At 63.7% G+C, this 53,923-nt stretch carries 59 protein-coding genes; 32 read left to right on the forward strand and 27 right to left on the reverse strand.

Going from position 1 to position 53,923, the window contains the following annotated elements; all coding sequences use genetic code 11:
* Positions 1-123 precede the first annotated feature (123 nt).
* Entirely contained in the window at positions 124-1,767 is a 1,644-nt protein-coding gene (locus tag ABID26_RS25300) for an ArnT family glycosyltransferase (RefSeq protein WP_292299009.1), read from the forward strand.
* Positions 1,768-1,813: 46 nt separating this feature from the next.
* Positions 1,814-2,665, forward strand: coding sequence for a phosphatase PAP2 family protein (locus tag ABID26_RS25305; RefSeq protein WP_292299011.1), 852 nt, complete (start codon positions 1,814-1,816; stop codon positions 2,663-2,665).
* Positions 2,666-2,686: 21 nt separating this feature from the next.
* On the opposite strand, the gene ABID26_RS25310 is transcribed toward ABID26_RS25305, so the two are convergent.
* Positions 2,687-3,361 carry an alpha/beta hydrolase gene (locus ABID26_RS25310; protein ID WP_126099958.1) on the reverse strand — a complete coding sequence of 225 codons (675 nt, stop codon included), beginning with the start codon at positions 3,359-3,361 and terminating at the stop codon, positions 2,687-2,689.
* 247 nt (positions 3,362-3,608) lie between these two features.
* Between ABID26_RS25310 and ABID26_RS25315 the strand changes: the two genes are divergently transcribed.
* From ABID26_RS25315 to sufA, 7 genes are all read left to right on the forward strand, one after another.
* Entirely contained in the window at positions 3,609-4,769 is a 1,161-nt protein-coding gene (locus ABID26_RS25315) for a cysteine desulfurase family protein (RefSeq protein ID WP_292299012.1), read from the forward strand.
* Between the two features lie 184 nt (positions 4,770-4,953).
* Positions 4,954-6,471: a Fe-S cluster assembly protein SufB gene (sufB, locus tag ABID26_RS25320; RefSeq protein WP_126099960.1), complete on the forward strand. Its 1,518-nt coding sequence runs from the start codon at positions 4,954-4,956 to the stop codon at positions 6,469-6,471.
* Positions 6,472-6,497: 26 nt separating this feature from the next.
* Positions 6,498-7,253: a Fe-S cluster assembly ATPase SufC gene (gene sufC / locus ABID26_RS25325; RefSeq protein WP_126099961.1), complete on the forward strand. Its 756-nt coding sequence runs from the start codon at positions 6,498-6,500 to the stop codon at positions 7,251-7,253.
* A 24-nt stretch (positions 7,254-7,277) separates the two neighbouring features.
* Entirely contained in the window at positions 7,278-8,549 is a 1,272-nt protein-coding gene (gene sufD / locus ABID26_RS25330) for a Fe-S cluster assembly protein SufD (protein WP_292299016.1), read from the forward strand.
* A 176-nt stretch (positions 8,550-8,725) separates the two neighbouring features.
* A complete protein-coding gene (locus ABID26_RS25335) occupies positions 8,726-9,967 on the forward strand; it encodes a cysteine desulfurase (RefSeq protein ID WP_292338526.1) in 1,242 nt (413 codons plus the stop codon).
* A gap of 5 nt (positions 9,968-9,972) precedes the next feature.
* A complete protein-coding gene (locus ABID26_RS25340; RefSeq protein ID WP_126099964.1) occupies positions 9,973-10,365 on the forward strand; it encodes an SUF system Fe-S cluster assembly protein in 393 nt (130 codons plus the stop codon).
* Positions 10,366-10,453: 88 nt separating this feature from the next.
* A complete protein-coding gene (gene sufA / locus ABID26_RS25345; protein ID WP_292344506.1) occupies positions 10,454-10,834 on the forward strand; it encodes a Fe-S cluster assembly scaffold SufA in 381 nt (126 codons plus the stop codon).
* A gap of 33 nt (positions 10,835-10,867) precedes the next feature.
* Here sufA and ABID26_RS25350 read toward each other — a convergent pair whose 3' ends face one another.
* Positions 10,868-11,365, reverse strand: coding sequence for a GFA family protein (locus ABID26_RS25350; protein ID WP_126099966.1), 498 nt, complete (start codon positions 11,363-11,365; stop codon positions 10,868-10,870).
* Positions 11,366-11,454: 89 nt separating this feature from the next.
* On the opposite strand from ABID26_RS25350, the gene ABID26_RS25355 reads away from it, so the two are divergent.
* Positions 11,455-11,778 carry a TfoX/Sxy family protein gene (locus tag ABID26_RS25355; RefSeq protein WP_126099967.1) on the forward strand — a complete coding sequence of 108 codons (324 nt, stop codon included), beginning with the start codon at positions 11,455-11,457 and terminating at the stop codon, positions 11,776-11,778.
* Positions 11,779-12,036: 258 nt separating this feature from the next.
* On the opposite strand, the gene ABID26_RS25360 is transcribed toward ABID26_RS25355, so the two are convergent.
* The gene (locus tag ABID26_RS25360; protein ID WP_126099968.1) at positions 12,037-12,954 is read right to left on the reverse strand and encodes a pseudouridine-5'-phosphate glycosidase; all 918 of its coding nucleotides are present in this window, start codon (positions 12,952-12,954) and stop codon (positions 12,037-12,039) included.
* A 52-nt stretch (positions 12,955-13,006) separates the two neighbouring features.
* Positions 13,007-13,945 carry a carbohydrate kinase family protein gene (locus ABID26_RS25365; RefSeq protein ID WP_126102692.1) on the reverse strand — a complete coding sequence of 313 codons (939 nt, stop codon included), beginning with the start codon at positions 13,943-13,945 and terminating at the stop codon, positions 13,007-13,009.
* Positions 13,946-14,225: 280 nt separating this feature from the next.
* Between ABID26_RS25365 and recA the strand changes: the two genes are divergently transcribed.
* On the forward strand, positions 14,226-15,323 hold the full coding sequence (gene recA, locus ABID26_RS25370; protein ID WP_126099969.1) for a recombinase RecA: 1,098 nt from the start codon (positions 14,226-14,228) through the stop codon (positions 15,321-15,323).
* Positions 15,324-15,652: 329 nt separating this feature from the next.
* Entirely contained in the window at positions 15,653-18,322 is a 2,670-nt protein-coding gene (alaS, locus tag ABID26_RS25375) for an alanine--tRNA ligase (RefSeq protein ID WP_292299021.1), read from the forward strand.
* A 9-nt stretch (positions 18,323-18,331) separates the two neighbouring features.
* On the opposite strand, the gene ABID26_RS25380 is transcribed toward alaS, so the two are convergent.
* From ABID26_RS25380 to ABID26_RS25395, 4 genes are read right to left on the reverse strand one after another with little or no spacing between them, the layout of a single operon-like run.
* Positions 18,332-18,913 carry a demethoxyubiquinone hydroxylase family protein gene (locus ABID26_RS25380; protein ID WP_292345135.1) on the reverse strand — a complete coding sequence of 194 codons (582 nt, stop codon included), beginning with the start codon at positions 18,911-18,913 and terminating at the stop codon, positions 18,332-18,334.
* Complete coding sequence (locus ABID26_RS25385; RefSeq protein WP_126099972.1) at positions 18,906-19,520, reverse strand: glutathione S-transferase family protein; 615 nt, start codon at positions 19,518-19,520, stop codon at positions 18,906-18,908. Before ABID26_RS25385 ends, ABID26_RS25380 begins: the two co-directional genes overlap by 8 nt.
* Before the next feature lie 3 nt (positions 19,521-19,523).
* Complete coding sequence (locus ABID26_RS25390) at positions 19,524-20,261, reverse strand: hypothetical protein (RefSeq protein ID WP_126099973.1); 738 nt, start codon at positions 20,259-20,261, stop codon at positions 19,524-19,526.
* Between the two features lie 3 nt (positions 20,262-20,264).
* A complete protein-coding gene (locus tag ABID26_RS25395; protein WP_126099974.1) occupies positions 20,265-21,476 on the reverse strand; it encodes an NADP-dependent isocitrate dehydrogenase in 1,212 nt (403 codons plus the stop codon).
* Between the two features lie 208 nt (positions 21,477-21,684).
* Here ABID26_RS25395 and ABID26_RS25400 point away from each other — a divergent pair, with 208 nt between their 5' ends.
* The 4 genes from ABID26_RS25400 (at position 21,685) to ABID26_RS25415 (ending at position 24,460) form a co-directional block, all read left to right on the forward strand.
* Entirely contained in the window at positions 21,685-22,524 is an 840-nt protein-coding gene (locus tag ABID26_RS25400) for an RNA methyltransferase (protein WP_126099975.1), read from the forward strand.
* Between the two features lie 79 nt (positions 22,525-22,603).
* A complete protein-coding gene (locus ABID26_RS25405) occupies positions 22,604-23,203 on the forward strand; it encodes a hypothetical protein (protein ID WP_354416939.1) in 600 nt (199 codons plus the stop codon).
* Positions 23,204-23,314: 111 nt separating this feature from the next.
* The gene (murI, locus tag ABID26_RS25410; RefSeq protein ID WP_126099977.1) at positions 23,315-24,115 is read left to right on the forward strand and encodes a glutamate racemase; all 801 of its coding nucleotides are present in this window, start codon (positions 23,315-23,317) and stop codon (positions 24,113-24,115) included.
* Positions 24,116-24,277: 162 nt separating this feature from the next.
* Positions 24,278-24,460, forward strand: coding sequence for a DUF3008 family protein (locus ABID26_RS25415; RefSeq protein WP_292373618.1), 183 nt, complete (start codon positions 24,278-24,280; stop codon positions 24,458-24,460).
* 133 nt (positions 24,461-24,593) lie between these two features.
* On the opposite strand, the gene ABID26_RS25420 is transcribed toward ABID26_RS25415, so the two are convergent.
* A complete protein-coding gene (locus tag ABID26_RS25420) occupies positions 24,594-24,797 on the reverse strand; it encodes a hypothetical protein (RefSeq protein WP_292345132.1) in 204 nt (67 codons plus the stop codon).
* 399 nt (positions 24,798-25,196) lie between these two features.
* On the opposite strand from ABID26_RS25420, the gene rpsD reads away from it, so the two are divergent.
* From rpsD to ABID26_RS25435, 3 genes are all read left to right on the forward strand, one after another.
* Positions 25,197-25,814 carry a 30S ribosomal protein S4 gene (rpsD, locus tag ABID26_RS25425; RefSeq protein ID WP_292373617.1) on the forward strand — a complete coding sequence of 206 codons (618 nt, stop codon included), beginning with the start codon at positions 25,197-25,199 and terminating at the stop codon, positions 25,812-25,814.
* A 108-nt stretch (positions 25,815-25,922) separates the two neighbouring features.
* Positions 25,923-26,834 (forward strand): tRNA 2-thiocytidine(32) synthetase TtcA, encoded by a 912-nt coding sequence (gene ttcA / locus ABID26_RS25430; RefSeq protein WP_126099981.1) that lies wholly within the window; start codon positions 25,923-25,925, stop codon positions 26,832-26,834.
* Positions 26,824-27,651, forward strand: coding sequence for an inositol monophosphatase family protein (locus ABID26_RS25435; protein ID WP_292373615.1), 828 nt, complete (start codon positions 26,824-26,826; stop codon positions 27,649-27,651). Before ttcA ends, ABID26_RS25435 begins: the two co-directional genes overlap by 11 nt.
* A gap of 16 nt (positions 27,652-27,667) precedes the next feature.
* On the opposite strand, the gene ABID26_RS25440 is transcribed toward ABID26_RS25435, so the two are convergent.
* The 6 genes from ABID26_RS25440 to ABID26_RS25465 form a co-directional block, all read right to left on the reverse strand.
* Positions 27,668-28,828, reverse strand: coding sequence for a multidrug effflux MFS transporter (locus ABID26_RS25440; RefSeq protein ID WP_435528611.1), 1,161 nt, complete (start codon positions 28,826-28,828; stop codon positions 27,668-27,670).
* 225 nt (positions 28,829-29,053) lie between these two features.
* The gene (grxD, locus tag ABID26_RS25445) at positions 29,054-29,389 is read right to left on the reverse strand and encodes a Grx4 family monothiol glutaredoxin (RefSeq protein ID WP_059185116.1); all 336 of its coding nucleotides are present in this window, start codon (positions 29,387-29,389) and stop codon (positions 29,054-29,056) included.
* Between the two features lie 255 nt (positions 29,390-29,644).
* Complete coding sequence (locus ABID26_RS25450) at positions 29,645-29,878, reverse strand: BolA/IbaG family iron-sulfur metabolism protein (RefSeq protein ID WP_059185115.1); 234 nt, start codon at positions 29,876-29,878, stop codon at positions 29,645-29,647.
* Between the two features lie 112 nt (positions 29,879-29,990).
* Positions 29,991-30,515: a hypothetical protein gene (locus ABID26_RS25455; RefSeq protein WP_292373613.1), complete on the reverse strand. Its 525-nt coding sequence runs from the start codon at positions 30,513-30,515 to the stop codon at positions 29,991-29,993.
* On the reverse strand, positions 30,512-32,743 hold the full coding sequence (gene purL / locus ABID26_RS25460; RefSeq protein WP_126099986.1) for a phosphoribosylformylglycinamidine synthase subunit PurL: 2,232 nt from the start codon (positions 32,741-32,743) through the stop codon (positions 30,512-30,514). Before purL ends, ABID26_RS25455 begins: the two co-directional genes overlap by 4 nt.
* Positions 32,744-32,887: 144 nt before the next feature.
* Positions 32,888-34,297 carry an aminotransferase-like domain-containing protein gene (locus ABID26_RS25465; protein ID WP_292345127.1) on the reverse strand — a complete coding sequence of 470 codons (1,410 nt, stop codon included), beginning with the start codon at positions 34,295-34,297 and terminating at the stop codon, positions 32,888-32,890.
* A 94-nt stretch (positions 34,298-34,391) separates the two neighbouring features.
* Here ABID26_RS25465 and ABID26_RS25470 point away from each other — a divergent pair, with 94 nt between their 5' ends.
* Positions 34,392-34,634 carry a DUF1127 domain-containing protein gene (locus ABID26_RS25470; RefSeq protein ID WP_292345136.1) on the forward strand — a complete coding sequence of 81 codons (243 nt, stop codon included), beginning with the start codon at positions 34,392-34,394 and terminating at the stop codon, positions 34,632-34,634.
* Positions 34,635-34,656: 22 nt separating this feature from the next.
* Here ABID26_RS25470 and ABID26_RS25475 read toward each other — a convergent pair whose 3' ends face one another.
* The 5 genes from ABID26_RS25475 to purC form a co-directional block, all read right to left on the reverse strand.
* On the reverse strand, positions 34,657-35,286 hold the full coding sequence (locus ABID26_RS25475) for a Pr6Pr family membrane protein (protein WP_292345126.1): 630 nt from the start codon (positions 35,284-35,286) through the stop codon (positions 34,657-34,659).
* Between the two features lie 7 nt (positions 35,287-35,293).
* Entirely contained in the window at positions 35,294-35,704 is a 411-nt protein-coding gene (locus tag ABID26_RS25480; RefSeq protein WP_292345125.1) for a hypothetical protein, read from the reverse strand.
* Between the two features lie 56 nt (positions 35,705-35,760).
* A complete protein-coding gene (purQ, locus tag ABID26_RS25485) occupies positions 35,761-36,429 on the reverse strand; it encodes a phosphoribosylformylglycinamidine synthase subunit PurQ (protein ID WP_292345124.1) in 669 nt (222 codons plus the stop codon).
* A gap of 2 nt (positions 36,430-36,431) precedes the next feature.
* A complete protein-coding gene (gene purS, locus ABID26_RS25490; protein ID WP_126089007.1) occupies positions 36,432-36,671 on the reverse strand; it encodes a phosphoribosylformylglycinamidine synthase subunit PurS in 240 nt (79 codons plus the stop codon).
* 64 nt (positions 36,672-36,735) lie between these two features.
* Positions 36,736-37,530, reverse strand: a complete 795-nt coding sequence (purC, locus tag ABID26_RS25495) for a phosphoribosylaminoimidazolesuccinocarboxamide synthase (RefSeq protein ID WP_124997632.1) — start codon at positions 37,528-37,530, stop codon at positions 36,736-36,738.
* 276 nt (positions 37,531-37,806) lie between these two features.
* Between purC and ABID26_RS25500 the strand changes: the two genes are divergently transcribed.
* Together ABID26_RS25500 and ABID26_RS25505 are read left to right on the forward strand one after the other, a co-directional pair.
* Positions 37,807-38,127, forward strand: a complete 321-nt coding sequence (locus ABID26_RS25500; protein ID WP_126099991.1) for a DUF1476 domain-containing protein — start codon at positions 37,807-37,809, stop codon at positions 38,125-38,127.
* Between the two features lie 255 nt (positions 38,128-38,382).
* Positions 38,383-39,156: an HpcH/HpaI aldolase family protein gene (locus tag ABID26_RS25505; protein ID WP_126099992.1), complete on the forward strand. Its 774-nt coding sequence runs from the start codon at positions 38,383-38,385 to the stop codon at positions 39,154-39,156.
* Positions 39,157-39,181: 25 nt separating this feature from the next.
* On the opposite strand, the gene ABID26_RS25510 is transcribed toward ABID26_RS25505, so the two are convergent.
* Positions 39,182-39,739, reverse strand: coding sequence for an RBBP9/YdeN family alpha/beta hydrolase (locus tag ABID26_RS25510; RefSeq protein ID WP_126099993.1), 558 nt, complete (start codon positions 39,737-39,739; stop codon positions 39,182-39,184).
* A gap of 198 nt (positions 39,740-39,937) precedes the next feature.
* On the opposite strand from ABID26_RS25510, the gene ABID26_RS25515 reads away from it, so the two are divergent.
* Complete coding sequence (locus ABID26_RS25515; protein ID WP_292299042.1) at positions 39,938-40,750, forward strand: VOC family protein; 813 nt, start codon at positions 39,938-39,940, stop codon at positions 40,748-40,750.
* A gap of 59 nt (positions 40,751-40,809) precedes the next feature.
* On the opposite strand, the gene purB is transcribed toward ABID26_RS25515, so the two are convergent.
* Together purB and ABID26_RS25525 are read right to left on the reverse strand one after the other, a co-directional pair.
* Positions 40,810-42,117, reverse strand: a complete 1,308-nt coding sequence (gene purB / locus ABID26_RS25520; RefSeq protein WP_292299044.1) for an adenylosuccinate lyase — start codon at positions 42,115-42,117, stop codon at positions 40,810-40,812.
* 61 nt (positions 42,118-42,178) lie between these two features.
* Positions 42,179-42,718 (reverse strand): hypothetical protein, encoded by a 540-nt coding sequence (locus ABID26_RS25525; RefSeq protein ID WP_292299046.1) that lies wholly within the window; start codon positions 42,716-42,718, stop codon positions 42,179-42,181.
* 175 nt (positions 42,719-42,893) lie between these two features.
* On the opposite strand from ABID26_RS25525, the gene ABID26_RS25530 reads away from it, so the two are divergent.
* The gene (locus tag ABID26_RS25530; protein ID WP_292299048.1) at positions 42,894-43,151 is read left to right on the forward strand and encodes a DUF2171 domain-containing protein; all 258 of its coding nucleotides are present in this window, start codon (positions 42,894-42,896) and stop codon (positions 43,149-43,151) included.
* Between the two features lie 14 nt (positions 43,152-43,165).
* On the opposite strand, the gene ABID26_RS25535 is transcribed toward ABID26_RS25530, so the two are convergent.
* Together ABID26_RS25535 and ABID26_RS25540 are read right to left on the reverse strand one after the other, a co-directional pair.
* Positions 43,166-44,182: a P1 family peptidase gene (locus tag ABID26_RS25535; protein ID WP_292345123.1), complete on the reverse strand. Its 1,017-nt coding sequence runs from the start codon at positions 44,180-44,182 to the stop codon at positions 43,166-43,168.
* The gene (locus ABID26_RS25540) at positions 44,182-45,252 is read right to left on the reverse strand and encodes a branched-chain amino acid ABC transporter substrate-binding protein (protein WP_292301805.1); all 1,071 of its coding nucleotides are present in this window, start codon (positions 45,250-45,252) and stop codon (positions 44,182-44,184) included. Before ABID26_RS25540 ends, ABID26_RS25535 begins: the two co-directional genes overlap by 1 nt.
* A 194-nt stretch (positions 45,253-45,446) precedes the next feature.
* On the opposite strand from ABID26_RS25540, the gene ABID26_RS25545 reads away from it, so the two are divergent.
* From ABID26_RS25545 to ABID26_RS25575, 7 genes are all read left to right on the forward strand, one after another.
* On the forward strand, positions 45,447-45,941 hold the full coding sequence (locus ABID26_RS25545) for a flavin reductase (protein ID WP_126099998.1): 495 nt from the start codon (positions 45,447-45,449) through the stop codon (positions 45,939-45,941).
* 29 nt (positions 45,942-45,970) lie between these two features.
* The gene (locus ABID26_RS25550; protein ID WP_126100571.1) at positions 45,971-46,894 is read left to right on the forward strand and encodes an AAA family ATPase; all 924 of its coding nucleotides are present in this window, start codon (positions 45,971-45,973) and stop codon (positions 46,892-46,894) included.
* Between the two features lie 5 nt (positions 46,895-46,899).
* Complete coding sequence (locus tag ABID26_RS25555; protein ID WP_126100570.1) at positions 46,900-48,150, forward strand: vWA domain-containing protein; 1,251 nt, start codon at positions 46,900-46,902, stop codon at positions 48,148-48,150.
* 63 nt (positions 48,151-48,213) lie between these two features.
* On the forward strand, positions 48,214-48,552 hold the full coding sequence (locus ABID26_RS25560; RefSeq protein ID WP_126100569.1) for an XdhC family protein: 339 nt from the start codon (positions 48,214-48,216) through the stop codon (positions 48,550-48,552).
* Between the two features lie 65 nt (positions 48,553-48,617).
* Complete coding sequence (locus tag ABID26_RS25565; RefSeq protein ID WP_292301799.1) at positions 48,618-49,322, forward strand: XdhC family protein; 705 nt, start codon at positions 48,618-48,620, stop codon at positions 49,320-49,322.
* On the forward strand, positions 49,319-50,941 hold the full coding sequence (locus ABID26_RS25570; RefSeq protein ID WP_126100567.1) for an NTP transferase domain-containing protein: 1,623 nt from the start codon (positions 49,319-49,321) through the stop codon (positions 50,939-50,941). Before ABID26_RS25565 ends, ABID26_RS25570 begins: the two co-directional genes overlap by 4 nt.
* Before the next feature lie 123 nt (positions 50,942-51,064).
* The gene (locus ABID26_RS25575; RefSeq protein ID WP_292301811.1) at positions 51,065-51,916 is read left to right on the forward strand and encodes an alpha/beta hydrolase; all 852 of its coding nucleotides are present in this window, start codon (positions 51,065-51,067) and stop codon (positions 51,914-51,916) included.
* Here ABID26_RS25575 and ABID26_RS25580 read toward each other — a convergent pair whose 3' ends face one another.
* Positions 51,917-52,960 (reverse strand): DUF1176 domain-containing protein, encoded by a 1,044-nt coding sequence (locus tag ABID26_RS25580; protein WP_292301793.1) that lies wholly within the window; start codon positions 52,958-52,960, stop codon positions 51,917-51,919. It lies immediately after the preceding gene.
* 145 nt (positions 52,961-53,105) lie between these two features.
* Between ABID26_RS25580 and ABID26_RS25585 the strand changes: the two genes are divergently transcribed.
* Positions 53,106-53,609: a DUF1993 domain-containing protein gene (locus tag ABID26_RS25585; RefSeq protein ID WP_292301791.1), complete on the forward strand. Its 504-nt coding sequence runs from the start codon at positions 53,106-53,108 to the stop codon at positions 53,607-53,609.
* 42 nt (positions 53,610-53,651) lie between these two features.
* Here ABID26_RS25585 and ABID26_RS25590 read toward each other — a convergent pair whose 3' ends face one another.
* Complete coding sequence (locus tag ABID26_RS25590; protein ID WP_082954041.1) at positions 53,652-53,816, reverse strand: DUF1127 domain-containing protein; 165 nt, start codon at positions 53,814-53,816, stop codon at positions 53,652-53,654.
* Positions 53,817-53,923 lie beyond the last annotated feature (107 nt).

Consider the following 53,923-nt stretch of genomic DNA (forward strand, 5'->3'; position numbering starts at 1 on the left):
CCGCAAAGCGCGCATCCTTGCTTCGCCCCTTTTGCTGGCGTAATGAGGCGCCCGCGCAAGGGCAGCGCGCCCCAAGCGCCGCGACGGGGCCATCCCGCAGATCAGATCGGACCAGCTCCCGCGATGAACAGGAACTATCTCATCCTCTTTCTGTTCAGCATCGTCATGACCGTCAGCGGGCTGGCGAGCCTGCCGCCGGTCGACCGCGACGAATCCCGCTTCGTCCAGTCGACCAAGCAGATGGTCGAGACGGGCGACTATATCGACATCCGCCTGCAGGACGTGACGCGCTACAAGAAACCGATCGGCATTTACTGGCTGCAATCGGCGGCGGTCGCGCTTAGCGGCGAAGGGGCCGAAGCGCCGATCTGGGTCTATCGCTTGGTTTCCATGCTTGGCATCGCGCTCGCCGTCGTCGGCATAGGCTGGACGGGCACGAAACTCTTCGGCGCCAATGCCGGCCTGGCCGCCGGCCTGATGATGGCGGCGATCTTCGCCACCGCCTTCGAGGGCCGCGACGCCAAGACCGACGCCATGTTGCTCGCCTGCTGCGTGGCCGCGCAAGGCGCGCTGGCGCAGGTCTATCTGGCCGCCCGCCGCAAAGAACCGGTTGCCGGCCATCTGCCCTGGATCTTCTGGATCGCCCAGGGGCTGGGCATCCTGATCAAGGGGCCGGTGGCACCGCTCTTGTCACTCTTGACTGCCGCCGCGCTGTTCGCCTTCGAGCGCGACTGGCGCTGGCTTTTGAAGCTGAAGCTGGCGCGCGGCATCATAATCGTGCTCGTCATCGTGCTGCCCTGGATCATCCTCATCAGCTGGAAGAGCGGCGGTGCCTTCTTCCAGGAAGCGGTCGGCAAGGACATGCTGAACAAGGTGGCGCAGGGCGAGGAGTCGCACGGCCTGCCGCCCGGCTTCTACATGCTCACCTATTCGCTGTTCATGTGGCCTTTCGGCCTGATCGCGGTCGGCGCCGGGCTGCAGGCGATCAACCGCTTCTGGGACGATCCCCGCCTGCGCTTCTGTCTTGCCTGGTACATCCCGTTCTGGCTGGTGTTCGAGGCGATCCCGACCAAGCTGCCGCATTATGTGATGCCGGCTTATCCTGGCATGGCGCTGCTGATCGGCTGGCTGCTCACCTTGCCGGCGGACAAGGCCAACGCCCCACTCAAGCGCTGGCAGAGCTGGCTGTGGTGGTCGACCGCCTTCGGCGTTGTCGTCGTGTCGATCGGGCTGGCGGCGGTGTGCCTCGGGGCGCCGATCTATTTCGCCAAGGCTTTTTCCTGGTGGAGCATTCCGGCGGCGATCGCCGCTCTGGTCACCGGCTATCTGGCTTTCCCGCGCCAGTTGCAGGTGCCGCTCGGACGCATCGCGGCAATCGCGGTCGGCGCGGGGATAACGTTCAGCCTGCTTTTCGGCGTCATCGCACCGTCGCTGAAGCCGATCTGGCTGAGCCCCGCCATCAAGGCAGCGGTCGATGCCAACCGCCCTTGCGATACAACCGTGCTCGCCTCGGCTCCCTATCACGAGCCGAGCCTGGTGTTCCTGGTCGGCACCAACACCGTGCTGACCGATGTCGACGGCGTCGCAAAACACTTAGCTGCCGATCCGGCCTGCGCGCTGGGGCTAGCTCCGGTCAAGGACGAGCAGAAGCTCAACGAACTGCTTGCCGGGCAGGGCAAGTCGGCGAAGCGGCTTACCGAGATCGACGGGCTCAACTATTCGTCAGGAGACAAGCTGGCGCTCGGCCTTTATCGGGTGGCCCCGTGAGGAATAGTCTCGAGCTTCGAGTGCCTCTATAGACTCTGCACCAACCATGTCCGCCGTAGCTCTTTATCGCCGTTCGCTCGGCAATTTCCTCGACACGATGCGCATCGTGAGGCGGCGCTTTGCCGTGCGCCCGGCGCGCTACCCCGAGATCGCTTGGTCGGTCTGGGCACTCGCTTGGGTGCTTCTGGCGGCGGCCGTATTCCTCAGCCTCGATAGCGCCGCCGGCAGGATGCGCGGACAGTGGACGCCCGGCTTCGTCCATTTCACCGACTTCTTCACCGATTTCGGCCTGGGTGGCTGGTATCTCATTCCCGCGGCTCTCTGCCTCGTCGCGGCCAATCTGACCGACTGGCGGCGCCTCTCACGGCAGACGCGCCTGCTCGTCTACAACTGGACCAGCTTTGCTTTCCTGGTGTTTTGCGCCGTCGGCCTTTCCGGGCTGGCGGTCAACCTGCTGAAATACGGCATCGGCCGGGCGCGGCCGGTCTATTTCAACGACTTCGGCGTGCTGTCGCTGCATCCCTTCGCCATGGATGCGCGCTTCGCCGGCTTTCCATCCGGCCATGCCACGACGATGGGCGCGGTGTTCGGCATCCTGCTGCTTTTGTTCCCAAAGCGCTGGCCCATCGCGCTGGCGGTCACCGCCTGCATCGCCTCGACGCGCGTCTTCGTCGGCGCGCATTATCCGAGCGACACGGTGGCCGGCTTCGGGCTTGGCCTCGCCTTTGCGATCGTCACAGGGCTGGTCTTCGCGCGGCTCGGCTTCATCTTCCGGCGGCCGTCATCGACCAGACCGATGCCCAAACGCACGTTCCGGCTGCTACGGTCCAGCGGGGCGAAGAGCAGAATATCGGCCGCGCGCCGCAACGGTGAGCACCTGACCGCTGACCACCCTTAGAGGGTTTGTAGCGCCCGCGGTCTATCTCAGTCGCTTCGGCCGCGGATCGGCGAGCTCGCCCGCCAGCCGCCGGTCGAGGTAATCGGCGCATTCCTGGATGAGCAATTCGGAATCGTTGGCGAAGAAATGGTTGGCGCCGGGGATCGTCTTCTGCGTGATGGTGATGCCCTTTTGCGTGTGCAGCTTGTCGACCAGCGTCTGCACGTCCTTGGGCGGCGCCACCTTGTCGGCATCGCCGTGGATGATGAGACCTGATGAAGGGCAGGGCGCCAGGAAGGAGAAATCGTAGGTGTTGGGCTGCGGCGCGACCGAAATGAAGCCCTCGATCTCCGGCCGGCGCATCAGAAGCTGCATGCCGATCCACGAGCCGAAGGAATAGCCGGCGACCCAGCAGCTCTTGGAATCGGGATGCAGCGACTGCACCCAGTCGAGCGCGGCGGCCGCGTCCGACAGTTCGCCGGTGCCGTGGTCGAACTCGCCCTGGCTGCGGCCGATGCCGCGGAAATTGAAGCGCAGCGTGGTGAAATCGCGCTTCTGAAACATGTAGAAGAGGTCGTAGACGATCTTGTTGTTCATCGTGCCGCCGAATTGCGGGTGCGGATGCAGCACAATGGCGATTGGCGCGCTCTTTTCCTTGGAAGGCTGGTAACGGCCCTCCAGGCGACCAGCCGGACCGGCGAAAATGACCTCAGGCATAAAATACTCCACGTGGCATACGAAGGCGCAAGCCCGGAACTTCCTTGGCCCGTCTCTGTGGCCTTGACGCCGGGCAAGCGTCTTCCTAGAAGCTAGTTTAGAATTGTTCAAAACTGGGTGGCCGAAAACGCAATGGTCCGGCCGCCCGCGCCGCAAGCCGGGTAAATAGGACGGCTTGCCTTGCAATTTCAAGGAAATAAAGCGCTATCCTCGCGGAATGGCTGCTGACGGGATCGACTGAAGGAAAATGGCCGCAACTCGCGCCTATCTCGACTACAACGCCAGCGCGCCTCTGCTTCCAGAGGCACGCGCTGCGATGGTCGCCGCGCTCGATGCCGCCAATCCGTCGTCGGTCCATGCCGAGGGCCGTGCGGCGCGCCGGCTGATAGAGGATGCCAGGCGCGACGTGGCGAGGCTGGTCAATGCCAGGCCCGAGCATGTCGTCTTCACTTCGGGCGCGACCGAGGCCGCCTCGACGCTGCTTACTCCTGACTGGCAGATGGGGCGCGGCGCGGTCCGCATGAGCCGCCTCTATGCCTCGGAAGCCGATCATCCCTGCGTGCTCGACGGCGGGCGCTTTCCGGTAGCGCAGGTGACGCGCATCGGTGTCGATCGCAACGGTATTGCCGATCTCGAGGCGCTGACCAAGGCGCTCGCAGCTCATGACCAGGCCGACGGCCTGCCGCTGGTCGCGATCCATGTCGCCAACAACGAGACGGGCGTGGTCCAGCCGGTCGGCAGCATCGCCGAGATCGTCAAGGCCGCGGGCGGTGTGCTCGTGGTCGACGCCGTGCAGGCTGCCGGGCGGATTCCGATAGACATGTCAGCCGGTTACGCCGACTACCTGATCCTGTCCTCGCACAAGATCGGCGGCCCGAAGGGCGTCGGCGCCATCGTCGCTCAGTCCGACCTGATGATGCCGAAGTCGCTGATCAATGGCGGCGGCCAGGAGAAGGGTCATCGCGCCGGCACCGAGAATCTCCCCGGCATTGCCGGCTTCGGCGCCGCGGCCCGGGCGGCGCTCGTCGGGCTGTATGACATGGAAGCGATCGCGCGACATCGCGACGAGATCGAGGCGATCGTCAGGGAACTCGCTCCGGACGCGGAAATCTTTGGAGCGGCGGCACCAAGGCTTGCCAACACGACATTCTTCGCTATTCCCGGCATCAAGGCCGAGACGGCGCAGATCGCCTTCGATCTTGCAGGCGTGGCGCTGTCGGCCGGCTCCGCCTGCTCGTCGGGGAAAGTCGGGCCAAGCCATGTGCTGAAGGCGATGGGTCGCGGCGACAGTCTTGGCGCCTTGCGCGTCTCGATCGGCCGTGCCACCGGTGCCGAGGAGATCGAGGCGTTTCGGGCAGCGCTGGCGGGAATCGTCGCTCGGCGGGCCGGCAAGGAAAAAGCCGCCTGAGGCGGCGAACGGAATTCAGGCCGTAGGCCTGGTAGAGTGGTGTGCTTCAAATTGGCCGGGTGAATTCCCGGCGGAAACACACTATATGCAGACTACGCCGCCTGGGTTGCCACGAGCAGCCCTTTCGCGGTGCCATAGTTTGAAAACTGTCGGGCCTTGACCCCGGCGAGGATGGAGAACGCTTATGCCTGCTGTGCAGGAGACGATCGATCGAGTCCGAAAGATCGACGTCGACCAGTATAAATTCGGATTCCAGACAGAGATCGAGACGGACAAGGCCCCCAAGGGCCTGAACGAAGACATTATTCGCTTGATCTCCGCGAAGAAGCGCGAGCCGGACTGGATGCTGGAATGGCGCCTGGGCGCCTATCGGCGTTGGCTGACGCTGGAAGAGCCGAGCTGGGCGCGCGTCAAATATCCGAAGATCGACTTCCAGGACATCCACTACTACGCGGCGCCGAAGAGCACGCCGGGTCCGAAGTCGCTGGACGAGGTCGACCCCGAACTCTTGAAGGTCTATGAGAAGCTCGGCATTCCGCTGAAGGAGCAGGAGATTCTGGCCGGCGTCCAGAAGACCGACGACTCGGAATTCGAGGAAGCCAACGACAACGTCTACAAGTCGGGCCGCGTCGCGGTCGACGCCGTATTCGACTCCGTCTCCGTCGTCACCACCTTCAAGAAGGAACTGGCGGAAGCCGGCGTCATCTTCTGCTCGATCTCGGAAGCGATCCGCGAGCATCCGGAGCTGGTGCAGAAATATCTGGGCTCGGTCGTGCCGACCACGGACAATTTCTATGCAACGCTGAATTCGGCCGTGTTCACCGACGGCTCCTTCGTCTTTGTGCCGAAGGGCGTGCGCTGCCCGATGGAGCTTTCGACTTATTTCCGCATCAATGAGCGCAATACCGGCCAGTTCGAGCGCACGCTGATCATCGCCGAGGAAGGGGCCTATGTCTCCTATCTCGAGGGCTGTACGGCGCCGCAGCGGGACGAGAATCAGCTGCACGCGGCTGTGGTCGAACTGATCGCGCTCGACGATGCCGAGATCAAATATTCGACGGTGCAGAACTGGTACCCTGGCGACGCCGAGGGCAAGGGCGGCGTCTACAATTTCGTCACCAAGCGCGGCGATTGCCGCGGCGACCGCTCGAAGATCTCGTGGACGCAAGTCGAGACCGGCTCGGCCATCACCTGGAAATATCCGAGCTGCATCCTGCGCGGCGACGATTCCAGCGGCGAGTTCTATTCGATCGCGGTGTCGAACGGATACCAGCAGGTCGATAGCGGCACCAAGATGATCCATCTCGGCAAGAACACGTCGAGCCGCATCATCTCCAAGGGCATCGCCGCCGGCTTCTCGCAGAACACCTATCGCGGCCAGGTCTCGGCGCACCGCAAGGCGGCCAACGCCCGCAACTTCACCAACTGCGACTCGCTTCTGATCGGCGACCAGTGCGGCGCGCACACCGTGCCTTACATGGAGGCCAAGAACGCGACGGCGAAGTTCGAGCACGAGGCGACGACGTCGAAGATCTCCGAGGACCAGAAGTTCTACGTCATGCAGCGCGGCATCCCCGAGGAAGAGGCGATCGCTCTGATCGTCAACGGCTTCGTCAAGGACGTCATCCAGCAGCTGCCGATGGAGTTCGCCGTCGAGGCGCAGAAGCTGATCGGTATCAGCCTAGAGGGTTCGGTCGGCTGACCGCAAAAGATATTCAGGAAAAAAATATGCTTGAGATCAAGAATTTGCATGCCCGCATCGTCGATGACGGCACCGAGATCATCCGTGGGCTGGACCTGACGGTCAAAGCCGGCGAGGTCGCGGCCATCATGGGCCCGAACGGCTCGGGCAAGTCGACGCTGTCCTATATCCTCGCCGGCCGCGAGGACTATGAGGTCACCGAAGGCGACATCCTCTATAACGGCCAGTCGATCCTCGAAATGGATCCGGCCGAGCGCGCCGCTGCCGGCATCTTCCTCGCCTTCCAGTATCCGATGGAGATACCGGGCGTCGCGACCATGGAATTCCTGAAGGTGGCGATGAACGAGCAGCGCAAGGCGCGCGGCGAGGAGCCGCTGAAGGTTCCGGAATTCCTGAAGCGCGTGAAGGAGGCAGCCGCCTCGCTCAACATGGACATCAACATGCTGAAGCGGCCGCTCAATGTCGGCTTCTCCGGCGGCGAGAAGAAGCGCGCCGAGATCCTGCAGATGAAGCTGCTTGAGCCAAAACTCTGCGTGCTCGACGAGACCGATTCCGGCCTCGACATCGACGCGCTGAAGATCGTCGCCGACGGCGTCAACGCGCTGCGCTCGCCGGACCGCGCCATCGTCGTCATCACCCACTACCAGCGCCTGCTCGAGCACATCGTGCCCGACAGCGTGCACGTGCTCTACAAGGGGCAGGTCATCAAGTCGGGCGACAAGTCGCTGGCGCTCGATCTCGAAACCAACGGCTATGCCGGTGTGATCGGTGAAGCCGCGTGAGATGGGCCAAATAAGGCGAGAGCAATGAACATGCACGCACAGCCCCAGCGGACACTGGCCGAGACGGCGCTGATCGATGCCTTCGGCGAGCGGCTGTCGCTGCTGCCCGGCGACGGCGCGGTGATGGTCAAGCGCGACGACGCGATCGAGGCCATCAAGCACGGCCTGCCGACGCGGCGCATTGAATCCTGGCACTATACCGACCTGCGCCGAATGCTGACGAAGGTGCCGGTCTTCGAAGCCGAGGCGGTTGCGAAGGCGCTCGAGCCGGTTCTCGGCGGCTCAGCCGTTCTGCCGGTGCTGAACGGCGTCTCGAACGCCAAGCTGCCCGAGATCGAAGGCGTCACGGTGCAGCGCCTGTCGGAAAAGCTGACCGACGGCAGCGTTGCGCCAGGGCTTGATCGTTACGGTGCCGACGATGCGATCGGCGCGCTGAACACGGCCTTCGTCGCCGACGGCTATTTCGTCGACATCGCCGACGGCACTCAACTGGAAAAGCCGATTGAATTGCAGAACCTGCAGGCCGGCGGCCAGGCGCATGTTCGGCTGCTGACGCGTGTCGGCGCCGGCGCCAAGGCGATCATCGTCGAGCGCCAGGCAGGCGAGGGCAGCGATGCTCTCGTCAGCTCGGTGAGCCAGCTGGTTCTCGACGAAGGCGCCGAGGTGACCTGGCTGATCGTGCAGGAGCAGTCCGATACGGCCACCCATCTCGCCCAGTTCAAGGCGCATATCGGCAAGAATGCGAAGCTGACGCTCTTCGTCATGAATGCCGGCGGCAAGCTGGTGCGCCAGGAGGTCGTGGTCAGGACCACCGGCGAAGGCGCCGACTTCAAGCTGCGCGGCATCAACCTTCTGGCCGGCGACACGCATACTGACACCACGATGGTGCTCGACCACACGGTGCCGCACACCACCTCGACGGAAGTGATGCGCAACGTGGTGACCGGCAAGGCGCGCGGCGTCTTCCAGGGGCGCATCAACGTCCATCAATATGCGCAGAAGACCAACGCCAAGATGGCCTGCAACACGCTGCTTCTGTCGGACGACGGCGAGTTCTCGACCAAGCCGGAGCTGGAGATCTTCGCCGACGACGTCGTTTGCGGCCACGGCGCGACCGTCACCGAGATCGACCACAACCATCTGTTCTATCTGATGGCGCGCGGCATCGACGAGAAGACCGCGCGCGGTCTTCTCGTGAAGGCATTCGTCGCCGAAGTGATCGAGGAACTGGACGACGAGGCGCTGGTCGACGCGCTCGAAGCGCGGCTCGACGGCTGGTTTTTGACGCACGGGTGAAGTGGTCGAGTCATGGCCTCGACCATTACCCCTCATCCGGCCGCTTCGCGGCCACCTTCTCCCACAAGGGGAGAAGGGAGAGCGCCGGACCTTCTCCCCTTGTGGGAGAAGGTGGATCGGCGCGAAGCGCCGAGACGGATGAGGGGTGGGTGAAGGAATGAAGCTTTGAGCTTGTGATGGACCAGAAGATCGAAACCACTCCCTATGATGTCGAGGCGATCCGCCGCGATTTCCCGATCCTGTCGCGCCAGGTCTATGGCAAGCCGCTGGTCTATCTCGACAACGGCGCCTCGGCGCAGAAGCCGCAGGTGGTGCTCGATACCATCCAGCACGCCTATTCCCAGGAATACGCCAACGTCCATCGCGGCCTGCATTTCCTCTCGAATGCCGCCACCGACGCCTATGAGAAAGCTCGGGAAATGGTGCGCCGCTTCCTCAACGCGCCGAGCACCGACAACATCGTCTTCACCTCCAACACCACCTCGGCGATCAACACGGTCGCCTATGGCTGGGGCATGCCTAGGATCGGCGAGGGTGACGAGATCGTGCTCTCGATCATGGAGCATCACTCCAACATCGTGCCCTGGCATTTCATTCGCGAGCGGCAGGGCGCGAAGCTCGTCTGGGTGCCGGTCGACGATCTCGGCGCCTTCCATATCGAGGAATTCGAGAAGCGGCTGACCAGCCGCACGAAGCTCGTCGCCATCACCCACATGTCCAACGCGCTCGGCACGGTGACGCCGATCAAGGAGATCGTGCGCATCGCGCATCAACGCGGCATTCCGGTGCTGGTCGACGGCAGCCAGAGCGCCGTGCACATGCCGATCGACGTGCAGGACCTCGACTGCGACTTCTTCGTCTTCACCGGTCACAAGGTCTACGGTCCGTCGGGCATCGGCGTGCTCTACGGCAAGAAGGACAGACTGGAAGAGATGCGCCCCTTCATGGGCGGCGGCGAGATGATCGAGGAGGTGACGCAAGACATCGTCACCTATAACGAGCCGCCGCACCGTTTCGAGGCGGGCACGCCGCCGATCGTGCAGGCGATCGGGCTTGGCGCGGCGCTGGAATATATGGAGAAGGTCGGCCGCGAGCGCATAGCAGCACACGAGGCGGACCTCAAGAATTACGCGCATGAGCGGCTGCGGGCGATCAACTCGCTGCGCATCTTCGGCGATGCGCCCGGCAAGGGCGCCATCATCTCGTTCGAATTGCAGGGCATCCATGCGCATGACGTGTCGATGGTGATCGACAGGCAGGGCGTGGCGGTTCGCGCGGGCACGCATTGCGCCCAGCCGCTGTTGAAACGCTTCGGCGTTACCTCCACATGCAGGGCATCGTTCGGCATGTATAACACCAGGGCCGAAGTCGACGCTTTGGCCGATGCGCTGGAAAAGGCGCGGAAGTTCTTCGGATGACGACCATGGACGATGTGAGCACCAATGCAGAGACCGCTCCGGAAACCGCCGGCAACGGCATCGTCTCGGCCTCGGCGATCCCGGCCGACGAGTTGGCTCGGCTGACCGACGACATCGTCTCGGCGCTGAAGACGGTCTACGACCCCGAAATTCCGGCCGACATCTATGAGCTCGGCCTCGTCTACAGGATCGACATCGAAGACGACCGCACGGTAAAGATCGACATGACGCTGACTGCGCCGGGCTGCCCGGTTGCCGGCGAAATGCCGGGATGGGTCGAGAACGCCGTTGGCGCCGTCGAAGGCGTTTCCGGCGTGGAGGTCAGCATGGTGTTCGACCCGCCGTGGACGCCCGACCGCATGTCGGAAGAGGCGCAGGTCGCGGTCGGGTGGTATTGAGGTTGACTTGTACCCTAGGTCAAACTTTACCATCTTAAGGGCAGACTCATTCCGCGGGCCTTGAACCCGCGCGAACGTGGAGAATGACATGGGACACTTCGCCGTCATAACGATGACCGACAAGGCTGCGGATCGCGTGCGCGAGATCGTTGCCACGCGCGCGAATGCGAACGGCATTCGCCTCGGCATCCGGAAGGGCGGCTGCGCCGGCATGGAATATACGATCGACCTGGTGTCCGAGCCGAACCCCAAGGACGACCACGTCGAGCGCGACGGCGCACATGTCTATGTCGCGCCGGAGGCGGCGCTCTTCCTGCTCGGCACCGAGATGGATTTCGAGCAGACGACGCTGCGCACCGGCTTCACCTTCAGGAACCCGAACCAGAGCTCGGCCTGCGGTTGCGGCGAATCGGTCGAACTGAAGCCGGCCGACCTCAAGGCGCTTGCCGAGGCGCGCGCTTCGGCCTGATTTTCCTTCGCCCCGTTTACGGGGAGAAGAAGGCTAGTCCACCCACATCCCAGTCCGCTTGTGCCAGTCGGCGATCGATTCCTCGGGATAGACCTCGAACACCTTGTCCTTCTTGCCGATCACCGGCTCGACCCAGTTCGCCTTGTATTTCAGCATCAGATGCACCTTTTCCGGCGGCTTAGGCAGATCGCTGTCGATCGCCGAAGCGAAGGGATGCACGAGGTCCGGCCAGGTCGGGTCGTAGAGCCAGAGTGCCGCACCGCACTTACGGCAGAAATTGCGCTCGCCGGTCGAGACCTCGCAATGCGGATGCTCATCATCCTCGATCTCGGCGCGGTAGACGCCGAGATTGCGCTTGCCCTTGATGCTCATCGTCTCGTAGTCGGCGCCGAGATTGATCGCAAAACCGCCGCCGCCCTGCTGCTTGCGGCAGATCGAGCAGTAGCAGAGCATGAACGGCACCGGCGTGTGGCTTTGCACTTCGAAGCCGACAGCGCCGCAGCGGCAGGAGCCTTTGAGCAGGACAGGCATGGCGGGAACTCCGTTTCCAGGTCTCAACCTGTCAGCATGCTTTTGGTTGCGGCGATGACAAGGCCCATGCCGGATGAGATGATTGCGATATGGACAATGACCGCCTTGAAGAACTGTTCGACAGCCTCGGGCTAATCAGCATCCGAAAGCTGTTCGGCGGCAAGGGCATCTATTGCGACGGCGTCATCGTCGCGGTCGTCGTTCGCGGCGAGCTGATGCTCAAGGCCGACGAAGAGAGCGTTCCGCATTTCGAGGCCGCCGGCTGCAGCCAGTGGACCTATACGGGCACACGTCACGGCAAGGAGGTGGCGATGCCCTATTGGAGCGTGCCGGACAGCGCGTTTGATGATCCCGACGAAATGGCCGTCTGGGCGCGGCGCGCCTATGAGGCGGGGCGAAGAGCGGGGAAGTGACGTTTGGGTTGAGGCGACTTTTGGAAACGTCGAGTTCCCGCCCACCCCTCTCTGTCCTGCCGGACATCTCCCCCGCAAGCGGGGAGATCAGCAACGTCGCTGAAGGCGCTCTTCCTGCACCGGTGGCAATTGGCGAAAGCCGCGGCGACGTCAATCTCCCCCCTTGCGGGGGAGATGGCCGGCAGGCCAGAGGGGGGTGTGAAGGAACGAGGCTATCGTGGTCGGCTGGACTTGCTCAACGCTTGAACTCGATAACCTCTACAGCGCCTTCGCGATCTCCGCCGCCAGCCGCGCATTGTTCTCTACCAGCGCGATGTTGGTCTTGAGGCTGCGGCCGCCGGTGAGTTCCAGGATCTTTGACAGCAGGAACGGCGTCACCGCCTTACCGGTGACATTCTGCGCCTCGGCTGCTTGCTGCGCGGCGTGGATGTAGCCGTCCATCTCGGCGGCCGGAATCTCGTCATTCCGCGGCACCGGATTGGCGACCAGAATGCCGCCGCTCAGGCCCAGCGCCTGCCGCGTCCGGTAGAAATGCGCGATGTCCTGAGGCGCATGCAGCGTCAGCGGCGCGCGGAACGGCGACTGCCGGGACCAGAAGGCCGGCATGGTCTCGCAAGCATGGCCGATGACCGGCACGCCGCGCGTTTCCAGCACTTCCAGCGTCTTTTCGATGTCGAGGATCGCCTTGGCGCCGGCCGAGACGACGATCACCGGCGTGCGCGCCAGCTCGTCAAGATCGGCCGAGATATCGAAACTCTTTTCGGCGCCCTTGTGGACGCCGCCGATGCCGCCGGTGGCGAACACCTTTATGCCCGCCATGTGCGCGGCGATCATGGTCGCGGCAACGGTGGTGCCGCCGGTCCGCTTTTGGGCGACGGCAAAGCCGATATCGGCGCGCGACAGCTTCATGGCGTCGCCGGTCATGGCGAGCGATTCGCGCTCGCCGTCGGACAGCCCGATCTTGATGCGGCCGTCGACCACTGCGATCGTCGCCGGTACCACCCCGCCATCGATGATGATCTGCTCGACCTTCGCCGCCATCGCGCCATTGTCGGGATAGGGCATGCCGTGGGTGATGATGGTGCTTTCCAGCGCCACCACCGGCCGCCCGGCGGCGAGCGCCTCCGCCACCGGCGGATGGATGTCGATGAAGGGGTGAGCGGTTTCGGGTGTCATGGTTGTCTCCGATCCGGAGCATGCTCCGGCAAGCTGATCTGGCGTGCCGGTCCTATGCCACTTCCCGCGCATCCGGCACAAGGGCAAGCGCCTGCGCGAAACTGGCGGCCGTGAAGGACGGCACCGCCTCGGCGCTCTCGATGGCGAGCATCGCCGCGGCAACACCTTCGCGCAGTGCTGCCCGCAGGGGCAGGCCGCGCAGCAGCGCGGCAACCGTGGCACCTGTCAGCGCATCGCCGGCTCCGGTGACGTCGGCGACCCGTCGCGGTGGTGGAGGGTCGATGGCGAAGACGCCGGATTGGTCGAAGCCCAGCACCGCAGCGCTGCCGGCCGTGACCACGCCGGCGCGCAATCCCACCCGTCTCAACTCATTGACAAGATCCTGGCCGGACAGGTCGGCGCCGGCAAGCGCTGCCGCCTCGCGGCGATTCATGAACAGCAGCGAGAGATCATCGAGCAGCGACGCCAGCCGCACGACCTTGGCCGGCGAGATGGCGATGGCGAAGATGGGCTTCTCGCCAGCCTGCGCCACGAGGCGCTCGAGCGCCGCCGTCGGCAGGTTTGCGTCGCAAAGGATCACGTCCGTCTCGGCGATCGCCTCGCGCACCTTGGCGCGGCGGATCTGCTTGGGGAAGGCGAGGTCGTAGAGGCCCATATCGGCAAAGCCGACAATCAGCTCGCCCTCGCTGTCGATCAGTGCCGTGTAGCTTGGCGTCGTGCGGTCGAGGAACACCACAGAAAGGTCGTCAATGCCGGCCCCAGCGATCGCCGATGCGACCGTTTCGGCCGCCGCGTCGCCGCCGCGCACGGAAAGCAGCGAGGCCGACACGCCGCGCTTCACCACGCTGCGCAGCGCGTTGAAGACGCCGCCGCCGACCTCCTCGCGCATGACGCCGGGATTGGAGGCGGCGGGCACATAGGCGCCCGATACCTGGCCGCGCCTATCGATATGGGCGCCACCCAGCGCCAGAATTTTCGGGGATGTCGGCATGCGGGAGAGGTGACCTTCGTTGATTGTTCGCGTGCGCACACTAGGTTTCCCCGCATCGCCCCGCAATCGGGTCGCGATTCGGGCCGGCTGGAAATCGAAGTCTCTTTGGGCCAGCGGTGTTGGCGCGCACCAGTTCTAGTGAGACAAAAATAGAACAAATCCGGATATCGATTATTTTTCAGTTATTTGCTGCCTCTTGCCAAATGAGAACAAAAAAGGTACAAAATGGCAAGGATTACGGATTGTCCGGCCTTCATTGACGACCAAGGGGTGATGTATCATGGCTCAGAATTCTTTGCGGCTTGTAGAGGATAAGGCAGTGGACAAATCAAAGGCTCTGGATGCGGCGCTGTCGCAAATCGAGCGCGCTTTCGGCAAGGGCTCGATCATGCGGCTCGGCGCCAACGAGCAGGTGGTCGAGATCGAAACCGTGCCGACGGGATCGCTCGGCCTCGACATCGCGCTCGGCGTCGGCGGTCTGCCGCGCGGCCGCATCATCGAAATCTACGGGCCGGAAAGCTCGGGCAAGACGACGCTGGCGCTACATACGGTTGCGGAAGCGCAGAAGAAGGGCGGCATCTGTGCCTTCGTCGATGCCGAGCATGCGCTCGATCCGGTCTATGCCCGCAAGCTCGGCGTCGATCTCGAAAACCTGTTGATCTCGCAGCCCGACACCGGCGAGCAGGCGCTGGAGATCTGCGACACGCTGGTGCGTTCCGGCGCCATCGACGTGCTGGTGGTCGATTCGGTCGCTGCGCTGACGCCGCGTGCCGAAATCGAGGGCGAGATGGGCGATGCGCTTCCCGGCCTGCAGGCACGGCTGATGAGCCAGGCGCTGCGCAAGCTGACCGCCTCGATCTCGCGTTCCAACACCATGGTCATCTTCATCAACCAGATCCGCATGAAGATCGGCGTCATGTTCGGCTCGCCCGAGACGACCACCGGCGGCAACGCGCTGAAATTCTATGCCTCGGTGCGCCTCGACATCCGCCGCATCGGCTCGGTCAAGGACCGCGACGAGGTGGTCGGCAACCAGACCCGCGTCAAGGTGGTGAAGAACAAGCTGGCCCCGCCCTTCAAGGTGGTCGAGTTCGACATCATGTATGGCGAGGGCGTGTCGAAAACCGGCGAGCTCGTCGATCTCGGCGTCAAGGCCGGCGTGGTCGAAAAGTCGGGCGCCTGGTTCTCCTACAATTCGCAGCGTCTCGGCCAGGGCCGCGAGAACGCCAAACTGTTCCTACGCGACAATCCGGACACCGCGCGCGAGATCGAACTGGCGTTGCGTCAGAATGCCGGGCTGATTGCGGAGAAATTCCTCGAGAATGGCGGTTCCGAAGGCGGCGGCGACGGTTTTGAGGACGAAGCCGGCGCGATGTAAGGCCAGGCAATTCCGGGGGAGTGCGCAGCGGTTTCCGTCCGGAATTGCCTGGCAATTAGTCGGCTTGGCCGGAGTTTGGCCACAATCCTATTATATCTGTATATGCTTATGTAATCGCGTTCTTGAGTATTGCGTCCCGAACCGCCGGCCTTGTGCCGGCGGTTTGCGTTTCGGGGGCGGTACACATGCACGGACAGCTCGTGAATTGGCCCAATTCCGTGTTTCTGGACAGGGTCAAGAGCTACGGCTAAAAGGCCACCTATCGTCTGAAACACGAAAGCCCATTTGCCGCCGGCCAAGCCGGCGGTTCTCGCGAAAAGGCAGTACTCATGAGTGGCGTGAACGACATCCGGTCGACATTCCTCGACTACTTCCGCAAGGAGGGTCACGAGATCGTCGCCTCCAGCCCGCTGGTGCCGCGCAACGATCCGACGCTGATGTTCACCAACGCCGGCATGGTGCAGTTCAAGAACGTCTTCACCGGCCTGGAGAAGCGTGCGTATTCGCGCGCCGCGACCGCCCAGAAGAGCGTGCGCGCCGGCGGCAAGCACAACGATCTCGACAATGTCGGCTACACCGCGCGCCATCTCACCTTCTTCGAGATGCTCGGCAATTTCTCGTTCGGCGACTACTTCAAGGAGCGCGCGATCGAGCTTGCCTGGAACCTGATCACCAAGGAATTCGGCCTGCCGAAGGACAAGCTCCTGGTCACCGTCTATCACACCGATGACGAGGCGGCCGGCTACTGGAAAAAGATCGCCGGCTTCTCCGACGATCGTATCATCCGCATCCCGACCTCGGACAATTTCTGGGCGATGGGCGACACCGGCCCGTGCGGGCCGTGCTCGGAGATCTTCATCGACCGCGGCGAGCACATCTGGGGCGGCCCGCCCGGCAGCCCGGAAGAGGATGGCGATCGGTTCCTCGAATTTTGGAACCTGGTGTTCATGCAGTATGAGCAGGTGACGAAGGATGAGCGTATCGATCTGCCGCGCCCGTCGATCGACACCGGCATGGGCCTGGAGCGCATGGCATCCATCCTGCAGGGGGTTGAAAGTGTCTTCGAGACCGACCTGTTCAAGCATCTGATCGATGCGGCATGCTCGGCGCTCGGGCACGGTCACAACCAGGAGAACGTCGGATCCTTCCGCGTGATCGCGGATCATCTGCGCTCGACCTCCTTCCTGGTGGCCGACGGCGTGCTGCCGTCCAACGAAGGCCGCGGCTATGTGCTTCGCCGCATCATGCGCCGCGCCATGCGCCACGCGCAGTTGTTGGGTGCCAAGGAACCGCTGATGTGGCAGCTGGTTCCGGCGCTGGTGCGCGAGATGGGCCAGGCCTATCCCGAGCTCGTGCGCGGCGAGGCGCTGATCACCGAGACGCTCAAGCTCGAGGAGACTCGCTTCCGCAAGACGCTGGTGCGCGGTCTCGGCCTGCTCGCGGATGCGACGGAGACGCTCCACGCCGGCGACATGCTGGATGGCGAGACGGCTTTCAAGCTCTACGATACCTACGGCTTCCCACTCGACCTGACGCAGGACGCGCTGCGCCAGCGCAACATTTCGGTCGATCTGGCCGGCTTCACCAATGCGATGGAGCGGCAGAAGGCGGAGGCGCGCGCGCATTGGGCGGGTTCCGGCGAGGCAGCGACCGAGACGGTCTGGTTCCCTATCCGCGAGAAGGTGGGCGCGACCGATTTCCTCGGCTACGAGACGGAGGAGGCGGAAGGCCTGGTCCAGGCGCTGGTCAAGGACGGCAAGACCGTCGACAGCGCCGGCCAGGGCGATGCCGTTGCCGTGGTCGTCAACCAGACGCCGTTCTATGGCGAATCCGGCGGCCAGATGGGCGACACCGGGGTGATCTCCGGCGACGGCTTCTCGGTCGAAGTTTCCGACACGCAGAAGAAGGCCGATGGCCTCTTCGTGCACATCGGCAAGGTGGCGAGCGGCACGGTCAAGACGGGTGCGTCTGTCGAGCTGAAGGTCGATCATGCTCGGCGCTCGAAGCTGCGCGCCAACCATTCCGCGACGCATCTCATCCACGAGGCGCTGCGCGAGGTGCTGGGCACCCATGTCGCGCAGAAGGGCTCGCTGGTCGCGCCCGACCGGCTGCGCTTCGACATTTCGCACAATAAGCCGATCTCGCCGGAAGAGCTCGAGGATGTCGAGCGCATGGCCAACGAGATCGTCGTGCAGAACAGCCCGGTGACGACGCGCCTGATGTCGGTCGACGATGCGATCGCCGAAGGCGCCATGGCGCTGTTCGGCGAGAAATACGGCGACGAGGTGCGCGTGGTTTCGATGGGCACGGGCCTGCATGGCGCCAGGGCCAACCGGCCTTACTCGGTCGAGCTCTGCGGCGGCACGCATGTCCGGTCGACCGGCGATATCGGCCTGGTGCGCATCCTGTCGGACAGCGCGGTGGCGGCCGGCGTGCGCCGCATCGAGGCGCTGACCGGCGAGGCCGCGCGCAGGCATCTCGACGAGCAGGACAAGCGGCTGAAGGCCGCAGCGGCGACCTTGAAGATCTCGCCGGCCGACGTGCCGGCTCGCGTCGAGGTGCTGCTCGATGAGCGCAAGAAGCTCGAAAAGGAGCTCTCCGAAGCGCGCAAGAAGCTGGCGCTTGGCGCCGGCACGGCCGTGTCCGATGCTCCGCCGACCAACGAGACCGTTGCCGGTGTCGGCTTCCTCGGCAAGGCGGTCAGCGGCGTGGCGCCGAAGGACCTGAAGCCTCTCGCCGATGCCGGCAAGAAGACGCTTGGCTCAGGCGTTGTCGTCTTCGTCGGCGCCGGCGAGGACAACAAGGCGAGCGTGGTGGTCGCCGTCACCGAGGACCTGACCAACCGCTTCAGCGCCATCGATCTGGTGCGCGTCGCCTCAGCGGCGCTCGGCGGGCAGGGCGGCGGCGGGCGTCCCGACATGGCCCAGGCCGGCGGCCCCGATGCCTCCAGGGCCAATGACGCGATCGCGGCGGTAAGGGCGGCGCTGGAGGCTGCTTAGTCCGGGGCGTCAGGAAAGCTTTGCCGCTTTCAGGGCACGCGCCATTCTGACGGAGTCGCCCCAGGTGGACAGCCAGATGAGGCAATCCGTGGCGACGGCGATCATCACGCGCAGGAGTTGCAGCAGCGGGCCTGGCGCTCGCAGCTGCTCCTCGGCGTGATGGAGATGGGCCAGCTCTTCCTCGCGGATCGACAGGATGATGGCATGCAGCCCGGGGTCGCGCTCGGCTAGATAGTGGAGCTGGTCGTCGAGATGGCGGTGCACTGTCGCTTCGACGGCGGCGGTGCATGCCCAAATGCCTTGCGGGCCGAGCAGAGCGGTGAGAGAGCCCAATAACCAGCCACCCCAGCTCCAGAATTGCATCACGCGACATGGGCGCGAATTTCGCGCCGGCATGGCGGCACGGAAGGCGGCGCAATGTTGGCGCTCATGTCCAAGCATCTCCGACAAAGACGGCACGCAATCGGGCGAGAAGCGCCGGGCGACGAGGATTTGCGCCGAATAGATCCTGATTGCTCCAAATTCGCCGGCGTGGTTGACCCGGACTATCCTGGCCACGGTCAGCGCCTCGCGGCGGGATAGCTCACCCATTGGAGAAGCTTGTCCGCACGACGATACGATCACACCAGTCCTGCAAGACGGGGAAGCGGGCAAGAAGCTTCCGCCCTTCCTCGACCTTGAGGAAATAGCCGATGATCGATGCCGCGTGCAGATCGGCCAGCGTCAGCTGGTCGCCGAGCAGCCATGGTCCTTCTGCTTTCAGCGAGGCCAGAACCTTGAGCACTGTCTCCGCCTGCTTGAGGGCGCCTGCGATCAGTTTTTCGTCCGGCGCCGCCTTCTCCAGCCGTTCCACGGCGACGTCCCACACCATGGCTCGATAGGCGTAGGCGTCGAGCAAGCCGATGATCTGATTCATCCGCGCCCGGAGGCGCCGATCATCTGGCTGCAGGGCCGGGCCATCGAAGGCCTCGTCGACATAACGCGCGATCGCGCCGGTCTCGAAGAGACGAAAACCGTCATGCTCGAAGGCCGGGATGCGGCCGAACGGGTGATGTTCGAGATACCAGGCCGGAATGCCTTCGGCCGCGAAGATGTCCAGGGGGACAAGCTCGTAGTCGACGCCCTTTTCAGCCAGCGCCATGCGCGCGATGCGCACGTAGACGCTGTAATCGGCGCCGTAGAGGATCGGCTTGGTCATTTGCTACTCCTCTTTGTCTTGGCTGTCCCGTATCCAGATGCGCAGCGGGCCGGTGGCCTGAAAGCCGCAGGCCAGTGCTTCATCCAACCCGGCGTCGCGGTCATACGCTACCAGCGCGCGACATCCAGCAAACGCATTGGCTGCTGCCCGCACTGCATCCTGATATGTCGGACTGCCATCCGTGGCAAAGACATTTGACAACCCAGTCACCAACTCGGATCTATTGGCTATGCAGCCGGCGGCAAAGCCGTCAGCCGTCCGTCGGCCAAGGATAGCGATTGCGGGGTCGGCCAGGACTGCCGCTGGAAAGACACGGCCGTTGGAGGGACTTGCGCGATCCGCCCAGGCAAATTCCCACATCTCCAAGCTGGCAGCGTCCTCAACACGCTCCCAACCGGAAGGCGTCGTCGCCGGATGACTTAGGTCCGCCCAGATCCAGCTTGCTTCGAAGAGCTGACTGAACCCGAGCGGTTGGAGATCGAGACGGCAGAACCCGTCCTTGACCGAAAAGCCGGTAGCAAGGACGGATGTCAGTCTGGCTATTTCCGCAAGTTGGACCGTTACGGCATCGGCATCCAGAGTAGCGACATTGGGGTAGTAAGGAGGTGCTTGCCGGTCGCTGGACCAGACGAAGTCACTCCTCAGATCACTTAGCCCATGCGCCTTGAAAATAGCCTGACAGAGATCGGCGTTATTGCCAGCGCAAAGGCGGACCCTTTCGCTGGCAACAATGCTCGGCACTTTTCACCCCATCGCTTTCTGCAGATTCTCGTCGATCTTGTCGAGGAAGCCGCTGGTCGAGAGCCAGGGCTGGTCGGGGCCGATCAGCAGCGACAGGTCCTTGGTCATGAAGCCGGACTCGACGGTCTGGATGCAGACCTTCTCCAGCGTCTCGGCGAAGCGCTTCAACTCGGCATTGTCGTCGAGCTTGGCGCGATGGGCGAGGCCGCGCGTCCAGGCGAAGATCGAGGCGATCGAGTTGGTCGAGGTCTCCTCGCCCTTCTGGTGCTGGCGGTAGTGGCGGGTGACGGTGCCGTGCGCGGCTTCCGCTTCCACCGTCTTGCCGTCCGGCGTCATCAGCACCGAGGTCATCAGGCCGAGCGAGCCGAAACCTTGCGCCACCGTGTCGGACTGCACGTCGCCGTCATAGTTCTTGCAGGCCCAGATGTAGCCGCCCGACCATTTCAGGCTGGAGGCCACCATGTCGTCGATCAGCCGGTGCTCGTACCAGAGCTTGCGCGCCTTGAACTCGGTCTCGAATTCCTTCTCGTAGACTTCCTGGAAGATGTCCTTGAAGCGGCCGTCATAGGCCTTGAGGATGGTGTTCTTGGTCGAGAGGTAGACCGGATAGTTGCGCAGCAGGCCGTAGTTCAGCGAGGCGCGGGCGAATTCGCGGATCGACTCGTCGAGATTGTACATGGCCATGGCGACGCCAGCGCTCGGCGCGTCGTAGACGTCATGCTCGATCACTGTGCCGTCCTCGCCGACGAACTTGATCGTCAGCTTGCCCTTGCCGGGATAGCGGAAGTCGGTGGCGCGGTACTGGTCGCCGAAGGCATGACGGCCGACGACGATCGGCTTGGTCCAGCCCGGCACCAGGCGCGGCACGTTCTTCATGATGATCGGCTCGCGGAAGATGGTGCCGCCGAGGATGTTGCGGATGGTGCCGTTCGGCGACTTCCACATCTTCTTCAGCTTGAATTCTTCGACGCGCTGCTCGTCGGGGGTGATCGTCGCGCATTTCACGCCGACGCCGTATTTCTTGATGGCGTTGGCCGAGTCGATCGTCACCTGGTCGTTGGTGGCGTCGCGGTTCTCGATGCCGAGGTCGAAATAGTCCAGCTTGATGTCGAGATAGGGGTGGATCAGCTTGTCCTTGATGAACTGCCAGATGATGCGGGTCATCTCGTCGCCGTCGAGCTCGACGACCGGGTTCGCCACCTTGATCTTCGCCATGGAAAGAATGCCTCGTTGCTGGGGGATCTGAACGGCCTTGCCCGCATGGTTTCGGCCGGGGTTGCGGAGCGTATATCAAAGCCTTTTTGAGCGCGCAAACCGCGATCCGTACCACTATGGACGGGTACTGCTGTTGTGAATGCTTCATTTTCCGGGCCGGATGTGGCAGGGGACGCCGAAACGCCGCAAACCCTGGTTACGGAGAGCCATGCCAGCCGCAAAAGACCCCGCCAACGCCATCGGACCGGCGATCATCCTCGTCGAGCCGCAGCTCGGCGAGAATATCGGCATGGTCGCGCGCGCCATGGCGAATTTCGGCCTTTCGGAGCTGCGGCTGGTCAATCCGCGCGACGGCTGGCCGAGCGAGAAGGCGCGCGCGGCCGCCAGCCGTGCCGACCATGTCATCGATGCGACAAAGGTGTTCGACGATCTGGCCTCCGCGGTCGCCGACCTCAACTTCGTCTTCGCCACCACGGCGCGCGAGCGCGACGGCTTCAAGCCGGTGCGCGGCCCGGTGGAGGCGGGCAGGGCGCTCCGGGCACGCGGGCAGGCCGGGCTGCGCACCGGAATTCTCTTCGGCCGCGAGCGCTTCGGCCTCTACAATGACGAGGTCGGCCTCGCCGACGAGATCGTCACCTTCCCGGTCGATCCCAGCTTCTCCTCGCTCAACATCGCGCAAGCGGTGCTTTTGATGTCCTATGAATGGATGAAGTCCGGCCTTGCCGAGGAGACCGCGACCAACTTCTCAGGGCCCGAGCTGGTGCCGGCGACCAAGGAACAACTGCACAGCCTGTTCACCTATCTCGAAGGCGCTCTCGAGGCGCGCGGATATTTCCGCCCGGAAGAAAAGAAGCCGAAGATGGTCGACAATCTGCGCGCCGTGCTGACGCGGGCGGGCTTCGCCGAACCGGAACTCAAAGTGCTGCGCGGCATCATCTCGTCTCTCGACCGATTTTCGCCGGCAATGCCGCGTGGCGACGGTTCGCCGGGCGACGACCCGAGGCGGTTACCGGCTGCGCGGAAGAGAGCGGCGGACAAAGAAAGTTAAATCTGTAAGCTCCGGTCCTTCAAAGTAACCGAATATTATGCGGGTTTGATCCATCGTTATTGAAACGGTGGGGTAGCAGATGTTCACGTCCAATATTGGCCGTCTGCGTTTCTTCTTCTATTCGCTCGGCCTGTTCATGGCGGAGGCGGTGGCGATCATGCTCTGCATTGCCGTGACGATCGGTTTCGCGGGGCTGATCAATTCGATGCCGGGGTCGTCACGGCAAGGCCTGGCCGGCGCTGCTCTTATCGTGTCGCTGATCTTCGTCGTGCTGCGCGGCAATATCGCTTGGCGCCGCAGCCGCGACGCCAATGGGCCTAAGTGGACCCTTTGGGCCTACATCGTCTTCTCCGCCATCTATGCTTTCTTGCAGGCCGGCACGCTGCTGGTGATCGATTTCGGCAATCCGGAAAGCGCCCCAAGCGGCTTGAACCTGCTCGGTCTCTCGTTGTTCGGCCTCTGGGCCACGATCTTGTGGGCAAAGCCTGTCGCCGGCAGCGACATCGACGAGCTGACATCCGTCTTCGACTTCGACGGTTCCGTGCTGCCAACAGCTACTGACCGGACAGCCGCAGCCGCCTCGGCCCCTCACAGCGCGGCGCCAGCCGCGCGCCCGTCGCCGGCGCCGCAGCCGTTTGGCCGGCCGCGACCTGCGGGCTTCGGCAAGCGTGGGCTCTGAGCTGACCTGCGCAAAAGCTGCTGGCATTTGCCACTTCAAGACCATGATCGTTCAGGATAGAAGCGCCGTTGGCCAAATCACTGGCCAACTCCTTCCTGCGGTCGGATGACAATGAGCGATCGATCAAGCCAGCGCCCGATCCTGATGTTCGATTCCGGTGTCGGCGGACTGACCGTACTGCGCGAGGCGCGCGTGCTGATGCCGGACCGGCGCTTCGTCTATGTCGCCGACGACGCGGCGTTCCCCTACGGCGCATGGGAGGAAGCAGCGCTCAAGGAACACATACTGGCGCTGTTCGGCAAATTGCTCGACCGCTTGCAGCCGGCGATTTCGGTGATCGCCTGCAACACCGCCTCGACGCTGGTGATCGATGCGCTGCGCGAAAAATTTCCCGGCCACCCCTTTGTCGGCACTGTGCCGGCGATCAAGCCGGCTGCCGAGCGCACGCGTTCCGGCCTGGTGTCGGTGCTGGCGACGCCGGGCACAGTGAAGCGCCAGTACACGCGCGACCTGATCAGCAAATGGGCGCAGAAGTGCCATGTCCGGCTGGTCGGCAGCGACAGGCTTGCCGGACTGGCCGAAATCTACATGCGGGAGGGCTTTGTCGACGAGGAGGCCGTGCGCGCCGAGATCGCGCCGTGCTTCATCGAGCGTGACGGCCAGCGCACCGACATCGTCGTGCTCGCCTGCACGCATTATCCGTTTCTCGCCAACCGCATGCGCAAGACGGCGCCCTGGCCCGTCGACTGGATCGACCCGGCGGAAGCCATCGCGCGGCGGGCTATGTCGCTGCTCGAACCTGTCGGCGAGCCGTCGGGCGAGGGGGAACCCGACATTGCCGTCTTCACCTCCGGCAAGGTGGATTTCGCCACGAGGCGACTCATTCAGGGCTTCGGCCTGACCGCGCGCTAAAGCGCATCGCGATCTTTCAGATTCGCTCAGTGCGCTTTAGGTCCTCTGATTTTACGCATGTCTTTGTCTCGAAACCGGTTCCCACGTTCGGGAGACATGCGCTAGCGCCGGAACTGTGGCCTATGGCGCAGCGTTTCTTCTCACAGCAAGGAGGAACTCACCATGCCTGCCACATCACAAGCTCAGCAAAAGGCGGCCGGCGCGGCGCTTGCCGCCAAACGCGGCGAGATCAAGAAAAGCGAGCTCAAGGGCGCCTCGCGCGGCATGTATGAATCGATGAGCGAGAAGCAGCTTGAGGAATTCGCCGAAACCAAGCGGAAGGGCCTGCCCGGCAGGAAATCGTAGGCGGTTGCTGCGGCCTGCGCTCTCGGTGATTGAGGCAATGCGGCCATACGCCCCATTACCATATCGGGACTTGAGATGAAAAAGCCCGCGGTTATGGGCCGCGGGCTCCGTCTCGATGACTATTCGCAGTCGATTACCGGCGCCACCAGCAGTGCCGCACCTTGTAGCGGATGACCTGACGGTGGCCGTGCCGCCACACGACTCTTTTCTTCACCACGACGCGGCACACCTGCTTATGACCGTGCCAGTGCCTCGCCATTGCCGGCTCCGGCGTCATGACCGCCATCGACCCCGCCAATACCGCGGCTCCCGTCAGGGTAAGGAAGAACTTCTTCATGGGAATGTCGGACTCCTCTGCTCCAGTCCCTTCATCAAGTTTCAGGGCGAGCTTACGCGTCCAGGTGGTCGCACCGCCCCGATGCCGTTCGCCGGCACCGCATGCAACGCTGAATTGTTATAGGGTTGCCAGTCGCGTCGCCAGTCACAAGCTTGACAGCGGTTAAATCTCTGTTTAACAGGCCACCAACACCGGGTGGCGACGCCCGGTGGTTTCTTTTGCATGGCAAGACCTCACCGGCCTGTCCGCGGTCTTGTTTGAACTGACGTGTCCCGTGGGTTTTCCGTCGCGTTGCGTGGAAAACCCTGTCAGGTCTCGAAAACGGAGGCCAGAGGAGGGCGCGTTTCCTTCGCCTGGAGCCATTGGGGTTCCGGGTATATTGTTTTGAAAGGGAATGCGATGAGCAAGCGCGAATCCGCGAAATACAAGATCGACCGCCGTCTCGGCGAAAACATCTGGGGCCGCCCGAAGTCCCCGGTCAACAAGCGCGAATACGGCCCCGGCCAGCACGGCCAGCGCCGCAAGGGCAAGCTTTCCGACTTCGGCCTGCAGCTGCGCGCCAAGCAGAAGCTGAAGGGCCACTATGGCGATGTTTCGGAAAAGCAATTCCGCAAGGTCTATGAAGAGGCCAACCGCCGCAAGGGCGACACCTCCGAGAACCTGATCGGCCTGCTCGAGTCGCGTCTCGACGCGATCGTCTATCGCGCCAAGTTCGTGCCGACCATCTTCGCCGCCCGTCAGTTCGTCAACCACGGTCACGTCAACGTCAACGGCAGGCGCACCAACATCGGCTCGTACCGCTGCAAGCCGGGCGACGTCATCGAGGTGCGCGAGAAGTCGAAGCAATTCGTCATCGTGCTGGAATCGGTCGCTCTCGCCGAGCGCGACGTGCCGGACTACATCGAGGCCGACCACAACAAGATGACCGCCACCTTCGCCCGCGTTCCCGGTCTGTCGGACGTTCCGTTCGCCGTCCAGATGGAGCCGAACCTGGTGGTCGAATTCTATTCGCGCTGATCGAAAATCCAGCAGCAAGCAATCGAAGGCCGCCCTCGAGGCGGCCTTTTCTTTGTCGGCCGTGTCCGCTAATCCGGTTGGCGACAACGACCACTGGGCACCAGTGCCATGAACATGCTGCCAGATACCAAATCACTTGGCGTCAAATCGCTTGAACCGATCGCCGGCGAGGAGGAGGGCGGGTTTCATCCGCTTTTTCGCGACGTGCCGTCCTCGGTTGAGTTCAACAAGCTGCGCAAGCGGCTCTTGAGGCTTGCCCGCCAGGCGATCGAAGACTTCGCCATGGTGAAGCCCGGCGAGCGCTGGCTGGTGGCGCTCTCCGGCGGCAAGGATTCCTATGGCCTGCTCGCCCTGCTGCTCGACCTCAAATGGCGCGGCCTGCTGCCGGTCGAGCTGCTCGCCTGCAACCTCGACCAGGGCCAGCCGAATTTTCCAAAACACATCCTGCCCGACTATCTCAATGCCAACGATATTGCGCACCGCATCGAGTACCAGGACACCTATTCGGTGGTCACCGACAAGCTGCCCGAGGGCAGTACCTATTGCTCGCTCTGTTCGCGGCTGAGGCGCGGCCATCTCTACCGCATCGCGCGCGAGGAGGGCTGCGCCGCCCTGGTTCTCGGCCACCACCGCGAGGACATCCTCGAGACCTTCTTCATGAACCTCTTCCATGGCGGGCGTCTCGCCGCCATGCCGCCCAAGCTGATCAACGACGAGGGCGACGTCATGGTGCTGCGCCCGCTCGCCTATTGCGCGGAGACCGATCTCGAGAAATTCGCCGGCGCCATGAAGTTCCCGATTATCCCCTGCGACCTCTGCGGCAGCCAGGAAGGGCTGCAGCGCAACGCCATGAAGGCGATGCTCGACGACATCGAGAAGCGCATGCCCGGCCGCAAGGACACGATGATCCGCGCCATGACCAATGTGCGGCCCTCACACCTGCTTGACCGAAAACTGTTCGACTTCGCCGCGCTCGATGCGCGCTTCATCACAGGGCAAGACATTTCCGATGACATTTGACGATCGTGCGATCGACTGGCTGGCCGACCTTCTCGCCGACGCAGCCAGGGCCGAAATCATGCCGCGCTTCCGCCGGCTGGGCGAGGGCGATGTCCGCCAGAAGACGTCGGCCGCCGATCTGGTGACCGAAGCGGATGTCAATGCCGAGAGGCTGATCGCAGCCAGGCTGCGCGAGCGCTACGCTTCAGCGATGATCGTCGGCGAGGAGGCCTGCTCCGACAATCCGGCCTTGCTTGCCGGTCTGGGTGACGCCGAGCTTGCCTTCGTCATCGATCCGGTCGACGGCACCTTCAACTTCGCCTCCGGCGTGCCGCTCTTCGGCGTCATGATGGGCGTCGTCGTCAAAGGCGAGACGGTTGCAGGTATCATCCACGACCCGGTCGGCAAAGACTGGCTGATCGGCTCCAAGGGGGCCGGCAGCCATATCCGCCACGCGCATGGCGCGCTGGAGAAGGTGCGGGTCGCCGAGCCGGTGCCGATCTCGCAGATGACGGGCGCGGTATCGTGGCAGTATCTCAAGGAACCGGAGCGCTCCCGGCTGGCGCGCAACCAAACCAAGGCGCTGTCGCAGTTCGGCTATCGCTGCGCGGCGCATGAATACCGGTTGCTGGCGAGCGGCCACGGCCACTTCGTCGTCTACAACAAGCTGATGCCTTGGGATCACCTGGCTGGCGTGCTGATCCATGCTGAGGCTGGCGGTTATGCCGCGCGCATCGACGGCGATCCTTATCTGCCGTCGCATGTCGACGGCGGGCTGCTCGTCGCACCGGACAAGCAAAGTTGGGACGAATTGCGCCTCGAGCTTTGGGCCGAATAGACCGACGTTCCTTGCGTCACACCGGCGGATTGTGCGGCTGGAACAGCCGTCCGCGCTCGGCGATCAGGATCATCAGCAGGGCCGCGACCGAGACGCTGCAGAAGCCGGCCGCCAGGGGCGTGACCGTGCCGTTATAGGCCTGGCCGATCAGCGTGCCGAGGAGGCCGCCGAGAAAAGTCTGCATGAAGCCGAGGATGGAGGACGCCGTGCCGGCAAGCTCGCCGAGCGGCTCCATCGCCAGCGCGTTGAAGTTTGCGCCGAGGCAGCCGAACGGCACCATCGCGCCGGCGAAGAAGGTTATGAACAGCCAGAGCGGCATCTGCATTTCGAGCGAGACGACAAGCCAGATCAGGCTGATGGCGAGGAACAAGAGCAGCGCGCTTTGCGACAGGCGGCGCATGCCGATCTTGCCGACGAGCCGCGCGTTGAGGAAGTTCGAGAAAGCAAGCACGCCGGCGACACCGGCGAAGATCAGCGGGAACAGCTCGCCGACATGGAAGACGTCGAGATAGATCTGCTGCGCCGAATTGATGAAGCCGAACATCGCACCGAAGATGAAGGTGCTGGCAAAGGCATAGCAAAGCGCGATGCGGTTGGTGAGCACGATGCGGAAGCCGCCGACAACCGCATTGACCGTCAGCGGCCGGCGGTATTCCGGATGCAGCGTTTCCGGCAGGCGCAGCAGCGACCAGCTCGAGACGACCAGCGCGCCGACGGCCATGGTGACGAAGATCCAGTGCCAGGTGGCGAAGAGCATGATGAACTGGCCGATGCCGGGGGCGACGACCGGGATCGCCATGAACACCATGAAGATCAGCGACATCACCTCGGCCATGCGGCGGCCCTCGAACGTGTCGCGCACGATCGAGACGGCGATGACGCGCGTCGCCGCGGCGCCGAGGCCTTGCACGACACGGCAGCCAAGCAGGATGGCAAAGGTGGGCGCGACAGCAGCTGCGGCAACCGCCGCGACATAGATGATCAGACCGGCGACCAGCGGCGCGCGTCGCCCGAAGCGATCGGAGATCGGACCGAAGAAGATCTGTCCGCTGCCGAAGCCGAGAATATAGGCGGTGATGACGTACTGGCGGTGGTTTTCGTTCTCGACGCCGAGCGAGGCTCCGATCTGCTGCAGGGCCGGCAGCATGATATCGATGGCCAGAGAGTTGAGCGCCATCAGCGCCGCGCAGAGCGCAATGAATTCCCAGCGCGGAATGGGCAGAGCCCGTTGCGACGCTTCTATCTGCTTGTCCACGGCAAAATCCGATCTTGCAAACGAACATGCGCCGGTGGACCGGCGCATTTGTTCGTCTCGTTCCCCGAAGTCGGGAACTACATTGCCGAGGTGGGGGCGGCCCCGGGTGCCTTGCATCTGCCGGCTAAATTGCCGGCCCGCGCGAACTTAGGCGGCGCCTTTGACGCTGACGCCTTTTTCGACGAGGAAATCCTGCAACTCGCCGGCCTGGAACATCTCGCGCACGATGTCGCAACCGCCGACGAACTCGCCCTTGACGTAGAGCTGCGGAATGGTCGGCCAGTTGGAGTAGTCCTTGATGCCCTGGCGCAGCTCTGCCGAGTCGAGCACGTTCACGCCTTTGTAGTCGGCCCCGATATAATCGAGGATCTGCACAACCTGGCCGGAAAACCCGCATTGCGGGAAGCCTGGCGTGCCTTTCATGAAGAGCACGACGTCGTTGCTCTTCACTTCGTTGTCGATGTAGTCGTTGATGCCGGTCATGGACGATCCTTTCACGCCTGTGGGAGTCAGGCTCGAAACATGTCCATCAAATAAACCCATAGGTTGGCTGAAACAAGACGTTAGCCACGACGCCAACGGAATGGCGCAAGGGATGGTGCGTTTTGGGCTAAAGCGCGTCGCGATCTTTCAGATTCGCTCCGTGCGCTTTAGGTTTTTGATTTTACGCATGTCTTTGTCCCGAAACCGGTTCCCACTTTCGGGAGACATGCTTTTAAGCCTGGTTGGTGGCCGGGCTCAGTCGGGAACGCTGGTCTGCAACGCCAGCGCGTGCAGCACGCCGCCCATATTGCCCTTCAGCGCGTCATAGACCATCTGGTGCTGCTGCACCCGGCTTTTGCCGCGGAAGCTTTCGGCCACTACTTCGGCCGCGTAATGGTCGCCGTCGCCTGCCAGATCGCGAATCGTCACCTTTGCGTCCGGAATGCCTTCCTTGATCAACCGTTCGATGTCGCGCGCGTCCATTGCCATGACAAAAATCCTGTTTTCGAGCGGGGAGCGGTGCAGCCCGTACGATGAGAGTCGGCGCTAAGCGTAGAGCCTTTCCGGCCCGGATTGAAGCGGTTCCGTCCACGCCGACGGCTCACGACATGTTCTGATCCAGATGAGCCGCGTCGGAGGCGGGCACGTCCTCACGCATCGAGTAGGCGCGACCGAGGCTGAAGGTCAGCACATAGAGCGGGACATTGATCGCGATACCGACCATGGGCAAGTAACTGGTCCACTGCCACATCGGGGAGAAGAACGACTGGCCGTACCCATCGCACATAAGCGAGGAACCATAGGCCCACAGCGCTCCGAGGACGACGGTCACAGCAAAGAGCTTGACGCAGGTGACGATCTGCCTTGCCCGAGCCGGTTCCGGCAAAAGCTGCTCCCAGAGGACCAGGCACAAAACCGGAATCGTGTAGACGAGGCTCTGGACGGCCAGCATCGGAATTGTGCCGTTGGCCGCGGCAAGAAATTCGACCCGCGTTTCGAGCCGCGGACAAACCTCGCTCGAGGTCGTCGACAGCAGCAGAAAGACGAACGGCCCGAGAAACCAGAAAAAGAACAGCGACGGCCAGAAGACGGCTGCAAGCAGCGCCCGGACCGCCAATCTGGTCAAACGGCCTGATCCATGAAGCGCGGGAACCAGCCCTCATGGGCGGCGGTCAATTCGCTGACCGGGATCGTGCGCGCTTCGCCGAGTTTCAATTCGCGACCGCCGGTCGTACCGATCCAAGGCGCGAAGATGCCGAGCATGCCCTGCTCCTCGCGGATCCTGTCCCATTCGCCGCTTTGCGGGTCGATCGAGAGCGTCAGCAGGTAGCGGCCCTGGTCCTCGCCGAACCAGACCGGGATCGGGTCGGTGCCGGTAAGCCCTGGAATGGTGGCGCCGATGCCTGACGCCATCGCCATTTCGGCGAGCGCCACGGCAAGGCCGCCATCGGATACGTCGTGCGCGGCCGTTACGATACCGGAGGCGATCAACGCGCGGACATGGTCGCCGACGCGCTTCTCATGTTCGAGATCGACCGGCGGCGGCGGGCCGTCGGTCCGGCCGTGGATGTCGCGCATATAGACGGACTGGCCGAGATGGCTGCCCCAGCTTGCCGGCGCGCCGACCAGCACGATCATCTGGCCCTCGGCGGCGAAGCCGATGCGGGCCATCTTCGACCAGTCGGCAATCAATCCGACGCCGCCGATGGTCGGCGTCGGCAGGATGCCGCGGCCGTTGGTCTCGTTGTAGAGCGAGACATTGCCGGAGACGATCGGGAAGTCGAGCGCGCGGCAGGCATCGCCGATGCCCTTCACCGCGCCGACAAACTGGCCCATGATCTCCGGCCGCTCCGGATTGCCGAAATTGAGGTTGTCGGTGGCGGCGAGCGGCAGCGCGCCAGTGGCGGTGAGATTGCGCCAGCACTCGGCGACGGCCTGCTTGCCGCCCTCGTAAGGATCGGCTTCGCAATAGCGCGGCGTCACATCGGAGGAGAAGGCCAGCGCCTTGGTCGGATGGCCGTCGACGCGCACCACGCCGGCGTCGCCGCCCGGAAGCTGCAGCGAATTGCCCTGGATCAGCGTGTCGTATTGCTCCCACACCCAGCGGCGCGAGGAGAGATCCGGCCCGCCAAGCAATTTCAGCAGCGCGTCCGCGACATCGGCTTTCGGCGCATCGCTGGCCGCGAGCGGCGCAGGCTTCTTCGCTTCAACCCACGGGCGGTCATATTCCGGCGCCTGGTCGCCCAGTTCCTTGATCGGCAGGTTCGCGACCTCGTCGCCCTGGTGCAGGACGCGGAAGCGCAGGTCGTCGGTCGTCTTGCCGACGATGGCGAAGTCGAGGCCCCATTTGCGGAAGATCGCCTCGGCCCCTTCCTCTTTTTCGGGGCGCAGCACCATCAGCATGCGCTCCTGGCTTTCCGACAGCATCATCTCATAGGCGCTCATGCGCTCCTCGCGCACCGGCACCTTGTCGAGATCGAGCTCGATGCCGAGATCGCCCTTGGCGCCCATCTCGACGGCCGAACAGGTGAGACCGGCGGCACCCATGTCCTGGATGGCGATGACGGCGCCCGACGCCATCAGCTCGAGGCAGGCTTCCAGCAGGCATTTTTCGGTAAAGGGGTCGCCGACCTGGACGGTCGGCCGCTTCTCCTCGATCTTGTCGTCGAACTCGGCCGAAGCCATGGTGGCGCCGCCGACGCCGTCGCGCCCGGTCTTGGCGCCGAGATAGACGACCGGCAGGCCGACGCCCTTGGCCTGCGACAGGAAGATGGCGTTGGTCTTGGCGAGGCCGGCCGCGAAGGCGTTGACCAGGATATTGCCGTTGTAACGCGCGTCGAAATTCACCTCGCCGCCCACCGTCGGCACGCCGAAGGAGTTGCCATAGCCGCCGACGCCGGAGACGACGCCGGCGACCAGATGCCGGGTTTTCGGATGGTCCGGCGCGCCGAAGCGCAGCGCGTTCATCGCTGCAACCGGCCGCGCGCCCATGGTGAAGACGTCGCGCAGGATGCCGCCGACGCCGGTCGCCGCGCCCTGATAGGGTTCGATATAGGAGGGATGGTTATGGCTCTCCATCTTGAAGACGACGCAGTCGCCGTCGCCGATGTCGACCACGCCGGCATTCTCGCCCGGCCCTTGGATAACCTGCGGGCCGCTGGTCGGCAGCGTGCGCAGCCATTTCTTGGACGACTTGTAGGAGCAGTGCTCGTTCCACATCGCCGAGAAGATGCCGAGCTCCGTGAAGCTCGGCTCGCGGCCGACCAGATCGAGGATGCGCTGGTATTCGTCGGGCTTCAGCCCATGCGCGGCGACGAGCTCGGGAGTGATCGGCACGGAATTGGAAATGGTCATGGGCGGCGATCGGTATCCGTGGGAGAGGGGATTTTTCGAGTCTCCTCTTATCGCAAGCTTTCGCGCGATACACCCCACCGGATAACGAAAAAACGCCAGAAAACCACCGCGTCGGCGCATGCTCGACCGACAGCGCTGGGCGGGTCAGGAAAAACTGTCGTAGCCGGCGCGGCCTTCGTCGAGCAAGCGGCGGATGACCGCGACGCCGCGGGCGACATCCTCGCTCTGCCGCGGCTGCGATACGCCAAAGCGGACGCTGTGAAAGACCTGCTCGGAACGGCCGGCCTTGAATTCATCCTCGTCGTCGATGAGCACACCCTGCGCCAGGCAGGCATTCTTGAAGGTGCCCGACAGCCACGGGTCCGGCAAAGTCAGCCAGACGAAGGGCACATTGTCCCTTGTCTTGAAGTCGAACCCCGCCAGCGTCTCGCGCACAACCTGGAGACGGGCCTGGATCTCGGCAATGCAGCGTTGGCGGATATCGCCGGCCTGGCCGGACATCACCAGCCTGGTTCCAACCTCCGCCAGCAGGAAGGGCAGGCCGCCGGTCATCATCTTGTGGGCGACGCGGATGCGGTGGCGGTAGGCGGGCGGACAGGAAAGCCAGCCGCCGCGCACGCCGGCCGCGACCGATTTCGACAGGCCGCCGGCGACGATCGTGCGCTCGGGGGCATATTCGGCAAGCAGCGGCGTCGGATCGTCGGTCAATTCGCCATAGAGGTCGTCCTCGATCAAGACGACATTGTACTCGCGCGCAATACGCGCGATCGCCTGGCGCCGCTCCGCCGACAGCGTCACCAGCGTCGGGTTCTTCGCCGTCGGCATCACGAACATCATCTTGGGGTGTTTCTGCGCGCAGACGCGCTCGAAATCGTCAGGGTCGATGCCTTCATCATCCGCCGACACCAGCGCGGTGCGGCGCCCGATCAGCCCGGCGCTGCGCGAGATCTGCGAATAGGTGAGGTGCTCGAAGACGACATAGTCGCCGGGCGTGGTGAGCGCGGCGATCGCCGCCATCACGGCGGCATGGGTGCCGAGTGTCGGAACAATCGAATCGGGCGAGGGGCGGAAGGCGTTGCGCGACAGCCATCGGCTGCCGGCCTCGTACCAGCGTTCGGGAAAATCCCTGGTGTAGCTCGCTATGTCGTGCGGATGTTCCTGCGCGGTGCGCGCCAGCAAGTCCGCGATGACGGCGCCCTGGCCGACATCGGGTGCCGCGGTACTGTCGAAGCGCAGCTTGCCCGTCGGGGCATCGATGGCGCGCGTGCCTTGGACGGCGGGCTCGATATCCGCTTTCGGGATCTCCGTGCGTTGTGCGAGCACATAGGTGCCGCGCCCGACCTCGCCGCTCACCAGCCCGCGTTCTCGCAGCAACTGATAGGCCCGGCCGATGGTGCCGACAGTGGTGCCGATGTCATAGGCGAGGTCGCGCTGCGGCGGCAGTTTTGCACCGGCATCGATAATGCCCTTGTCGATATCTGACTCAATGCTGTCAGCAAGACGCTGATACAGGGGGCCGGAGCCAGCGGAAAGATCGGGGAGCCAATTTGTCATGGTGACAATTTTCTATATTGCACCGCGCGATGAGTCAATCGATATGACATCACGGGTGGGAAGGGTACAATTCATCAGTTTGGCAGAACGAGATATGAATACAATTGATGCATTCCATCGCGACGGCGCTGAATTGTATGGCCATTCGTCGGTTCGGCGCGGCTTCGTCGGCCGGCTGACGCTTGTGCTTCGTTCCGTCGCCAGGCAGATCGGGCGGATGCTGGAGCGCCGTCGCGGGCGCCTTGCGCTGCTTGAGATGACCGACGAGCAGCTCAAGGATATCGGTGTCTCACGCTGCGACGCCCATCGCGAAGGCATCAGGCCGTTCTGGGACTAATCGCTTCCGGAGCGGCTGCGGATCACTTCCGCAGGCGGGCGACGCCGTGATCGGCAAGCACGGCGAGCACGCACAGGCCGAGAAACAGCGCGGTCGTGGCCAGCGCCGAAATGGCGACGCCGGCCGCGCCGTTCTTCGCCACATCGAGGAACGGGTAGGGCACTTCGCCGGCGAAGGGTGCGCGTATCAACACATAGACGAGATAGGCGAGCGGATAGATCATCCACCAGGAAATGTCGCGCCAGCGCGTTTTCCCGTCGGCGCCTGCGATCAGCCACCACAGCACGAAGATCAGCGGCGCCACATAGTGGAGCAGGATATCGCACAGCAGGAACAGGCCTTCCGGCGCCCAAAGGCGTGCCAGCACGGTCGAATAGACGATGAAGACCAGAGTTATGGCGACCGCGACGCCGGCCCGCATGCGCCGCCGGGCGAAGGCCGGGAACCAGGCATAACAGGTTGGTGACAGCAGCGAAGCATGCACCAGCACCGCGGCGACGTTGGTCAGGATGGTGAAAAAGCTGAAATAGAAGACGATCGAGCCGAGCAGGCTGCGACCTGCCGCCATGGACGCGGGGACGGTGATCGCGAATTGCAGGACGAGCCCGATAAGCCCGATGACCAGTCCCGCCATCTGCAGGAACCGGCTCATGGCAGGCTCACGCGGCGGCGGCGCAGGAGGGGTTGCCGGCCTGCCAGCGGGCGATGTCGGAGCCGATACGAGCGCCGAGCGGTTCGGCCATCAGCGGCCCGAACACATCCACCTTGCTGGAATTGCCCTGTGCCTGCACCACCAGCAGCGGCTTGCCGCCATAATGCTTGGCCGGCACCAGCAGGAAGCGCGGCGTGCCGCTGTAGGAATTCAGCTCATTGGCCATCTGGTAGGACTTGAAGGCCGGATCCTTGCTGGCGATCCAGCATTTATGCGCAGCGATCGCGACCTGCTCCATGGCAAGCAGCGAGGCGCTCTTGCCTGACGGCGACGGCGCGGTCTTCGGCCCGGACTGGCAAGAGGCAAGCGCCAAACCGGCGGCAGCCAGGAGAGCAAGGCGGGCAATCGTCAGTCTCATGGTCAAGCCGCCCGTTGCTCTGAAATAATTGTTCTGAAGGAAACGTCCGGAAAGGATCAAGCGGCGACGCCAAGCGCGCCTTCGAACAGCGCGCGGCCGTCGCTGCCGCCATGCGCGGCCTCGATCAGGTTCTCCGGATGCGGCATCAGGCCGAGCACGTTGCCCTTTACGCTGACGATGCCGGCGATGTCGTTGATCGAGCCGTTGGGATTGGTGCCTTCGGCGTAGCGGAACACCACCTGGCCTTCGCCTTCGAGGCGCGCCAGCGTTTCAGCATCGGCGAAATAATTGCCGTCGTGGTGCGCGACCGGCGAGCGGATGATCTGGCCCGGCTGGTAGCGGCGGGTGAACATGGTGTTGGCGTTGGCGATCTCGAGCTTCACCTGTCGGCACACGAATTTCAGCGAGGCGTTGCGCATCAGGGCGCCCGGTAGCAATCCGGCCTCGACCAGGATCTGGAAGCCGTTGCAGACGCCGACAACCATGACGCCCTTGGCGGCCTTTTCGGCCACCGCCCGCATGACCGGCATACGCGCGGCGATCGCCCCGCAGCGCAGATAGTCGCCGAAGGAGAAGCCGCCGGGAATGGCGATCAGGTCGACATCGGGGATTTCGGTATCGGTCTGCCAGACGGTCGCCGGCGCCTTCCCGGAAATCTTGGTCAGCGCCGCGATCATGTCGCGGTCGCGGTTGAGGCCAGGCAGGAGGACGACGGCTGATTTCATTGTCAGGCGATCTCCACCGCGTAATTCTCAATCACTGTGTTCGCCAGAAGCTTGTCGCACATGGCCTTGAGGTCGGCTTCGGCCTTGGCCTTGTCGGTGCCGTCGAGCTCGATGTCGAACACCTTGCCCTGACGCACCTGGCCGACGCCGTCGAAGCCCAGCCCCGACAGCGCATGCTCGATCGCCTTGCCCTGCGGGTCGAGAACGCCGTTCTTGAGGGTGACGGTGATGCGGGCTTTCATCGATACTCCTGGGTGGTCGGTGGCGCTGGCGGCGGACCTGCCGTTGCCGGCAGGCCGCTTGTAATCAGTGCTTCATGCCCTTGGGCGGCTCGGAGGAGGCGACGAGCACCGGACCCGTCGGGCGCGGCGGCTCGTTCTCGTTCATGATGCCGAGACGGCGGGCGACTTCCTGGTAAGCCTCGACCAGACCGCCCATGTCGCGGCGGAAGCGGTCCTTGTCGAGCTTGTCCTGGGTAGCGACATCCCACAGCCGGCAGGAATCCGGTGAAATCTCGTCGGCAACGACGATGCGCATCATGTCGCCCTCGAACAGGCGCCCGCATTCGATCTTGAAGTCGACCAGCTGGATGCCGACGCCGAGGAACAGGCCGGAGAGGAAGTCGTTGACGCGAATGGCCAAAGCCATGATGTCGTCGATTTCCTGCGGGCTTGCCCAGCCGAAAGCGGTGATGTGCTCTTCCGACACCATCGGGTCGTCGAGAGCATCGGCCTTGTAGTAGAATTCGATGATCGAGCGCGGCAGCACCGTGCCTTCCTCGATGCCGAGGCGTTTCGCCAGCGAGCCGGCGGCAACGTTACGCACCACCACTTCGAGCGGGATGATCTCGACTTCCTTGATCAGCTGCTCGCGCATGTTGAGCCGGCGGATGAAGTGTGTCGGGATGCCCATGCGATTGAGGTGATTGAAGATGTGCTCGGAAATGCGGTTGTTGAGCACGCCCTTGCCGTCGACCACCTCATGCTTCTTCTTGTTGAAGGCGGTGGCGTCGTCCTTGAAGAATTGAATCAGCGTTCCCGGCTCAGGCCCCTCATAGAGGATCTTGGCCTTGCCTTCGTAAATGCGGCGGCGATTTTTCATCTGATTTTTTCTCTGGATTGGCGGGCAGGCGGCAAGCGACCGGTTCCTGTCCGTCTGCCTAAATTAGTTGCGGCGACGGTGGCGTTCAATGCCGGTGTCTATAGCAATCGTAATGTTTGCTCAATCGGCAAATCCAGCCGATCAACCGGTTTCGGGACTGAAATGCCGCAGCGCAGCATACGATGTAGCGTATTGACCGGCCGGCAGCCTTTTGGTTTGTGCTGGGTAAGCACACATATTCATCGCCAAGCGAATCGATTTGACCGGAGGGACGTCATGAGCAGCATGAAAGACCGCGAAGAGGGCTTCGAGCGCAAATTCGTCTTCGACGAAGAGCTTCGCTTCAAGGCCTCGGCGCGCCGCAACAGGGCGCTCGGCCTCTGGGCCGCCGAAAAGCTTGGCAAAACCGGCGCCGATGCAGAGACCTACGCCAAGGAGGTGGTCGTCTCCGACATCGAGGAAGCCGGCGATCACGACGTCTTCCGCAAGATCCGCAAGGATTTCGACGCGGCCGGCGTCAACCAGTCGGACCATCAGATCCGCCGCACCATGGACGAGCTGATGGCGCAGGCGATCGAGCAGATCAAGAACGCCTGAGTCTTTATGAGCATGATGTCGTCCGAAAACCGCTTCACACTTTTCGGCATCATGCTCTAGCTGGACCAATCGACCGCCCGGCCGAGTCGGGCGGTTTTTCTTTGCCTTGCCGCCGTTTCCGGCTGAAACTGCATTGGAGCGACATGCGTCCTTTTGGACGCACAAAATACGCTCCAACGCTTTGGTCTTCGCATCGTGCTTTCCGAAAATCGATCCGATTTTCGGGCCGATGCGTTGTTAACAAGGGAAGTTCCGATGTCGCTCAAATCCCGCCTGGCTGCCGACGAAACGCTGTTCACCGCCTGGTCCGGGGTGCCGGATGCGCTGACGGTCGAAATCATCGCCAAGCAGGGCTTTGATGCCGTCACCCTCGACATGCAGCATGGCGGCCATCACGAGGACAGCGTGCTGCGCGGCCTGGTGCCGGTGCTGGCCGCCAACAAGCCGGCCCTGGTGCGCATTCCGGTCGGCCGCTTCGACATGGCGAGCCGGGCGCTCGATTTCGGCGCCGAGGCGGTGATCGCCCCGATGGTGAACTCCGTCGCCGATGCCAGGCAGTTCGCCGCCGCCATGAAATACCCGCCGATGGGCGAGCGCTCCTGGGGCCCTACCTATGCCTTCCCGCGCCACGGCAAGGGCGACCACGCCGAATGGCTGCGCGACTCGAACCAGCGCACCATGGCCTTTGCCATGGTCGAGACGCGGGCGGCGTTCGAGGCGCTGGACGGCATCCTCGAGACGCCCGGCATCGACGGCATCTTCGTCGGCCCATCGGACTTCTCGATCGCCTGGTCGAACGGCACCACGGTCAATTCGACGCTGGAAAGCATGATGGAGACGGTGGCCTCGATCGCCGAGCGGACGCGCAAGGCGGGCAAACATGCCGCGATCTACGTCATCGAACCGGCCGTCGCCGGGCGCGTCGTGTCGATGGGCTACCGGCTGCTCGCCATGGGCTCGGACCACACGCTGATCTCGCTCGGCGCCAAGACGCTTTTGAAGAGCATGCGGGATTCCATCGGCGCCTGAGCGCGCCATATCGTCTTGACTTTGCTCAAGGTTCCTTCAGCTCGGTCAGGAACTTGGCGAAGGTCATCGAGCCTTCCGGCCAGGGGCCGAAGCCTGAATCCGCGTTGAGATGGCCGGCCTCGCCGGCGTCGATGAACAGCGACCCCCAGGCGGCGGCAATGTCCTCAGCGACGTCGAAAGCGCAGAACGGATCGTTGCGGCTGGCGATCACGATCGACGGAAAGGGCAGGGGCTCGCGCGCATAGGGGCCGAAGGTCATCAGGTGCTTCGGCCTGATCTCAGGATTGGCGACATCGGGCGGTGCCACGAAAAAAGCGCCGGCGACTGGCCTTTCGAATTGCGGAATGGCCTGCACCGCCGCCGCCACGCCCAGCGAATGCGCGACGATCACGACGGGCCGCTCGGCCTCGTTGACGGCCTTCGCCACGCGTGCCGTCCAGTCCTCGCGCACTGGCTTCGACCATTCGGCCTGTTCCACCCGGCGCGCCGTCGATAGCTTCGACTGCCAACGGGTCTGCCAGTGCTCGGGGCCGGAATTGGTGTAGCCCGGCACGATGAGAATATCTGCGTCCTTGACTTTCATGGCGCCGATGTAGCGAGCGGCCCTGTCTCATGCAACCGTGGCGGTCGGGCGCAGCGGATCACAAATGTGAACAACGTGTTCGATTCTTTCCATCTTGTGTGAACGATCGCGATGGACAATCTGAGGCAGGAAACAGAAGTACCTAATAAAAGCTGGTGTGGCCGCTACCGGGAGGTCGCCGCCAGAACGGAGAGTTTGATGAGCGAACTGCCTTTTGCCGCGACCACGCCGGTCAGCGTCTCGCGTGTCGGTCTGAAGGCGCGCGACGCCGAAAACCTTGCCGCCTATTACCGCGCGGTCGTCGGCCTGCAAGAGCTGAGCCGCGCAGAGGGCGCGATCACGCTTGGCGCCGCCAACCGTCCGCTGCTGGTGCTGGAGCAGGATGCCTCCGCGAAGCCCGACGATCCGCGCAGCGCCGGCCTTTTCCACACCGCCTTCCTGCTGCCGTCGCGCGCCGATCTCGGCCGCTGGATCAACCACGCCGCCGCCAACCGGATCGGCATCGAGGGCGCGTCGGATCATCTGGTCAGCGAAGCGCTTTATCTCACCGACCCCGAGGGCAACGGCATCGAGATCTATTCCGACCGCCGCCCGCAGGACTGGAAATGGAATGGCGACAGAATAGCCATGGCGACCGAGCGGCTGAACCTGCCTGCGGTCGTCGCCAGCGTGCCGGCGGGTGACGCCGGCTGGCAGGGCGCTCCGGAAAACACCATCGTCGGCCACGTCCATTTGCGGGTCGGTCGTCCGGAAGAGGCGGAAGCCTGGTGGCATGACGAGTTCGGCTTCGACACCGTCGCCAAATATGGCGGCCAGGCCGTGTTCCTGTCGTCCGGCCATTACCACCACCATATCGGCGCCAACGCCTGGCACAGCGCCGGCGCCGGCCGCCGCGATCCGGCCCGTTCGGGCCTCGCCTGGGTCGAGATGCGCTCGGACAATGTGAAGGCCGAGACTGTGCGGGAAGACCCGTGGGGGACGGTGATCAGGACTGTGCCAGGCAAGGCTTGACGAAGCCGTCGGCGAAAGCGCCTTTCTCCCCGTCACTATACGGGAGAAGGAAGCTTGTCTCAGCCCTCTCCAAACACTCGCTTGAAGATCGTGTCGACATGCTTGGTGTGGTAGCCGAGGTCGAATTTCTCGCGGATCTCGGCCTCGGGAAGCGCTGCCGTGACATCCTTGTCGGCAAGAAGTTCCTCAAGGAAATCAGCGCCTTGTTCCCATACCTTCATGGCGTTGCGCTGCACCAGGCGGTAGGCGTCCTCGCGTGACACGCCGGCTTGCGTCAGTGCCAGCAGCACGCGCTGCGAATGCACAAGGCCGCGGAACTTGTTCATGTTCTTCAGCATGTTGTCAGGATAGACGAGCAGCTTGTCGACGACACCGGTCAGCCGCGACAGCGCGAAATCCAGCGTCACCGTCGCATCGGGGCCGATCATGCGCTCGACCGAGGAATGCGAGATGTCGCGCTCGTGCCAGAGCGCGACATCCTCCATGGCCGGCATGGCGTAGGAACGCACCATGCGGGCAAGGCCGGTGAGATTTTCGGTCAGCACCGGGTTGCGCTTGTGCGGCATCGCCGACGAGCCCTTTTGTCCCGGCGAGAAATACTCTTCCGCTTCCAGCACCTCGGTGCGCTGGAGATGGCGGATCTCGATGGCCAACCGCTCGACCGACGAGGCGATGACGCCGAGCGTGGCGAAGAACATGGCGTGGCGGTCGCGCGGGATGACCTGCGTCGACACCGGCTCCGGCTTCAGTCCGAGCTTCTTTGCCACATGCTCTTCGACATAGGGATCGATGTTGGCGAAGGTGCCTACGGCGCCCGAGATGGCGCAGATGGCGATGTCTTCCCTTGCATGCACCAGCCGCTCGCGGCAGCGCGAGAACTCGGCATAGGCCTGCGCCAGCTTGACGCCGAAGGTCGTCGGCTCGGCATGGATGCCGTGGCTGCGGCCGATGGTGATGCTGTCCTTGTGCTCGAAGGCGCGGCGTTTCAGGGCGCCAAGCAGCGCGTCGATGTCGGCAAGCAAGATGTCGCTGGCGCGCGTCAATTGCACTGCAAGGCAGGTGTCGAGAACGTCGGATGAGGTCATGCCCTGATGGATGAAGCGGGCATCCGGGCCGACGAATTCAGCAAGATGGGTGAGGAAAGCAATCACGTCGTGTTTGGTGACGCGCTCGATCTCGTCGATCTTGTCGACGTCGAATTTGGCGGCGGCGCCCTTTTCCCAGATGGTTTTCGCCGCTTCCTTCGGGATGACACCGAGCTCGGCCAGCGCGTCGCAGGCATGCGCCTCAATCTCGAACCAGATGCGGAAGCGGGTTTCGGGTGACCAGATGGCGACCATTTCCGGTCGAGAATAGCGAGGGATCATCTTTTCCAAGTCCTGCCTGGGAGAAGCTTTGGCCGCGTCCTAACAGAGGCGGGCCAAATGCTCAACGCCGCTGGCGCGCGAACCAGATGCTGGCCACGGCAAGGGCGAGGAAGCCGAGCGGGAAATAGAGCCGCACACCCAGGACGACGAACTGATAGAGCGCCGTCAGCACGGTGAAGACGTACTCGAATGCCCAGGTCAGCGTGAAGGCCGGCGCGTGCCACTCGGCGTAATAGGAACGGTATTGCAGCGCGAAAAGGCCGCCGGTGAAGCCAAGCGTTGCGCCGAGCAGGCATACGAAGGCGGCGGCAAGCGCGGTTTCCCAGTGACGGCCGCGCGATACCAGCCTGGCGAGCGTCAGACCGACCGGAAATGCAAGCGCGCCGCCGATGAAATACAGAAACACAACGAGGCGGACCCTGTCCGACGTCTCCCAGTTATAGAGCAGCAGGTTGCGGAACGCGCTTGCGCCCATCGCCATGCCCCAGAGCAAGGCGCCAACGCCAGCGGTGCCCGTCGAGGGTAGGGCATCGCGCAGGCGGTTTCCGAGGCGAAAAGAGCTTGGCCGCAGCGGCGTCACGGGCAGCAGGCCACGTCGCATGGCGAATGGCCGTTCAGGTTGCGTGTCGCTGGCGATGCAGTCTGTCTCATTGGCGTCATGCCTATCACGCCATGGTGAACAAGAGGTGGCGCTCGATGCATCCAATCCGGCGCTCGTTTGTTATTGTCGGCCGTCTCACGTCGACAGGGGCGCGGCCATCCAACGGAGGACCAGCATGACCACCGACATCAGCAAGATACGCGAGCACATGGAAGTGATCGGCGCCGATGGCGTTCATATCGGCACCGTCGACAAGGTCGATGGGCAGCGCATCAAGCTGACCAAGGCCGACAGCGGCATGGGCAGGCATAGAGGCCACCACCACTACATTCCGCTCAGTCTCGTCGCGGAAATCGACGAGAAAAAAGTCTGGTTGTCGGCGAATTCGGATGTCGCGGTGACGTTCGAGGAAGAGAAGTCCGACCCGACCTGATCCGCGGACGATCGTCAGCGGGACGACCAGACCGGAAACAGATCGCCCTCGGCGGGCGTGGCCGCATAGACACCGCGGCTGACGGCGCGGGCCATGGTGGCGCCGGCGGCCGCATAGAGATCGATCGCTGCGTCGGCGCTGAGCTCGATGCGGCTGCTGCCGGTCGCCAGCGCGAAGACCAGGTCGCCGTCGGCCGGCGTGTGAGTCGGCCAGATGGCGCGGGCGAAACCATCATGCGCCGCAATCGCCAGCCGCTTGGCGGCGGCCTTGGTCAGAACCGCGTCGGTGGCGATGACCGCAATCGTTGTGCTGCCGCCTTCCGCTTGTGTCCCGACATGCCGGTCGCGGTATTTCAAAAGGATTTTTCTGGCGTCTTCCGGCATCGGGTCGGGATAACCCAGGCCGCCGAATTCGTCGCCGATCTCAAAAGGCGCCGCCCAGAAGTGGCGGCTGCGCCCGACCGTCACCGAGCCGGTCGGGTTGACGGCGGCGAGCGCGCCGATGGTGACGCCGCTATCGAGCACGGTCGAAGCCGACCCCAGCCCGCCTTTCAGCCTGAAAGTCAGCGCGCCGGTGCCTGCGCCGACCGTGCCGATCGGGAAGCCGGCCGTTGCCGCCTGAACCGCCGCGTAGCCGAGCTCGCGATAGGGCGGATAACGGCCCCAGTCCTTATCGCCGCCATTGCGCAGGTCGAACAGGATCGCCGCCGGCACGATCGGGACGCGGAAGCCGCCGACCTCGACGCCGATGTTTTTCTCCCGCAACGCTGCCTGCACGCCGGAAGCGGCATCGAGCCCGAAGGCCGAACCGCCGGACAGCACGACGGCGTGGATGGCCTCGATGGAATTCTGCGGCTCGAGCAGATCGGTCTCGCGCGTGCCGGGCGCGCCGCCCAGCACCTGGACGCCGGCCACCGCCGGCTCCTCGCAGAGCACCACCGTCACGCCCGATTTCAGCCCGGCGTCGTCCGCATTGCCGACGCTGAGGCCGGCGACATCGGTGATCAGGTTACGGGGTCCGGTGCGGAACATCACTTTTCCTCCAGCGGAACGAAATGCGTCCCGTCGAAGCGGAAGGCGCGGAACGGGTTCTGGCTGAGATCGCCCTTTTCGTCGAAGCGGATGGTGCCGATCGCGGTTGCGAAATCATGCCCGGTCAGGGCCTCGACGAGCGACTTGCCGGAGCTTTCAGCATCGGCCGCTGCCGCTTTCGCCACCTCTACCGCGGCATAGGCCGGCAAGGTATAGCCGTCCGTCACGATCTTCCTTTCGCCAAAGGCCTGCACGACCTTGGGGTCTGCGATTTCCGCCCATTCCGGCAATGCGATCATCAGCGTGCCTACCGCATAGGGAACATCGCCGGCCGGCGTCCGCAACGTCTCGCCGCCGGCGAAGGTGATGCCGGCATCGAGCTGCGCGGCGTCGCGCCCCATGATGGCGATGTCGTCGCCATCGCCGCCGGCGAACACCTTGGTCGCGCCTGCCTTCTTCAAACGGCCGATCAGCCCGATCTGGTTGTCGAGCTGCGGCCGAAAGGTGTCGACGAAGACCGGCTTCAGCGCCGCCTGCTCAGCCGCCGCGCGGAAGGTCTCGGCGACCTCTCGGCCATAAATGGTGCCGTCATCGACAATGGCGAACAAGTCGTTCTGCCAAAGCCGGGTGAGGATCGTGGCCACGGCATTGCGCTCGTCGTCGCCGCGCGGCCCGAGCCGGTAGACCGGCCAGCCGGTCTTGGCGCGCCTGTCGGTCAGGCTTTCGGTGCGCACGCCAATCGTGACGACGGGAATATTGGCGTCCTTCAGGATCGGCAACGCCGCCTCGATCGCTTCGGTGCAGAGAAAGCCCACAACGACACTGACTTTGGCGTCCACGAATTGCCTGGCGGCCGCCGCGCCGCCGTCGGCGGTGCAGGCGTCGTCGACGGTATTGACCGTGATGCCTTGGGCCTCCGCCGCCAGCCCGCTTCCTGCCTCGATCTGCTTGCCGAGGATCGCCGACGGCCCGGAGAGCGGCGCGGCGACGCCGACCAACATATCGGCATTGGCGCTCGCGGCCAGCGACAGCCAGAACAGCGCGGCTAATGTCGTCGTGATATGGCGCATTCGGGCGAAGAGGTTCCCCTATGCCGGAGTTACAGTCCGGCACTATTCCAGCAAAGACCTAAAGGCTGGCTAATCCCGGCGCAACACGCGAATTTCAGGACTGCGGTCAAGCACTTCGCCCATGCTAGGCAACTTGTGGCGTGCAATATGTGGCCATATATAACGGACTTGGTTTTGACAGGTGGAATCATCGGGTGCTGAAGATCAATGACATCGGGCCACAGCACTATCGCGATGCGATGGCGCATTTTGCCGGCCATGTGCATGTGGTGACCACGGACGGCCCGGCGGGCAAACGCGGCGCAACGGTGATTGCCGCCTGTTCGGTCTCCGACACGCCGCCCACCGTGCTTGTTTGCCTCAACCGCGAAAATCCGAAGAACGAACCGTTCATCAGGAATGGCAACTTTGCGCTGAACACGCTCGCCTCGGACCAGGAGGCGATCTCCGTGGGCTTTTCCGGCATTACCGGCCTGCCGCCCGAAGAACGCTTTGCGCTCGGCGAATGGGACGTGATCTCGACAGGCGCGCCGACACTGAAAGGGGCGCTCGCCGTGTTCGATTGCCAGATCGTCGATGCCAAGGATTTGGCCACCCACCGTGTGCTTTTTGGCAAGGTGACAGGCCTGCGCATCGGCGATAATTTGCGGCCGCTGATCTACCACAATCGCGACTACCACGTTCTGTGAAACGGGTGCGCGGGATCCACGGAGACAAAATGACCGTGCCGCGGCCCGCGCCGAAGTCGATCGACGAGACGCTCGATCTCCTGACCGGCGCGGATTATGTCGCGGATCGCTCGCTGGCGACGGTGCTGTTCCTGTCGCTGCGCATGAAGCGGCCGCTGTTCCTCGAAGGCGAGGCGGGCGTTGGCAAGACCGAGATCGCCAAGGTGCTGGCCGATGCGCTCGGCCGCCGGCTGATCCGCCTTCAATGCTATGAAGGGCTCGACGTCTCCTCCGCCGTCTACGAGTGGAACTATGCCGCCCAGATGATCGAGATCCGAATGGAGGAGGCGGCCGGCAAGGTCGTGCGCTCCGACATGGAGCGCAACGTCTTTTCCGAAAAATACCTGATCCGCCGCCCGGTGCTCGATGCGCTGACCGGCAAGGCAGGGGCGGCGCCGGTGTTCCTGATCGACGAGCTCGACCGTACCGACGAGGCCTTCGAGGCGTTCCTGCTCGAGATATTGTCGGACTTCCAGGTCACCGTCCCGGAACTCGGCACGATCAAAGCGGAAGAGCCGCCGATCGTCATCATCACCACCAACCGCACGCGCGAGATCCACGACGCGTTGAAGAGGCGCTGCCTCTATCACTGGGTCGACTATCCGAACGCCGAGCGCGAGCTGGAGATCGTGCGGCGCAAGGTGCCACAGGCGAATAGGAGGCTGTCGGCCGAGGTGGTATCCTTCATCCAGAAGCTGCGCCAGGTCGAGCTGTTCAAGGCGCCGGGCGTCGCCGAAACCATCGACTGGGCCGGCGCGCTGACCGAACTCGACAAGGTGGCGCTCGATCCGGAAACCGTATCCGATACGATCGGCGTGCTGCTGAAATACCAGGACGACATTGCCCGCATCGAACAGGGCGAAGGCCGGCGTATCCTCAATGAGGTCAAGGCCGAGCTTTCCGCCGCGGAGTAGGCGCGATGCCATCGCCACGCCCGGAACCCAGAGAGGCGCTCGCGGACGGGCATATCGCCGACAACATCGTCTATTTTGCGCGGGCGCTGCGCAAGGCAGGCATGAGCGTCGGGCCGGCCTCGGTCAAGGACGCCATCGAGGCTGTGCTTGCCGCCGGCATCGGCTCGCGCGACGATTTCTATTGGACGCTGCATGCGGTGCTGGTCTCGCGGCACGAGGATCATCCGGTTTTCGACGAAGCCTTCCGCCTGTTCTGGAAGTCGCACGAATTGATCGAGAAGCTGCTGGCGATGTTTTCGCCGGTCGCGCCCGACGATCGTGAAAAGCAAAAGCCCCGCGCTGCCGAAAACCGCGTCAGCCAGGCGATGTTCGAAGGCCACCACAAGAACCAACCGGTGCGGGAAGTGCCGGAGATCGAGGTCGATGCGCGTTTCACCTTCTCTGGCAACGAGGTGCTGAGGGCCAAGGATTTTGCGCAGATGGATGCGGCCGAACTGGCCGAGGCCAAAAAGGCGATCGCGGCCTTGCGGCTACCCTTCGATCTGGTGCGCACGCGCCGCTTCAAGGCTGATGCACAGGGGCGTCGCATCGATCCGCGCGCCATGATGCGCTCGGCCGCGCGCACCGGCGGCACGCTGATCCTGCCGAAATTCCGCTCTGCCCGCGAAGTGCATCCGCCGCTGGTCGTGCTTGCCGACATTTCCGGCTCGATGAGCCAGTACACGCGCATCTTCCTGCATTTCCTGCATGCGTTGACGGAAAAGCGCCGACGCGTGCACGCTTTCGTCTTCGGCACGCGGCTGACGAACCTCACTCGCCAGATGCGCCATCGCGATCCCGACGAGGCGCTGGCCGAATGCTCGGCAGCTGTGAAGGACTGGTCGGGCGGCACCCGCATCGGCGATGCGGTCGCCGAATTCAATCGCCTGTGGTCGCGCCGCGTGCTGGGGCAGGGCGCCGTGGTACTGCTGATCACCGATGGGCTGGAGCGCGACGACGTCAGCGGCCTGTCGGAGGAGATGGAGCGGCTGCACAAATCCTGCCGGAGGCTGATCTGGCTCAACCCGCTGTTGCGCTTCGACGGGTTCGAGGCGCGCGCCCGCGGCGTCAAGGCGATGCTGCCGCATGTCGACGAGTTCCGCGCGGTGCATAATCTCGATGCTCTGGCCGATCTTTGCGCTTCGCTTGACCAGCGGCCGGCGGCTTCGGTCGACCCGCGCCGCTGGCTGCAAACTGGCGAGAGGCGCGCCGCGTAGCCATATGTTCGTGGGGGAAAACTAAAGTTTCCCCCCGAAAAACAGACTTTGTGAGAAGCGACAATGGACGAGAGCATTTATCTCGATGAGGCCCGCGATCCCCTGATCATCGCGGAAGGCTGGATGAAGGACGGCAAGGATGTCGCCATCGCGACCGTGGTCGAGACCTGGGGTTCGGCGCCACGCCCGGTCGGCAGCCATCTGGTCATCGACGCCGAGGGGAATTTCCACGGCTCTGTTTCCGGCGGCTGCGTCGAAGGCGCGGTGGTGACCGAGGCGGTCGATGTCATAGACAGCGGCAAGGCCAGGATGCTGGAATTCGGCGTTGCCGACGAAACGGCATGGCAGGTGGGCTTGTCCTGCGGCGGCCGCATCAAGGTCTATGTCGAGCGGCTGGGCTAGAGCATGATCCCGCAAAGTGGGAACCGGTTTGCGGACAAGATCATGCTGCAACAAGAGACTTTCTTATGGACCCGTACGTTCTCAAGACACTCAACGAGGAACGCCGCGCTCGCCGCGCAGCAATGCTGGTCACCGATCTCGGTGACGGCCGCGACCGTATCGTGCGCGAGGGCGACCATGTTGCGGGCGATCTCGGGGCGGCGATCGCCAGGGCATTCCGCACCGGCAATTCGGAATCTGTCGAGGCGGAAGGGCGGACCTTCTTCCTCAACGCGCATTTGCCGCGCCCGCGCCTGGTGGTGATCGGCGCCGTGCATATCAGCCAGGCATTGGCGCCGATGGCCAGGATCGCCGGCTATCCGGTCGAGATCGTCGACCCGCGCACTGCCTTCGCCACGCCGGAGCGCTTTCCCGATGTGGCGCTGCATGCCGAATGGCCGGAGGATGTGCTGAAGCGCGAGCCGCTCGATAGCTACACCGCGCTTGCCGCGGTCACCCACGATCCGAAGATCGACGATTTCGCGCTGAAGGCAGCGCTCGATGCCAAGTGCTTCTATATCGGTGCGCTGGGCAGCAGGAAGACCCATGCCAAGCGGGTCGAGCGACTGCTGGCGCTCGGCGCCAGCGCCGACCAGATCGCCCGCATCCACGCGCCGATCGGTCTCGACATCGGCGCCGCGAGCCCGGCCGAGATCGCCGTCGCCGTCCTTGCGCAGGTCATCCACGCCTTCCGCTCGCGCGGTCTCGAAGCGAAAGGCGCCGTGGCGTGAAGTTCGGTCCGGTTCCGATCGATGAGGCCGAAGGCGCGGTGCTGGCACATGCGACCACCGCCGGCGAGCGGCGGTTGCGCAAGGCGCATCGGCTGAGCGGCGAGGATATAGCCGCGCTGAAGGCGGCCGGTATCGGCGAAGTCGTCGTGGCCGTTCTGGCTCCCGATGATCTTGGCGAGGATGCCGCGGCCGAAAAGATCGCGTTGAGCATGGCTCATCGCAACGTCGAGACGAAGCCCGCCGCAACAGGACGCGTCAACCTGCATGCCGAAACCGCAGGCATCTTCACTGTCAGCGTGGAAATGATCGACGCCATCAATGCCATCGATCCGTCCATCACCATCGCGACGCTGGCGCAGCACGCGCCGGTCGAGAAGGGCCAGATGGTGGCGACGGTGAAGATCATCCCCTTTGCCGTCGCCGCAAGCCTGGTCGATGCGGTGGTTAAGATCTGTGCCGGCGGCGAGATATTTGCCGTCAACGCCTACAATCCGGTCAATGTCGGCGTCATCCAGACGGTGCTCCCCAGCGTCAAGCCAAGCGTGCTCGATAAGACGCTGCGCGTCACCGAGGCGCGGCTGGCGCGCTCGGGCGGCCGGCTGACGGCGGAGCGGCGCACGCCGCATGAGATCGCGCCCGTCGCGGAAGCAGCAAGCGCGCTGGCCCGCGACAACGATATGGTGGTGATCTTCGGCGCCTCGGCGCTGGCCGATTTCGCCGATGTCATCCCGGCCGCGATCGAACGCGCAGGTGGTACCGTGATCCGCGCGGGCATGCCGGTCGATCCCGGCAATCTGCTGGTGCTCGGAACCTTGGCTGGCAAGCGCGTCATCGGCGCGCCCGGTTGCGCCCGCAGCCCCAAGGAAAACGGTTTCGACTGGGTGCTGGACCGGCTGATCGCCGGGCTCGAAGTGACCGCGCGCGACATTGCCGGCATGGGCGTCGGGGGTCTCTTGATGGAAATCCCGACCAGGCCGCAGCCGCGCGAGCCGCTGCCAGCGTCACAGTCGGCACGATCGGAGCCGAGGGTCGACATCGTGCTTCTTGCTGCCGGCCGCTCCAGCCGCATGGGCGGGCCGAATAAGCTGCTGGCACTGTTCGACGGCAAGCCGCTGGTACGCCGCACGGCCGAGCGGGCGCTGGGCTCGAAGGCCGCCGCTACCATCGTCGTCACCGGACATCAGCGCGAGCGCGTGCGTTTGGCGCTTTCCGGCCTCGATGTGAGGCTCGCCGACAATCCGGACTTCGTCGACGGTCTGGCCTCGTCGCTGAAGGCGGGTATCGCGCGGGTTGCGCCCGATGCCGCCGGCGCCATGATCGTGCTCGGCGACATGCCGGGCGTCTCGTCGCGGGATCTCGACAGCCTGATAGACGCCTTCCGCCGCTCCGGTGGTCGCGCCGTGGTGCGCGCCGCGCATCTCGGCAAGCGCGGCAACCCCGTGCTGTTGCCGCGTTCGCTGTTTTCCGCCGTCGCGCATCTCGAGGGTGACACCGGCGCGCGTCATCTGGTCGAGGCCGAGGGGCTCGACGTCATCGATGTCGAGATCGGCCAGGGCGCGTCGATCGATGTCGACACCCGCGAGGCGCTGGAAGGGGCGGGCGGCGTGCTGCAGGATTGACAAACCGAAGCCGAATTTCGCATGGCTCTGGGCATGTCTTTCCTGTTTCGTCGCCGCTTACCCCTCTCCGGCCTGCCGGCCATCTCCCCCTCAAGGGGGGTATCGACACTCTATGCCTGTCTGATTTCGCTGCTTTTCTTGTCCGTCAGCTCAGCGGACGCGCTTGAGCTAAAACCCTTCAAGGACGACCTCTTCGCCTATCCGGCGACGCTGTCGACCGGCGACAACGGCACCTACACGGTGCTCGACTATCGCGAGATGCGCGACATCAACCAACGCGACGAGGTGCCGGAAAAGCGCGTGCATGCGCAATACACCGATCCCGGTGTGCGCAAGGTGCAGCAGGATCTGATGCTGAAAACCGATGCCGGCGACGTCAGGCATATCGCGGTCGGCAAGACGGAAGGCGCGGCCATCATCGTGCTTTACCTGCATGGGCAGGGCGGCAGCCGCAAGCAGGGCGTCGACGACTTCACCTTCGGCGGCAATTTCAACCGCATCAAGAATCTGATGGCCGAAAATGGCGGCCTCTACCTCTCGCCGGATTTTCCCGATTTTGGCGACCGGGGCGCCGCGCAAGTGGCGGCGCTGATCGACCACTATGCCGAGAAATCGCCCGGCGCCAAAATCTTCGTCGCCTGCGGCTCGATGGGCGGCATACTCTGCTGGAAGCTTGCTGCCCAAAACGATACCGGCCGGCGTATCGACGGGCTGCTGCTGCTCGGTTCACTGTGGGATGAAAGTTTTTTGTCGAGTCCCGCCTTCAGACGCCATGTGCCGGTCTTCTTCGGTCAGGGCAGCAAGGACCCGGTATTTCCTGTGGAGAAGCAGGAAGCGTTCTTCCGCTTGATCATCGCCAGATCGAAGGCCTACCCGACCCGCTTTGTCCGCTTCGAGACCGGTACGCACGGGACGCCGATCCGCATGGTCGATTGGCGCGGCACGCTGAACTGGATGCTGAGCAAGGCGCCTTGATCAGGGCGGCGTGTTGTAGTCCAGGACCGTCTCGGGGTTGATCTCGCCGTCATAGGACGCGTCGACGTCGTATTGCACCAGCGAGAAATTGCCGTTGCGGAACAGATAGGTGCCGGCCGATGAAGCGTCGCCGACGCCGCGCCACTTGTTCATCGAGCTGATCGTCTTGGTCTTGTCGTCATAGTCGGAATTGACCAGTTGATCGTCGGTCTGGAAGCCGATGATATGGATCCCCTCGACCTTGCCCTCGCTGTTGTTGTTCTCGTAGCGGATGTCGAGCTCGGGTGAGGCGAATTGCAACTGCCTTACACCGTTGACGTCATCATAGATGTAATAGACCGCGCTTTCATTGTAGGCGGCCATCGAGCAGAAGAATCGGAAGAGGCGCGCCTCGCGCTCCGGCTCGTCGGCTCCGGCGTCCTTGTAGTGGATGGAGTGGGTGTCGGGCTCGCCGACCGGTTTGCCCTCCGGATTCTCCTTGTCACACTGTTCGCCGTAAGTGGCGAGGAAGGCTTTCTTGGCCTGTTCCAGCGCTCCATCCTTCTTCGGCGGTGGCGGGCCGTCGCCGCAGTTTGCCGGTACAGCGTCCTCGAAGTCCGAGCTCGACGGTTTCAACGCGCCCTTGTCGATGAAGATGGGCTGGAACGGCGGCTCCTGGATCTGCGCGTTGACCTGGCGCAGCATGTAGCAGCCGGCAAAGACTTTTGCCTCGCCCTTCTTGTCGGTCGCCTGGATGGCGACGGGAACGCTGTAGTAGATGCTGCCGGCGGCACCCTCGTTCGAAACGGCGCCGGTCTTGACCTCGACCGTATCGGTGTTGTCGTAGCCCTTGACGAAAGCGTTGAAATCTTTAGCCGGCTTTGTATCGCCGAAATAACCCCAGGCGCGGGCGAATTCATGCCGGCTGATGGCGCTGTAGAGCGAGCGGACGACCGCCTCGGCGCTGGATCTGTCGTCGATATAGGGCGCTTCGGCGGCGAGCGCCGACTGGCCGATGCCGGCAAGGGAGAACAAGGCAGTCGCTGCGAGAAAGATGCGTCTCATCAGGGAATCTCCGCTCGATAACGAAAATACTACCACGGCGATTGCGGCGGCGCGGTGACGCCGGGGCAGAGCTGCTTGAAGAATCGGGTCGGGAGGCACTAGCTGATCATCCGCGGCGCTGAGGCCGCCCAGGGAGATTACTCACGTGACCATATCCATGTACGACATTTCCGTGGCCGTCTTTTCGGCCCGGCTGAAGGCGCTGGACAGCGTGCTGGCGCTGGCCGAACAGAACGCTGCCGATCGCAAGATCGACCCGCAGGTGTTCCTGTCCGCCAGGCTCGCGCCCGACATGTTTGCCTTGACCCGGCAGGTGCAGATCGCCACCGACCATGCCAAGGGCGCGCCGTCGCGGCTTGCCGGCCGCGAAGTGCCGAAATACGAGGACAACGAGTCAAGCTTCGAAGAGCTGCACGCCCGAATCGCCAAGACGCTCGATCATCTGGCGAGCTTCTCAGCGGCCGATCTGGATGGCTCGGAGGAGCGGACGATCGAGCTCAGGCTTGCGGGGCGCGAGGTGTCGATGAGCGGGCTGCAATATCTGTTGCACGCCGCCATGCCGAACTTCTACTTCCACATCACCACGGCCTACGACATCCTGCGGCACAACGGCGTGCCGCTCGGCAAGGCGACGTTCCTGGGACGCTGAAGACCAAGAGGTTTCCCGGTGCCGGGAAACCTCTTTTCATCGTCAGCGTATCGACATTTCGCGGGCGATACGCGGGAAATCGGCCGGCTTGATGCCGATATCGGCGCGGTCGGCATTGCTCATCGCGTTGAGAAGCGCGAGCGCCGAGCGGTAACGCTGCTGTTCCTGCGGGCGTGGCCGCGCGAACATTTCGGTGAAGAACCCCATATCCCAGGCCCCTAATTTGTCCTCCACACGCCGAGCATATAGTGATTTGTTAAAATTGTGCAGTGCAGCAATTGCATGGCAGCCATGCCTGGCGAATTTTTTCATCA

Source organism: Mesorhizobium shonense, from assembly GCF_040545255.1.
Taxonomy (GTDB): Bacteria; Pseudomonadota; Alphaproteobacteria; order Rhizobiales; family Rhizobiaceae; genus Mesorhizobium; species Mesorhizobium shonense.

Excerpts from the sequence above, each read along its gene's own strand:
- ABID26_RS25300 (WP_292299009.1), top strand. The coding sequence starts at position 124 with ATGAACAGGAACTATCTCATCCTCTTTCTGTTCAGCATCGTCATGACC.
- ABID26_RS25305 (WP_292299011.1), top strand. The coding sequence starts at position 1,814 with ATGTCCGCCGTAGCTCTTTATCGCCGTTCGCTCGGCAATTTCCTCGAC.
- ABID26_RS25310 (WP_126099958.1), bottom strand. The coding sequence starts at position 3,361 with ATGCCTGAGGTCATTTTCGCCGGTCCGGCTGGTCGCCTGGAGGGCCGT.
- ABID26_RS25315 (WP_292299012.1), top strand. The coding sequence starts at position 3,609 with ATGGCCGCAACTCGCGCCTATCTCGACTACAACGCCAGCGCGCCTCTG.
- sufB (WP_126099960.1), top strand. The coding sequence starts at position 4,954 with ATGCCTGCTGTGCAGGAGACGATCGATCGAGTCCGAAAGATCGACGTC.
- sufC (WP_126099961.1), top strand. The coding sequence starts at position 6,498 with ATGCTTGAGATCAAGAATTTGCATGCCCGCATCGTCGATGACGGCACC.
- sufD (WP_292299016.1), top strand. The coding sequence starts at position 7,278 with ATGAACATGCACGCACAGCCCCAGCGGACACTGGCCGAGACGGCGCTG.
- ABID26_RS25335 (WP_292338526.1), top strand. The coding sequence starts at position 8,726 with ATGGACCAGAAGATCGAAACCACTCCCTATGATGTCGAGGCGATCCGC.
- ABID26_RS25340 (WP_126099964.1), top strand. The coding sequence starts at position 9,973 with ATGGACGATGTGAGCACCAATGCAGAGACCGCTCCGGAAACCGCCGGC.
- sufA (WP_292344506.1), top strand. The coding sequence starts at position 10,454 with ATGGGACACTTCGCCGTCATAACGATGACCGACAAGGCTGCGGATCGC.
- ABID26_RS25350 (WP_126099966.1), bottom strand. The coding sequence starts at position 11,365 with ATGCCTGTCCTGCTCAAAGGCTCCTGCCGCTGCGGCGCTGTCGGCTTC.
- ABID26_RS25355 (WP_126099967.1), top strand. The coding sequence starts at position 11,455 with ATGGACAATGACCGCCTTGAAGAACTGTTCGACAGCCTCGGGCTAATC.
- ABID26_RS25360 (WP_126099968.1), bottom strand. The coding sequence starts at position 12,954 with ATGACACCCGAAACCGCTCACCCCTTCATCGACATCCATCCGCCGGTG.
- ABID26_RS25365 (WP_126102692.1), bottom strand. The coding sequence starts at position 13,945 with ATGCCGACATCCCCGAAAATTCTGGCGCTGGGTGGCGCCCATATCGAT.
- recA (WP_126099969.1), top strand. The coding sequence starts at position 14,226 with ATGGCTCAGAATTCTTTGCGGCTTGTAGAGGATAAGGCAGTGGACAAA.
- alaS (WP_292299021.1), top strand. The coding sequence starts at position 15,653 with ATGAGTGGCGTGAACGACATCCGGTCGACATTCCTCGACTACTTCCGC.
- ABID26_RS25380 (WP_292345135.1), bottom strand. The coding sequence starts at position 18,913 with ATGGGTGAGCTATCCCGCCGCGAGGCGCTGACCGTGGCCAGGATAGTC.
- ABID26_RS25385 (WP_126099972.1), bottom strand. The coding sequence starts at position 19,520 with ATGACCAAGCCGATCCTCTACGGCGCCGATTACAGCGTCTACGTGCGC.
- ABID26_RS25395 (WP_126099974.1), bottom strand. The coding sequence starts at position 21,476 with ATGGCGAAGATCAAGGTGGCGAACCCGGTCGTCGAGCTCGACGGCGAC.
- ABID26_RS25400 (WP_126099975.1), top strand. The coding sequence starts at position 21,685 with ATGCCAGCCGCAAAAGACCCCGCCAACGCCATCGGACCGGCGATCATC.
- ABID26_RS25405 (WP_354416939.1), top strand. The coding sequence starts at position 22,604 with ATGTTCACGTCCAATATTGGCCGTCTGCGTTTCTTCTTCTATTCGCTC.
- murI (WP_126099977.1), top strand. The coding sequence starts at position 23,315 with ATGAGCGATCGATCAAGCCAGCGCCCGATCCTGATGTTCGATTCCGGT.
- ABID26_RS25415 (WP_292373618.1), top strand. The coding sequence starts at position 24,278 with ATGCCTGCCACATCACAAGCTCAGCAAAAGGCGGCCGGCGCGGCGCTT.
- ABID26_RS25420 (WP_292345132.1), bottom strand. The coding sequence starts at position 24,797 with ATGAAGAAGTTCTTCCTTACCCTGACGGGAGCCGCGGTATTGGCGGGG.
- rpsD (WP_292373617.1), top strand. The coding sequence starts at position 25,197 with ATGAGCAAGCGCGAATCCGCGAAATACAAGATCGACCGCCGTCTCGGC.
- ttcA (WP_126099981.1), top strand. The coding sequence starts at position 25,923 with ATGAACATGCTGCCAGATACCAAATCACTTGGCGTCAAATCGCTTGAA.
- ABID26_RS25435 (WP_292373615.1), top strand. The coding sequence starts at position 26,824 with ATGACATTTGACGATCGTGCGATCGACTGGCTGGCCGACCTTCTCGCC.
- ABID26_RS25440 (WP_435528611.1), bottom strand. The coding sequence starts at position 28,828 with ATGGCGCTCAACTCTCTGGCCATCGATATCATGCTGCCGGCCCTGCAG.
- grxD (WP_059185116.1), bottom strand. The coding sequence starts at position 29,389 with ATGACCGGCATCAACGACTACATCGACAACGAAGTGAAGAGCAACGAC.
- ABID26_RS25450 (WP_059185115.1), bottom strand. The coding sequence starts at position 29,878 with ATGGCAATGGACGCGCGCGACATCGAACGGTTGATCAAGGAAGGCATT.
- purL (WP_126099986.1), bottom strand. The coding sequence starts at position 32,743 with ATGACCATTTCCAATTCCGTGCCGATCACTCCCGAGCTCGTCGCCGCG.
- ABID26_RS25465 (WP_292345127.1), bottom strand. The coding sequence starts at position 34,297 with ATGACAAATTGGCTCCCCGATCTTTCCGCTGGCTCCGGCCCCCTGTAT.
- ABID26_RS25470 (WP_292345136.1), top strand. The coding sequence starts at position 34,392 with ATGAATACAATTGATGCATTCCATCGCGACGGCGCTGAATTGTATGGC.
- ABID26_RS25475 (WP_292345126.1), bottom strand. The coding sequence starts at position 35,286 with ATGAGCCGGTTCCTGCAGATGGCGGGACTGGTCATCGGGCTTATCGGG.
- ABID26_RS25480 (WP_292345125.1), bottom strand. The coding sequence starts at position 35,704 with ATGAGACTGACGATTGCCCGCCTTGCTCTCCTGGCTGCCGCCGGTTTG.
- purQ (WP_292345124.1), bottom strand. The coding sequence starts at position 36,429 with ATGAAATCAGCCGTCGTCCTCCTGCCTGGCCTCAACCGCGACCGCGAC.
- purS (WP_126089007.1), bottom strand. The coding sequence starts at position 36,671 with ATGAAAGCCCGCATCACCGTCACCCTCAAGAACGGCGTTCTCGACCCG.
- purC (WP_124997632.1), bottom strand. The coding sequence starts at position 37,530 with ATGAAAAATCGCCGCCGCATTTACGAAGGCAAGGCCAAGATCCTCTAT.
- ABID26_RS25500 (WP_126099991.1), top strand. The coding sequence starts at position 37,807 with ATGAGCAGCATGAAAGACCGCGAAGAGGGCTTCGAGCGCAAATTCGTC.
- ABID26_RS25505 (WP_126099992.1), top strand. The coding sequence starts at position 38,383 with ATGTCGCTCAAATCCCGCCTGGCTGCCGACGAAACGCTGTTCACCGCC.
- ABID26_RS25510 (WP_126099993.1), bottom strand. The coding sequence starts at position 39,739 with ATGAAAGTCAAGGACGCAGATATTCTCATCGTGCCGGGCTACACCAAT.
- ABID26_RS25515 (WP_292299042.1), top strand. The coding sequence starts at position 39,938 with ATGAGCGAACTGCCTTTTGCCGCGACCACGCCGGTCAGCGTCTCGCGT.
- purB (WP_292299044.1), bottom strand. The coding sequence starts at position 42,117 with ATGATCCCTCGCTATTCTCGACCGGAAATGGTCGCCATCTGGTCACCC.
- ABID26_RS25525 (WP_292299046.1), bottom strand. The coding sequence starts at position 42,718 with ATGCGACGTGGCCTGCTGCCCGTGACGCCGCTGCGGCCAAGCTCTTTT.
- ABID26_RS25530 (WP_292299048.1), top strand. The coding sequence starts at position 42,894 with ATGACCACCGACATCAGCAAGATACGCGAGCACATGGAAGTGATCGGC.
- ABID26_RS25535 (WP_292345123.1), bottom strand. The coding sequence starts at position 44,182 with ATGTTCCGCACCGGACCCCGTAACCTGATCACCGATGTCGCCGGCCTC.
- ABID26_RS25540 (WP_292301805.1), bottom strand. The coding sequence starts at position 45,252 with ATGCGCCATATCACGACGACATTAGCCGCGCTGTTCTGGCTGTCGCTG.
- ABID26_RS25550 (WP_126100571.1), top strand. The coding sequence starts at position 45,971 with ATGACCGTGCCGCGGCCCGCGCCGAAGTCGATCGACGAGACGCTCGAT.
- ABID26_RS25555 (WP_126100570.1), top strand. The coding sequence starts at position 46,900 with ATGCCATCGCCACGCCCGGAACCCAGAGAGGCGCTCGCGGACGGGCAT.
- ABID26_RS25560 (WP_126100569.1), top strand. The coding sequence starts at position 48,214 with ATGGACGAGAGCATTTATCTCGATGAGGCCCGCGATCCCCTGATCATC.
- ABID26_RS25565 (WP_292301799.1), top strand. The coding sequence starts at position 48,618 with ATGGACCCGTACGTTCTCAAGACACTCAACGAGGAACGCCGCGCTCGC.
- ABID26_RS25580 (WP_292301793.1), bottom strand. The coding sequence starts at position 52,960 with ATGAGACGCATCTTTCTCGCAGCGACTGCCTTGTTCTCCCTTGCCGGC.
- ABID26_RS25590 (WP_082954041.1), bottom strand. The coding sequence starts at position 53,816 with ATGGGGTTCTTCACCGAAATGTTCGCGCGGCCACGCCCGCAGGAACAG.